This is a genomic window from Mesorhizobium sp. P3_B5 (assembly GCF_056402815.1).
The window spans coordinates 57,672-112,830 of sequence record NZ_JBFUGR010000010.1 but is presented as its reverse complement, the minus strand read 5'-3'; the positions used below and the strand labels follow the sequence as shown (position 1 = coordinate 112,830).

Genomic DNA, 55,159 nt, shown 5'->3' with positions numbered 1-55,159 from the left:
CCGCCAACCTTCGGAGCGATGATCTCGAAACTGGCGCCGGCCTTGGCAAATGCCGAGGTCAGGGCCTTGAGCAGCGCCGCGTCGGTGCCGTCGGTGACGAGGATTCCGAGCTTGCGGCCCTTGAACTGCTGAGGACCATTTTCCAGGATGCTGAGTGATGGCGCGGCGCCAAGATCCTGGGTGGCAACAGCCGCATCGGCCGGTTTCGGCATCGCCTTCAATCCGAGATCGGCAGCAACCTTCCTGGCGAGCCCATCGTCTATGTTGAGAAGGTGCGACACCATCCGTTCGCGAATGACCGGCGTCTTCACCTTGCTCAGTTCGAATGTCAAAGCAGCCGCGATGTGTCCTTGCTCTGTCGGTGTCTGGCTGATGTAGAACTGCCGGGCCTGGCTGTAGTGGTCGGCAAAGCTCTCGGCGCGAATGCGCTGCTTGGGACCTTCTTCCGCCTCGGCAAAGGAACGGAATCCACGCTGGGGCGACTCCCGCGGCCCTTCGCCGAAGGAATTCGGTTGATAGTTCACCCGGCCGACCGGATTGCGCATGGCCATGTGGCCATCCTGCTGGAAATGATGGAACGGGCACTTTGGCGCGTTGATTGGAATATGCGTGAAATTGGGTCCGCCGAGCCGTTTTATCTGCGTATCGAGGTAGGAAAAATTCCGTCCTTGCAGCAAAGGGTCGTTGGAGAAATCGATGCCAGGCGGAACATTCTGCGTCATGAACGCGACCTGTTCGGTCTCGGCGAAGAAATTGTCGGGCATGCGGTCGAGCACGAGGCGACCGACCGGGACAGGCGCCAGGATTTCCTCGGGGATCAGCTTGGTGGCATCCAGCACATCGAAGTCGAAGCTGTCGGCAAACGCCTGGTCGAACAGTTGCAGCTGCAACTCCCACTCCGGAAAATTGCCGGCCTGGATCGACTCCCACAGGTCGCGGCGATGAAAGTCAGGATCGGCGCCATTGATCTTCACCGCCTCGTTCCAAGCCACCGATTGCATGCCGAGCTTGGGCTTCCAGTGGAATTTGACGAAGGTGGATTCGTCCTTGGCATTGACCATCCTGAAAGTGTGAACGCCGAAGCCTTCCATGAAGCGCAAGGAGCGTGGGATGGCCCGGTCCGACATCACCCACATGATCATGTGCATGCTTTCCGGTGTCAGCGAGATGAAATCCCAGAAATTATCATGCGCCGACTGCGCCTGCGGGAAGCCGCGATCAGGCTCTTCCTTGACCGAATGGACGAGATCGGGAAACTTGATGGCGTCCTGAATGAAGAACACCGGGATGTTGTTGCCGACAATGTCCCAATTGCCTTCCTGGGTGTAGAGCTTGACGGCGAACCCGCGCACGTCGCGCGCCAGATCGGCCGATCCCTTGCTGCCGGCGACAGTGGAGAAGCGCACGAAWGCCGGCGTCTTCTCACCGGCGCGCTGGAAGATGTCGGCGCGGGTGTATTTGGCCAGCGATTCATAGGTTTCAAAATAGCCGTGGGCACCGTAGCCGCGCGCATGGACGACGCGCTCCGGGATGCGCTCGTGGTCGAAATGGAAGATCTTCTCGCGGAAATGGAAGTCTTCGAGGACCGTGGGGCCGCGCGCGCCGATCTTCAGCGAATTCTGGTCATCCGACACTGGGCCACCTTGTGCCGTGGTCAGCATCGGCACATCGCCTTCGGCCGTCTGGTGAAGTTCGCCGCCTTCGCCGCGCATCAGCTTTTGATCGTGAATGGCAGCCAGCGTGCCGTTCGGGTTGCGCGACGACTTGGCCATGGCATCTTCCTTCTGAGTGGTGCGGGGTTGCACGTCTTCACAATGCTGCGTCTGGCAAGCGGTTCCGCCCATTTGGCGATTAACTGCGCCGATACTGGTGATCTCTTCAGGTCATCTGCGGAAGTCGCTTCACCTGATCCATGCGCAGTAGAAAGCAGAGGCGGAAGCCGGCTGACACTCTACCAATCGGCTGTCACCTGGTCACCGGCAACGTCAAATCATCCAGCATGCCAAGCGCCGAGCTGGGTTTGGTCGGCTGCAGAAGTCCCTGCTTGGAAGCCGCGTTCTTGAAAGCGTCGAAGGCCACCGCCGGCTTGCAAATTCCGTCTTTCGCAGCTGCCAGCAGACGAGAGGCTTCGTGATATGTTGCGGCCTCCTTGTTCCGCCATTGGCACGCCAGCGCTTTCTGGGCATCAGCGATGGATGAAACCACCATCGTGGTTCCGTCTACAAATCGGATATTGAGAGGAAGAAATCTACTCATGTGACCTGGTTCCCTGGATGCCTCGGGGCGTGGTTTTCATTAGAACGGGCGTTAACGCCGAAGGCCCAAGCTGGTTGCATCGTCGAAACGAAAGCCGAGTGGGAAGCGAGTCGCGCTAGTCTGCCAGCAATCGAAGCGACCACAGTCATGAAGCCGGCTAATCCGCCCAGGTCGGAGGCGCGTGATCGGTTCAATCCCGCCGTGGAGGAACCTCCTCCTTGCCGCAACGTTCTGAATGAGTTGATTAACCCCTCTAGGAGCGCACATCGTCATGGGAAGCACAAGCGACAAAGCCGCCGGCCTTGCAAATCAGGCAGCCGGCAACGTGAAGCAGGGCGTCGGCAAGGCCGTTGGCAATGACAGGCTGAGGGCGGAAGGCGCAGCCCAGGAAGCGAAGGGCAAAGTCCAGAAGGCTGTTGGCGATGTGAAGTCCGCAGTCAAGGACGCGACAAACAAGACGGCGGCAGCGATCAATAAGAAGCTGTGAGCTTCGAGAAGGGTCAGCGAATCTACGCAGGCCCTTTTCCGACCAATCCAATTCAAGGCTCCAACTCAGCTGCAACCCGCTCGAGCACGCTTCGCGGTTGGTCGACGATCACATCACCGTGGCTAACGATGACGCGTACGAGGCCTGGTTCGTTCGCCCATTTGCGAAAACCTCCCGCGAGCGCTTTTCGATCCTTCACAAACATCCATTTACCAATTCGCGGGATCCTCGGACGATTGACACCGAAGCTCAGCACGCGTGCCATAATGTGAGCGCCAATCCCGTGCGGATGACGCACATGGGCAAGTATGTCGTTGATCACGAGGGTCGTGCGTATTGTCCCGCCGCGCTTGAACCATACCAAACTAAGCGCGGATTCCTTGAAGCGATGAACGACCCTACTACGCCAACTGCCTACGCTCACCGCCAAACAATAGGCGTCCTATTTGGGCCGTAAGCAGATTGGCAGCTTCACGGTGCGGACCGTCAAAACCGATGATTCAGGTGGGCGTGGGCATCGTCGTAATCTGACCCCGATGAGGACCCAATTTGCATATAAACCGGAAGGCCAACCTTGCTGAGGCCCTCGGATAGGTGGTCAACGTCGGCCTGATCGCGGAAGGGGAGCCGTCTAACATGCTCGGTAAAGGAGTATTTCGGATTGATCTCCATCAGTTCGCGCCAGATCCGGCCGGCTTCCTCGGCCTCGTCCAAATGGCCGAGCGCGACAGCAAGAAAGGCGCGAGAGAGGTCGGTCTTCGGGGCGAGCTGTATACGCTCCCTGAATAGCGCCGAGGCAGCTTCCAATTTGCCGGCGACAAGATAGGCAGAGCCGAGAAAGTGGATGTATAGCTGCTTCAACGCGGGATCGAGCCGGATGGCTTGTTCGATATGAGGAATAGCCGCGAGGGGCTGGCCGCCATAGATGTTGACGATGCCGCGCGAGTTGTGCGCCTGAGCGTAGTTCGGATTGAGATTCAGCGCCGCGTCCGCTTCAGCCGCGGATCGGTCGAGATCCTTTTTCCACAAGTAGAAGACCGAGGCGACGTAGTGCACGAAGGCAACCTGCGGACTTTTCTGCAAGGCCAAGTCGACATGGCGCTCGGCCTTTTCAAGCGACTCGCTCCAGCCATCCGTCCAATGGAACTGCCAGTTTCAGCGTCACGAGCGTGATCGCAGGCCTTGCCGTTTTCGCGCTTGGCGCGCTGGCTGTGGCTGGCGATTATCGAGCCGCTTCCGCCGGAGGGGCGGCACTGGCGGCTGTTCTTGCCAGCCGCGAGATCCCGCACGGCCTCCTGAAGCGACTGACCTGGATTGAACTTCGTTCGGCGTTGATCCTGGCGGTGATGACCGCGATCATCTTGCCCTTGTTGCCAAACCGGACGATTGACCCATGAGGCGGTTTCAATCCGTGGGAGGTCTGGTTCCTGACGGTGCTGATGGCATCGATTTCGTTCGCCGGCTATGTGGCTGTCCGAAGCTAATGTGTGCAGCATTATCCACTGGAGCCGGTCGCTGGGTACTGCGCTCAGAACAAAAAAGCCCGCCGGCCGAAGCCAGCGGGCGAGTTTCTACGGGGTGGAGGAGCGATGGGAGTCGATCCGGCACATTAAAGCGCGAGAAGGTAATACGTTCCGCATGGCGCCTGCAGCTACACGCCAGCGCGCGTTTCCGCCGGCCGCTCCCCCTTTCGGATTAATTGCGCTTACCCTTAGCTTGAGCGCATGTTTGGTTAGCTAGCCCCTCGAAGCCAGCTGGTCAGCCCCAGCGGCTTCCAGCTGCCAGTCCCCCTCGCAACCAAGCCGCTGGGTCGCCCCGCAAAAAATCCGCTCCCGTCAGCGCGTCACCTTTCGGCGTGATCTCCTCGATCTGTGCCTTGTCGCCGATCTCCTCGGGCTTCCGCGATCACACCATAGGCTAACGCGATCCCGCAGTTCACAATACAACTACAAGCGGTTGATTCCTTTGGGATGTAGCCGCTCCCATCAGAGGTCCGTCGCGTGGGGGCACGCGGCGGGCTGCTGGTGGCCGGCGGAGCCGGGGTGAGGTTGCGCAAGAATCGGGTTTTGACGGCGTGTCATCCACCGTATTGAACGCGCCGCTCGACCCGCGCCTGGTCGCCGATTTCCTTTGCCTTGGCCAGAGCTTGGTTTATGTCTGTCGTGGTCAAGACAGTCCGCCAGTGCGGCGCCTCAAAAACGCTCACGATGTAGGTTGTCACCGGCATCCCGGTCATGCGATCGCTCCCCTACCGCCACGCCCGCGTCATGGTTCCGCGAGTGCTCATGGGGCCATTAAAGCGGAACCAGGCGTTAGGTTCCGTGATCCCGGTCACGGACCGTCTTTAGCCTTGGCATAGGCGCTCGGCCGCGGATCACCCCGACTTTCTTGCCGCCGCACTTGGCGCATTCCAGCTTTGGAATGAGGTCATCGGCCCTTGCCAGCGCATTGGGTCGGAACCGATCTCGAAGCTTCAGGTTTCATCTATATTAGCTTCCGTTTGACGAAGCCGGCGACCGCGCCAGATTCCCTAAATGGGCACAGAGGATGGAAATTCCCATGGCTTCGACCGCAGCGTTGATCTGGTATCTGGTAATCGCCGGTCCGCAGGGGGGAATAGTCATTTTGCCCAGCTCTTTCGACACACGGGAACAATGCGCTGCCGCCATCACCGAATATCAGAAGCAGCCAGCGTCGGCCGGTTGGTCGCTGCAGTGCGTGCCGAGCGCGTCACCTTTTGTCAACAACGGGTCGGCGGAGTAAGTGAGATGCCTTGGACGCGATGAAGGACCAACGAGGATCGCAGCGGTGGCCTACACGGTGATTTGGTACGGGAAACAGGGCATCGTTGAAAAGGTGCCCTTCGACGCCGAGAAAGCCGCGCGGGATCACGCCCTCGCGACTTTTCCCGCTCGCAAGGAGATTGACGGTATCGTGGCGGTGGAAGTTTGCAAGGACGACGGCGCGGTTATGTTCAGCCTGGCAGGTGGAAACTAGGGCTTTTTCTTACCTTGTTGGATTTCCCTTGCTTCCCCTCAAGATTGACGCGAAATCAAAGCCTACCATCGAGACGAGTTCGCGAATCTGATCCTCGGTGACGCCTGACGCCAAAGCCAAAGCTCGAACACTTTCCGCATTCAGTTCCGGCCGTCGAGTTTCATCGGCCATGATCTTTTCCTTTGCCCTTTTTGGGTAGAAGCTCCAGGCGGCTGATTGGTTCCTGCTCCATCGCCTGGTTCGATCACCGTGCGCCACTGCGGCTTCTCGAAAACGCTCACGATGTAGGTCGTGGCAGGCTTGTGCTCCACCTTTTGCTGCTTCCATCTATCAACCAGCCGGACGCGCGCCCGTCCTCAAGGCCGCTGCCGGTCAGGCCCAGCGGCCTTCCGCTGCCAGTCCCCCTAGCAACCATGCCGCTGGGCCGTCTGGCGCTGAATCAGCGCCGCTGCCCTGCTGTCTTCCGATGGTTGCGCTGCTGACCGCCGCCTGTATCATTTTAATACAATCCCCAATTGGTAGACTCGCGCGGTGCACCGGCAGTTAGTGCCTCCGCCGGGCTAAAAGCCCGCGCGGATCGGGAGGAAATGATGCCTGGGCAAAAGGAAGACTTTCGAACGAACAGAGCCGACTACGCGATTGCAGCGAATGGCCAAGCGACCACGGATGACGACGATCGAGCAGAGCTAGTGGCAATAAAAAAGAAGTCCCTTTGGCTGAAAGATCGGCGATCCGCCAGATTGTCCGCAAACCCGGCGGAAAGCTCACCAGGACCGAAAGGCAGACCGCGACGCTAGGTTGCTCGAAGGAGGRCCGCTTGCTGAGGTGAGAGAAGCGACGTAGCCTATACTCTCTAGCGCAGATGGGGGTGGCAGATGACAGCGTCACGTCGAGTAATCCGGCTGACCGATGATGCATCTGGTGAAAGCCACTTCGATGACAGCGATGTACCGCTGGAACTCAAGATTTTTGCACCGCCAGCCCCGGCCGTGCTGGTTTCTTCCACTACTGACGCGTCAGGTTATGTCGTAATGCGTTTGCCCACCGGATGGACTGGCGAACGACATCCTTCTCCCCGTCGCCAGATATTCTTTTGCCTGTCGGGTATGCTCAAGGTGACAGCCAGCGACGGTACAAGCTGGATGATTGAACCTGGGACGGCGTGGTTCATGTCAGATACGCGGGGAAAGGGCCATACAACCGACGTGGTTTCCACCGGGCCGGTCGACGGGGTAATCATTTTTCTCAATGACGGCCTCGTAGGCACTACCCAGCCGTAGGAGGCCGCACCGGCCCTGTCCCGTTCCATCGAATGAACGGCGCATCTTTGCCGGTGATCTCCTTCACCGTCTTTAACAGCGCCTCATGGGCCGGCTGAAGCGCTCGGAAGTGATCGCAGCTATAGGCGATAGCAGCGGCTGGACAACGCTCCTGTGCAGCGCTTCGGCTGCCACCAGAAAGCGCTCGATTTCAGTCTCAGATAGCTGCTTGGAAGTTTGGTCCTGGCCATGGGTAGCGAACTCCGTTTGAAGGGGTCGCCGCAACGAAAGGATTATATTCCTGATCTCAATGACGTTGGCAAGGGGGACTTGGGTCGGTTGGCCAATGGCTTAATGGATAGTTGTTTTATAGCTTAGCCCCGGAAACGAAGCGTCGGGCATCAGCGCTGGTTTGCCGGCGGGGTGGCCCTTGAGGATGTCGAGAAAGAACGCGGTGGTCAGCGCGTTCGCCTGCTTGGAGTTCATGAACATCATGTGCCCCCCACGATCGAACGCAGCCAAAGCCTTGTCTTGACTGCTGATTCGATCATACGCCCACAGGGCGTTGTGTTCAGGCATTACATCGGTGTCGTCGGAAGCAAACATTATGAGTGTCGGCACCTTGACCTCCGCAATGCCCGTATCGCCAAAGGCATGCAACTCGCCGCCCGGAGCTCCGGCGACGAGAGCGGCCACGCGTTTATCCCAGAGGGGCGGCATTGGCGCCGCAAACGGATCAGCGACCCCATAGTGCGTCGCGACCGCCTGCTCGTGGCCGACGAAATTGCAAGTATCATTGGCGGATGGCTCGTTTTTGTTTACAGCGCACCAGGCGTCGAGTTCACTGAAGTTGACTCGGGCTCCTCCCGCTTGGAACACGGTGGTTCCGCCGCTCGAATGTCCCCAAACACCGATGTGGGATGTGTCGATTATTCCGGCCAGCTTGGCGCCTGGAGCTGTCAATGAATCAGCATATCCGATCACCCGGACCACGTTGGCAGGGTGATCGTAAAGCAGCCAGGTCGTCCACTGATCTTCCCGGCTAACTCCTTGATCCAGCGGTCCGCGGAGTCCAGTGTCATAGTCTGCGGCGGCGACGACGAAACCATACGATGCGAGTTGCCTACCCAACGTGCCGTATAGACCGCCGGTACCGTCGAGCCCATGGATCAAGATCACCAGGGGATAGGGACCGGTTGTTGCCGCAGGCGCATCCATCGACACCATCAAGATGGCGGCGTTGGGATCTGGTGCGGGGCCGACGGCGGGATACCAGACGATGGTCGCCATGGGGTGCTTGCCAGAAGTGTCAGGGATGGTGAACTTCTGGAGACCAATTGCGAACGGCCCTGGTTTCGTGAAGTCTGCGGCGAACACCGGTGAAAGAACGCACACTAGCCACAGGACAAGCCCGGCGAACGGAAGGCTCAAACGACCCATGATATCACCTCTAATCCGGCTGAGTATCGACGGCCTTCGGATGAGAAATTGTGGCGCAAATTGATGTTATTGACAATGCAGGTCGTTTCCTAAGTGACCTACCCCTCTTCCCGGAAATCCTGCAGCGAGGCATGCCGTAGGTCTTCCTTGCCGCGTAGGTGCTTCACACGACCGATCAGCCCCGGCTTGAGCCATTGCGTTGCCGGGCGGTTCATGCCCTTTGGCCCCGTCCCTGCGTGCTGCTGGACACGCTCCCAGAGACCGCGTACCCCGTGGCAGTGCCCCTTCTGTGGAAGGGTGTTGCTGGAATACTAGTCGGCCTTTCGTGGTGTAAGCGCCGGATGGTGGGAACAAAGTCCGCTGCTGGGAGGTTTAGTATTAGCGGAGGCTAATATGCACGGGCTTGTGCCCGCAGTCTTGGCTGCTAGGTCTAAGGACGCACAGATCCTTGGGGTAGTGGACCTTGCGAATATGACCGACGCCAAAATCGAGACAATTCGCTTGGGTGAGGCTATCCAGTTTGTCGCCAATGCCACAGTGCTTGGATATGATGTTCGTGCGGCGATGGTGTTTTTTGGAGAGCTAGGAACGCCAAGCCTTAGGGCTAAAGACTGCGAGGATCTGTGGGCAAAGTACGGCGCCGCGCTACTGGAGCCCTAAAGCAAGGCGTTCCTGCGATGCCAATCGGATATGGGGCGTTCATCAACAAAGCGGCGAGGACCATGACGAAGCCTCCAGATATATCGGGCCGTCAATGTAGGGAAGCGTCGCTATAGCGCGATATTGCCGACGAGCGGAGGCATCTCTACAGCTGCCCTACCCGCAATTCACCCTCCAGAACGGCGATGTCGAGTGGGCAGAGGGCGTGATAACACGATGTCTTCCTGCTCCTGGAGCAGGCTCCCCTTTTCGGCTAGTCGCTTGCGCCTCTGTTCGCGGAAGGCTGTCATGCCGTAGCGAGTGATGCCATAGAACAACAGGCCAAAAATCAGCCCGAGTGGCACCGCACCGCACAGCATGGGCTTTAAGACCGGTGCCCACAATTGCGAAATTGAAAGGGTCTGCAACATCTCACTCAGATGGGCTGGCCGTTCGTGACTTTGCATGTGGCCGTGCAACATGATCTTGCCGGTCTCCCAAGACGCTCCCACAACAAACGGGAGGGTCAGTGGATTGCCAAAGACAAATGTTCCTAACCCTGCCGCCACCATGTTTCCTGAAATCAGCCAGCACACGATGGCGGCAATGGCGAAATGGGACCCTAATGGAAAGAAAGACGCGAAAACCCCAGCCGCCACCCCGGCCGCGACGGCGTTTGGAGTGGCGTTCAGACGGAGAATACGCTTTGACACGTACTGAAACGATCGCGAGAAGGAGCGGCGCGGCCACATATAAATGCGCAATCGCTCGAAGAGACCATCAGGATTTCGGCGTCTAAAGAGCACTCTCTTGCCCACTTCAAACGCGGTCGTTTGAACTGATGGACCTCGTCTCTGAAAAAACGCAGCCTGTGCTGCTTTGTTCCGAATTTGCTGATCAACCGGGTGTCCGAAAGCGCATGTGCGGATAGTCGGGCAACAGTCGGAAAAAACCCAGGCTGAGAACGCGGCATAGTTTTGTACCGAGTTGAATGGGTAAAGCGTCTGGTTATCGGCATTCCGCCAACCCGCCCCTACGTCGGGCGCCCCGTTTTTCGGCTCCCTGCGCGATGCGCCACGGGCCGACGGGCTGCAGCCGATCCCAGTGACAACATCCAAAGCATCATACAACGTTCCGGATCCGCAATGTTCCCTTTCGTCCTTTCGAGTGCTGCCGGCGCCGAGGACTTCTGAAGTGGCAGCACTTTTCACCTCAACAACAGCGCCCAGGACCAATACGCACCAATCACCATTTGCACGGCGAACGCAGTGAACCTGAGACTGACTGCGACCTGGGTCGTGGAGACGAGGTGAATTATCGACTGAACTATTCGCGCGCCTAACAGTGTAGAGGCCAGCGGATCCGTGACATCTGTCTTTGAAATAATGATCGCGACTCCGAGCAGACCTCCGAAGATTGGAAGCCCTTCTATGCAGTTGGCGTGGGCGCGGGCTAACCTCTGCATAAAGGGGGAAAGAGCCGCGTTATCTGGCGTAAAGCCGTTTGCTGCGACCTTTCCAGAAATAACCAGATACGTACGGATCACTTCCATCACGATCAGCAGCCCCAGTGCCCACGAGATGAATCCAGTCAATGCAAACGCAGTCGCCGACATATGCCGTCCCCGTTGCTAGCAGTCTCGGTCGTCGCAACCAATCAACTAGTCTACCTAGTCTACCGCTATGCGTTGGTGGAGGCCAATGGCACACCAGTGGCGCATTGCTGACCGGCAGATTTGGGGGCCGAAAGGAGAAAGGCAGCTTCAGGCTACGGTTCCCTCAACGGCGGACATCAGGTGGTGCGGGCATCGTCGTGAGATGACCGATGGCGGAAGCGAGGTCCGCTAGTGAAGCTGGCTGATAAGGTGGAAGAGCACTGCCCGCCGACTTGGGCGAAGAGCTCATCGAGCACGACGAAGTCGAGCCGGCCCAGCTTGCTATGCGCGAGGTTGCTCAGCTTCTGTTGAGAGGTCTAGGCCCCCGTCAACGCGCCATGGACGAGTGCGCGCAGCTCTTTGCGCACCGGAATGGCGCTCGAAGGCAGCAGTTGCGTGAAGAGAATGACGACCAGGTCGTCGACCGGGCTCACCCAGAAGAAGGTGCCCGCCGCCCCGCCCCAGCCATAGTCACCCACTTGCGCCGAAATTTGTGCCTTAGCCGGATCGAGGATGACCGAGCCCAACAGACCGAACCCGACACCGTCAAACTGGGTTTCGGCCCAAACTTCGGTTGCCATCGAGGCAAGATCTCCCGGTAGGTGATTGCACGCCGCCAGTCTCAAAGTGCGGGGACTGAGGATGCGTTCGCCGTTGAGTTCCCCCCCAGCCCGCAGCATTTCGGCGAACCGCCAATAGTCCTCGATGGTTCCGACGAGCCCGCCTCCGCCGCAGAACGTATCAACCTTTCCTTGCCGCCACTCCGAAACTCCCGGGGCTTCGTGCAATGCCATGCCGCCAGCCGTAGCCTCATAGAGCGGGGGAAAACGGCTGATCTCAGACTCCGGCACAGAGAAGCCCGTGTCGGTCATGCCGAGGGGCTCGAAGATGCGAGTCGCGAAGTACTTGTCGAGCGTCATCCCGGAAACGACTTCCACGATACGGCCTATGACATCAGACCCGGTGCTGTATTGCCATTTCCTGCCCGGTTCCCATTCCAATGGCAGATCGGCGATCCTGCGCACCATCTTGTCGAGCCCACCGTAAGCAAGGGCGAGGCCGAGTTTTTCCTTGGCGTAAGCTTCACCGAGCAGCCGGGGGTTCGTAAAAAGGCTTAGGCCAGATGTGTGGGTCAGCAGATGGTGAATCGTCATCTTCGTTTTGACGGGCACCGTTTGATCGAGTGACGTTGCGCCCGGTATCAGAAGTTGCGCGTTTTTGAATTCCGGCAGGTAAGCTTCGACCGGATCGTCGAGATGCACGCGCGCCTCCTCGTACAGCATCATCAGCGCGACGGCGGTGACAGGCTTGGTCATCGAGTAGATGCGGGCGATAAGGTCGCGCTGCCAGGGCCGCTTGGCTTCGACATCGGCGTAACCGGCACAGTCGAAAAAGGCGAGTTCTCCATGGCGCGCGACGAGCACCGCACCACCCGGCCAGCGCCCGGTGTCGACATAGCGCTGCATCCACTGCTTCAGTCGTACCAGCCGCCCCTTGTCGAAGCCGAGGTGCGCAGGATCACGAACTGGTTCGCTACCAAATTGCCTCATCGCGCAAATGTCCTTCGCAAACAAAGGCCCTTTGGACAATCCTGCGCTCTCCCCGCATTATTGCCAATAGTTGCCTGCTTGTAGCTGCAGACGGCGTCTGCTTTCAGGAAACCCAAAAGCGGTCCCCCACGGCAGACTTGAGGCGCAAAGCGGCCGTCAGCGGCTGAGCCATTCGATGGCTTTATCGGGTCAGAAGCGGACGGTCGCTGACAACCGGCTCTAACCCAACTCCGACAGGCTTGGATTTTCCGAAAAGGGAACAGAGGCGCAACCGGCCTTGCTCGCGTCTACCCGCACCAATCAGCCCTGTACCATGGAGTGCAAGATGGCCTGCATCTGCTCCTCCAGGTCGAGTTCGCCCCTTGCTTCAACAGTCAACAGGTATTCGGCCTTGATGCGGCGGTCGACTCGGCTGGTCGCGGGATAGGAACAGATGGCCAGTAGTGCTTGTTCTTCAACTCGGTCTGCCATCTTGCGGTCGTTCGAGCTGCTACCCACTCGATGAACAACTGTATGTAGCGCAGCATAGGCGGTCTCATGGGTTGCGATCAGCGCCTGCAATTGGCGTGAGGTATCTTCACCTTCAGCAAACGCCGGTTCAACGACAGACGCAACGGCGGTGAACGCTAAAAGTGTACGGCGGGTGACTCCTGGCATGCCTCATATCCTTGCCGGCTGACGACTGCCGGCACACCATAACACCGGCGCAGTGGTTCGTAGAGGTGCTCTGCGACACGATCACATTGTCAGCTGACAAACGTGCGCTGCTCCTCCGGTTGAGCCGCGGCCCCACAAGCCACGGCCAGAAGCGGACACTGAGCCTGCCCTGGCAACTACGATCACACCGCTAGCCACTCGATTCTCGGGGGCGCGCACACTCCGCCCCGAGTTCAGGAAGCAGCGGCGGCTCCTCTAGGTTCTTCAAGGTCAACGTCAAAAATGCATACCAGCCCGCTCGGGTCGAACGTGATGGTGACGTTCCCTGCAGACTCTGGCCCAAGAAGCCTTTCAAGCATTCGTGTGCCGAACCCCTGCCGCTCAATAGCTGCAACCGGCGGACCGTCCTGCTCACGCCATTCTATTCGAACACGCTTTCGCCTGGCTTGCCCGCTTACGGTCCAGCAGATTGAGACGGTTCCGTCTTTGCACGAAAGAGCCCCGTATTTGATTGCATTGGTAATCAGCTCATGGAAACCCAATGACAGCGACAGCGCCAGCGTGGGGGAAAGCCACACCGAGTCTCCTGAGAGTTGGAACCGGTCTGCATCTGCATGCGGTGAAAGCGCCGCATTGACGACATCCCTAAGGTCGGCGCCGCTCCAGTTCTCCTGCGTCAGGATATCGTGCGCCTTCGCTAGCGACACGAGCCTGCTTGCGAGCGCCTGTCCCGCCTCAGGCAAGCTCGTCGCATTGCGAAGGGTTTGGCTCGCGATCGACTGGACAACTGCCAAGGTGTTTTTGACTCTATGGTTGAGCTCGTTGACGAGAAGCTTGCGCTGCTCTTCACCGCGCTTGCGCTCACTGATGTCGAGGCTGACCTGCACCGCACCGATAACCTTGCCAGACGTGCCTCGGATTGGACGCGCACTCGACAGAAGCGTGCGCTGAACGCCATTCGGAAGGATGTAAGCGAATTCCTGGTTGTCGGTCTGCTCGCCGCGCATCGCTCTGCTGAGTGGTCGATCTTCGCGGCTTACGGTGTGCCCATCTTGCAAAGCGATCGTGTCGATGACCAGGTCGGTAGTGCCGAAGGATTTGCGTGTGTCGGTAGGCAATCCCATGAGCTCGGCCGCAAAGCGGTTGCGTATGACCTGGCGCGCTTGTGGATCATATGTGAACCAGACTGCCGCAGGGGCTGTCTCCAGAACGGCTTCCAGTTCGAACTCGCGTTCGGCAAGCGCCCGTTCGGCGGCAAGAAGAGCGTCAGCGATCACTGCAAACTCAGAGATTGCGGTCGACATGGCTTTGACCGGTCGGCCTTGTCCCAAAGCATCAGCGCGGTTCGCCAGATCGCGGGCAGCCTTGGCGAACCCCTTGCCGACGACGTAGGCGAGCGCGGAAGAGATCAACATCGCGACAAGGGCGAGGGCGGCGATGGCTGCCAGAGACCGCCAGAACGGTGCCTGGACGACCGAGAGCGGCACGTTTGCAGTGTAGAACCAGTTGGAGGCGCCGGATCGGTAGTAGCCGGCGAGCAGCGTCACGCCCTGAAAGTTGCGCGAGGTGAACGTGCCAGAGCGGCCTGCAACCTTCTCCAGATATTCTGGCAAACCCGGCTTGCCAGTCATTTCCTCGTGCAGCGAGGATCGTGCCACATAGGCGCCTTCGCGGTCGCCGACGCCAATCGTCCAACCTTCAGGCACAGCCGGCATCATGACGTCGCGAATGTCGGCCGTCGGGACCGATATGGCGAGAAGCCAGTCTTCGCCATTCGGGCCGCGTAGGGGAATTGCAACGGCGATCCGATATTCGCCCGAGTCCGCGTAGACGCCGCTGACGATCGGCAGATTGGATTTGAGCTTGGCTAGATCCGGCGTCGACAGTGGAGAGACGAGCGGTAGCTCCGTTCCATAGGGTATCCGCGTGTTGACCAGTTGCTGCCGGCCCAGATCGCGCAGAAAGATGATGCGATGTGTGCCCTGTACCAAGCGAGCTGCTTCGGCATGCAAAGCCATGAGGTCGCCGCCAGCCATAGAGGAGGATTTGGATAGGCCTTGAACTACTGTAGCGAGGTTGGTGATTTCGCCTTCGACCACCAACGACATTTGGCGAGCTACCTGCAGAGCCTCGCTCTCGAACCGTGCCCGTTCGTTGAAAGCATATTGGGCAAGGAGATAGGCAGCAAACAGCCAGACTGGAACGACAACGGCGGTAATCAAGCCCAGCAGATACAATCGAGCTGACAGACGAGGCAACTTCCCCCAGACTGTTTTGGGCGTTCTATTCGCAGGCAAGGACATAATTGATTGCTTCCGCAAGCTGCTGCGACTCGAATGGCTTTTGAAGCGTCACGACTTGCTTGTAACGCTCATCCAGCCCTCGCAGACCATAGCCAGTGGCGAAAAGGAATGGGATGCCTCGGTCCTGGAGCACTTTTGCCACAGGAAATGATTTTTCATTTGCCAAATTTACGTCCAGAACGGCGAGATCGAAACTCTCGTCTGTTGCCATTTTTAGCGCGCTCTCAAGGCGCATCGCCGGGCCGAGAACCTCAAATCCCAACTCCATCAACATGTCTTCGATGAGCATTGCGACGAGCGCTTCGTCCTCGACAACAAGCACTCTAAGGGGCCTTTCATCTGCCAATTGCGATCGCCCTCAATCCAGTGGTGATCCTAGCGAGCGAAAAGCATGATGAGAATGATGATTGAAATTGGAGTTCCAAGAAGCCAAGCAAGATCCCACGGCCCATTGGGGCCTCCCTGAAGTTGGTCAGCACACGCCAACAATTCGCAGAAGGATTATTCGTTCCCCTGACGGCGGCTGGCTTCGATGCGATTTGCGCAGGGAAGAGCCTGTTTGCTCAATATCTTAGGGTGCAAATGCCCCGCCGCCTTAAGACAGCGGGGCATATGTATCAAAGCCGGCTGGCGGCTCGCGCACGCTCGGTGTCGACCTCGTCTTGGGTGTATTTGCCCGCGACTGCGTCGAACCCGGTCCATCCTTCAGCCTCGTAGTCCCGGCGGCGGTCGGCCACGTCCACCGAAGTGGATTGTCCAAGAATTCGTTCGGCGTCCCGTACAAGTTCTTCATCGACTCTTGCGGTGACAAGAGTTCCACCGCGACGTACGCCTTCGGCATAGACATGAGCATCCGTTTCAGGAACGCCCGAATCCGTTAGTGCACCGACAATCCCGCCGGCGGCACCACCAACGGCGGCACCAGCCACCGCGCCAGCGGCAGTTGCCGCCAGCCAACCAGCAGCCACGACCGGCCCGACGCCCGGGATGGCCATAATGCCCAACCCAGTGAGCAACCCCCCGGCACCGCCAACCAGCGCGCCGAGCCCCGCCCCACCAGCGGCGTCCTCAGCAGCCTTGGAAGTGTCACTGTCGTACCAGTCCTTCGAATTGTTGGCGACAATGCTGATGTCGGAATGGGGGATGCCTGTCGCCTCCAGTTCGCTCACCGCATCCTTGGCATCGTCATAGTTGTCGAACAGCCCTGTTAACGTTTTCATATTTGTTATCCTTCTTGTTTCAGTTTGTGCCGGCAACGACGTTGCCCTGGTAATCGAGGGCAACTGCTGCGCTCTTGCCATCCTTGCTGGCCTTGCCGCGCCAGATGCCCTGGTCGTCCTTGGTCAGCGCCGATACGTCGGAATAGCCGGCGTCCAGGATGCGGCTTTTCGCCTGTTCTTCGGTGAAGCTGTTGGCACCGGGGATGGGAGCTGACGGATTGGTTGTCTCGCTGGTCGTGACGGCGGGTGTTGCCGAAGTGGTGTCCGTCGACTTCGTCGTGCCCGTCGAGGTCGCGATCTTCTCGATCATGTCCTTGTGCATCTTGAGGGTCGGCAACGTCTCCTGTGCGAAAGACTTGAGCGTGGCGTTGTCGCCGTCCTTGGCATACGCCTCGAACAAGCTGACCGCGTCAGTATGGGCATTGCGCTGCGCCTCGACATAAGGCTGATCGAGCGGTGCCTCGGCTTGCTGAAGCTTGTCCAATTCGGCCTTGTGCTGAGGATCGAGCTCGCTGGGGACCTTCAGCTTCTGTTCACCGGCAATCGACTCCAGCTTGGCGTTGGCCGCGCCATGATCAACGATCATCTTTTGCGCGAAGTCCTTGACGCTCTGGTCAGAGATTTTGTCTTGAGCGATTTTGCTCGATTCCACCTCGAACATTCCGCCGGCTGCGGCCTTGTTGACGAAGTCCTGCGCATTTTCAGCGGTGAAGGCCGGCGTGGAAAAAGCCAAAGCGGTAACAGCGGCCAAGCAGGCCATTAAATGACGTGTTTTCATGAGTTTGCCCTCGTTGTTGCACGACTGTGCGATGAACGAGTAACCACGGTGCGCAGGCTTTGTTCCGGCGGAAAAGCGATATAGCGGTTTGGCAATGCGGCTGCCTGAGTCGCCAAAGACGACGACGGTTTTTCGCTGGAGGCGCCTGGCGCGGATCGTAAGAATGCCCAGCGACCTACCTCCGCGGGCGTCGCCACCAACTGCGCCAAATAGGGTGTTCTGTCCGGCAATGCGGGCAAGATCACGGTACAGGGGCAACGCTTCGCCAAACTCACCTGGAGCGAACCAGCCAGCCCCAACATTCAATCCCCAAAGGGACCGTGGTGTTGAAACGCTCCACTCCACAGGCTTTGAGTGGAACAGGCGATGTCAAATACAGCGACCACGGTGTCGTTTGTGGCGCCGCTGAACGTTGTAGACGCAAGTTTGGACGAGCCCGTGTGTGACCGCCATGGCGGCCAAATCGCTCACTTCTTCTTCGCTGCAGCCGCTGGATTATTTCCCGTGGGGGAGGTCGATTTGGCATCCTTTGAGTGTGCGGCTATGGCAGGTCCAGCTCCTGTCGCCTTCCTCATGTCGCCGGTTTTGCTGTCGGCCGCTTTTTTGCCCGCCGACCCTGAAAACAACTTTCCGAAAAAACCCATTTGAATCTCCCGACAACGGCTATCGACCAGTTGTGACGCCCCATCCTAAATTGCGGGTCAGGGATTTTGTTCCTCAAGCAACCGAATTGTCTCTTGCACATTTTGTTCTCGGGAACCGAAGGGACGTCAGCATCGACCGTTGATTTTTCGGCAGGATTTTCTCTAGGCCGCCTAGTTTTGCGGCGAAGGTTAAATACAGCCAAGCGTGTCGCTGCTTCGCAGCCCGATTCACCTGCGGCATGCGATAGATCAGTTCGGCGACAATCACGGGCAGCGTCACCCCAAGGCACTGCTCCAGATGGTCGCAAGTAATCGCGGAATTCGGGAACTTGATGGGCGCCGAAGACTTTTGTCTGTAATGGGAGTGCAGTCCTGATGGCCGAAGAGACGAAGCCGCCCGAAATGATGACCGAGGGCGTTAGGGCGCTGGCGCGGGAGTCAGGGCTACTAAGGAACAGATTCGCGAGATTGTATCTTTGATCGGGCTCGATCGCGCGTCGATCTTGCGCGAAGCGCGACAGTTGCTGCGCAAACGCTAGGCCAACGTTGGTGAAAGACCCAGCTGAGATCGCCAGAGCCTCATCTCGAGATGGCCTCAGAGGCGATTGAAAACGATCGACTGAACCATTTCCACGATGTCGAGTGCATTGGCAGGTTTGTAGATCACATGTCGCGGCTGCAGGGCTGCGTGATCGCCTTCCAGTGTGTCGCCCGTATAAAGAGCGAAGGGTATGCCGCTTGCGGTCAAAGTCTCCGCAATGCCAACACAGTCCCCGTCCCTCAGTTGCACATCCAGAATAGCAGCTTCCGGGCGATGAGCTGACAACCACGCCGCCGCGTCCGTGCATGAATGCACAAGCGTGACGTCAAAACCTCCCTCTGCCAACGCTGCTTCGAGTTCAATGCCTATGAACACCTCGTCCTCGAGCACAAGGACGACGGGCATTGTCTTCTCGAGCTCTTCCGGCTGCTCGACAAAAATGTCGTGCTGCTTTTGGTGCTTGTTCATTTCATCTCGCCTTTTTGGCGCGTCGCAATGGCGATCAGGAATGCTTTTGCCGCCGCATCGCAGGCGATACGCGAGGGGCCGTTGGCACTAAGAATGACGCGGGCTGCCTGCAGGGTTAAGCCATGTTTATGGGCGAATAATTCGGCATCGTATCCAGGGTCCTCGGCAAGGGGGACTTTGCCGCGGCGCGATTTCATAGCTCGTCCTCCGAGTTTTCGTCGAAATCGCCTTCCACTATCTCAATAAGCAGACCCCCGGCGTAAATGGTTTTATCGGATGGCGTTCGGTCGAATTCAATGGCTGCGGAATGGAGTTCAGCCAAACCAAGCACCAGTCGCTCGGCGTCGTGTGGGCTTAATTTTTCACATTGGTGTCGTCCCAGAATTTCGGCCGCGGTTACCGAAATGTTGACAATCCCGGTCTTGGATATCGATCGGAGGACAGATCTGTTGGCGTCTTCGCAAAAGCTGCTGGAATAACTCACGGTCCACTCCTGTCCTGGGACGGGCTTTCCCCCTCGGCGCAATGTATGCGCTTGAAGATCGGCAAAAGCAAATCGAATTCACGAATTATGTAATTTTTTCAATTAGTTAGCAGAAGGGCTAATATGATCATCTGACTGTGGTTGACCCAATTGAGTTGATGCAGCGCGCCAAGCTATTGCAGTCGAAGACGGAAATAGCTACTTGTTAGCGACTTGCACCACTTACTCATTTTGCTCAGGGCAAAAAGCAGGGGTTGAAAATGGCGGACGTGGAGAGAGAAGAGCGTCTTCAAGTGATGCTGACCGCTGAAGAGTTGGCGGCGTTGGACACTTGGCGGTTCGAAAAGCGAATGCCAAGCCGCGCTGCAGCTGTGAGGGAACTGCTCCGCAGGGGCCTGGCCGCCGACGGCTTTGTGACTGCGGAGCAGGGGAGTCATTCCGCTGAATTTGGAGTGGTTCGAAAGTGACTCTGCATGCGATCATGCGGCCTGCCGGCGCTCGTTGGCCAACACCAATATTGAAGCAGCGCTCCTGACGTCAGCAGCAAGGGACCGGATTATGGTGCGCCGCCGGCTGTGAAAAACGCAGGCGGCTCGAAAACGAAAGACAATATGATCGCGCCGGGAGGGAAGCAATCGTTCCTCGCCCACTAGGTGCGCAAGCTTTCGCCTCTACAGCGCGCGCTTGAACTTCATGGAAGGCGGGCGCTGCCTACATTTCGCTATTTTCGATTATGCCGGCTTCGCCCTGGTCTAGATGCACAGCAGGGGTATAACGCTGCAGCCGCACGCCTGGCCCTCCTTCGGTCGTTTCGCCATCTGCCATGAATACGACTCCCGCCGACTCAAGTGCTGCGCGAAGGGCTTCAAGCTTGGCTAGCGGAGGTGTCCGTCGTCCTTTTTCGAAATCACGGATGGTACCTTCGCTCAGATTCGCTTTGGCACCGAGCCTCGCCGGCGGCCAGTCCAGCAATCCCCTTGCTGCACGAGATTGTTCTGGGGTCAGTCTGGCCAATATCCTCTCCGCGGAGTTAGCATTGCAAGGTAGAAACGACTATCGGCGCCGACCGTTCCTTCAAAGCCGGAATGCGGATTGGTTGAGGGGAATTTTCGAGGAAGTTGGCAGAGTGTTCGAGGCCATTTTCGACGCTATGCAGATCCGCGAATCCATTTGCGGTCTCATAGCGGACGCGGAACGGCTGCACAGAAGCGTAGAGGATAGGGCCGGTGCAGCCCACTCGGCCGGGTAACACCGACGGCCGCACGAAAAGCAGGAGACGATGGCCGGCGCCGCAAGGGCGGGGTGTGCCTAGTGGAAGGCGCCGGCCAAGCGGATCATCGGGTCCGCCGCGCACCAGCAGCCTTAGCTGACTCTTTACGTTACGTCAGCCGAACATTCTTGAGTGACACAACGCTGCCTCTGCGGTGATGCAAAGTGGGCACACCTCAAATCATCTAGCCACCCTGTGGCTAGATGCCGAGGCCCGAGTGTCCCTGTCGCTGTGTGGGAACTCGATACAAGGCGACTGCGCTCAGCGCCGCGTAGTCGAGGCCGCGAACGACGTCATTGTCACCGATTTCGCGATGCAGTGGATGTCCTCCGCTTTGCGCGCTGCACGCGATCGCCGATCGACCGGCCAATGTCCCGTTGCTGGACAAGCACTGGCGATTTGGCGCCCGGCCCCGACGGCCGGCCGAACATTGCCGTCCAGGACGTGGCTGACGCCCACTGGAAGCTTTACAACGAGAAGCCGCCATCGAGGCGATATTTGGCCCCATCGAGCGTATCGATATTTGGCCCATCGAGCGTATCAAAGCGATCTCGGGGGTCGATTGACCCCCGGCCTATGCAATCGCTGGCTTGCCCAAGCAGGCGCCGTTAGATCAGCGGCGCCCCTCTCTGATGTGGTCACTGCCTGAAGAGAAGGACGGCAAGGAATCGAACACCATCTCTGATCTCGTGGACTGCGGAACCATACGAAGCGATACGGGAAGATTTCTGATTTTGGCCCAATAAAACCAACGTCTTTGATATGTCCTCCGGGCCCGCCACTCGGCGCGGCGGAAAGAAGCAGGATCGCGCGCAGAGTCGACATTGCATGAGGATGTCACTATATAGCGGCGGCTTCGACCGCGTACCTCTGGTTGCGCCCACGAAGCAGCAGTAAATGTGCTACGTATTGTGATACCTATTGTGATACAAATCGGTCCTCGTAACCGGAAAAAAGCAAATAGAAACAGTAGCATAGGGTCGCGAGCGATCCCAGCCAACGGTACCAGTCTCCTCAAGAATCAGAACGTGTTGCTTGAACCTTCCATTTCCTTCGGCTCAGTGGACCTTGGACAAGATCGGCTTGCCGGGCGAAGCCGACTCGGCTCGAATGGGCACATGCATCCTTTCCGGGATGGCGACGTTTATGATTACCAACCGGCATAGCCGCCAGGGAACAGCAGCATGAGTGAACACGCGATCGAGTTCTTGCGCGGGTGGATTGGTGAAAAGGTCCAGTGCCAGCCTTCGCCGGCCAAGATCGAAAAGCAGGCCGAGACCCTCGCCAGGGAGTGTGCGGCCAAGGCGGCTGAAGTCGGTATACCCCTGGAAGACATCCAGGAAGAAGTCGGTGACATTCAGGAGCTGATTGCGTCGCGGCTCGAAGAGGCGGCCGAGGCCGACCAGAGCCAAACGAATTCGGGCAAGTCTGCCGGGTGACGGGTCTATCCCGGCGAAAGCACCGGGCACCGCGGCGGTTGCCGAAACCTGCGTTGCGCCGTTCTATTTTGGGCCAACCTCGCCAAATCTCTCCTTGAGCCATGCTTTCGGAAGCGCCGGCACGAAATTGCCGTCGCGTCCGGTCATATCTTCATTGGCGACCAGAGCGTTGAGGATCGCTTCCTCCACGCTCCGGATCACAGCATCGAAAAACGGATCGATGTCGGTGTCGGGAACAAAATCGGCGCTGGCGATCCGGCCGGATTGCGCCAGTGCCGCGCTCGCATTGGCAGTCGAGAAGGCTATAAAAATATCGCCTGAGCTATGATAGCCGAAGCCTCCGGTCATGGCGACGCCAAGCGGCACCCGGCGGGCCAGCCGCTTCATCTGATGTGGCAGAAACGGCGCGTCGGTGGCGATGACGGCGATAATCGAACCTTTTTCCGCATGCAGCGCGGCGTCGCGGATCGCCGGCTCGGCAAGTTCAGGCGCGGCGCGCAGGCCGCGAACCGTAAAATTGCGCAGCTTGCCGAAATTCGACTGCACGAAGGCGCCGACCGTGTAGCTGCAACTTTGCCATTCGACGATGCGCGATGCCGTGCCGGAGCCGGCCTTGAAGCCGAAGGTGACCATGCCGGTGCCGCCGCCAACGCTGCCTTCCTCGATCGGTCCGCCGCCGGCACCGTCAAGTGCCTGGGCAACATGCTCTGATGTCAAATGGTGGCCGTTGATGTCGTTGAGGAAGCCGTCATAGGTCTCCGCCGCCACCGGCAGGCCCCAGCCGCTGTCGAGTGCGGCCGGCAATACGTGCTGCATCCAGCGCAGCGTGCCATCGCGTGAGACACCGCAGGAATGCGTGTTGGTGATGGTGATCGGGAAATTGAAGGCGCCGGTCTCCTCGACGATGTGCGAGCCGGTCAGTTCGCCATTGCCGTTCTGGCTAAAGATGCCGGCAAAGACCGGCGTGGCAAGGTCGGCGCGCGGCCTGGGCAGGATCGTCGTCACGCCGGTGCGCACTGGACCCTTGCCGACGATCAGCGGCCCGTCGCCGGAGATCAGCGTCGTATAGCCGACGGCCACGCCTGATACATCGGTGATGGCATTGAAGGCGCCCGGCGTGCCATCGAACGGGATCGCGAAAGCACGGGCGCGCGGCTTGCCCGATGGCGTCTGCAGATGCGGGTCGTATCCGGTCATGCCGTCTCTATCTCTTTGTTTTGACGCAATTCCCTAGGGAAAGTGCTACGCGCTTTTCCCGGGAAAACCGCTTCACACTTTTTCTGGAATTGCTCTAGAAAAGCGATCCCTGACCGCCTGCTGCCTTGGCTTTAGTTGCTGGTTTGGCAGTGGGCTTCGGCCGTTCCGTGCCGCTCGTCGCGACCGCATCCGCGATGCCGTCGGCGAACTCCAGCAAGAGTGCTGATCCCGACACCACGTCCTCGGCCCGCTTGATCACCGCGCCGTCGGCGTCCTTGACCAGCGCAAAGCCACGCGCCAGCACCGCCTTGTGCGATAGTGTCGCCAACAGGCGGTCGGCCTGGGTCAGGCTTCCGCGCAAGCGGTCCAGCCGCCTCGATATCGCCTGGTCCTGCCGCCACGACAGGCCCGCCACGGCGTCTGCCTGCAATTTCTGCCGCCTCGCGATCGGCGCCGGCGACAGGCGTGCCGCAGTGCGTGAAAATCGCGCCCGCCGTTCGCGTACGATGCCGAAGAAGGCTGCTTGCGCCCGGGCGAGGTCGCGGCCGGTCAACGTGCGGGCCTCGTTGATGCGCCGCGACAGTGTGGCCGGTGTCAGCCGCTGCCCGGCAAGCCTGGCCCGCTTGCGATCGATGCTGACGCTCAACGCCCGGCCCAACCGGCTCGTCGCTTCATCCAGGCGCCGACGCGGCAGCGCCAGCAACTGGTCGGGCGAGGGCAGCGCACGGGCGGCCGCGCGCACCGCCTGCCGCTTGCGTTCGAAACCGCGCGAAACGGCGGCCTTCAGCCTTGCGGCGAGACTGGCAAGCGTCGCTTCGAGGTCCGCTTTCACCGGCACGGCAATTTCGGCGGCACCGGTCGGCGTCGGCGCCCTGACATCCGCCACCAGGTCGATCAGCGTCCAGTCGGTCTCATGGCCGACGGCAGAAATCACCGGAATGCGCGAGGCGGCGACGGCCCGCGCCAGCGCCTCGTCGTTGAAGCCCCAGAGGTCCTCGAGGCTGCCGCCGCCGCGCGCCACGATCAACAAATCGGGGTGCGGGATGGCGCCGTCCCAGGCGAGCGCATTGAAGCCGTTGACGGCGGCAGTGACCTCGGCGCCGGCCGTTTCGCCTTGCACCCGCACCGGCCAGACCAGCACGTGCAGCGGAAAGCGGTCCTTGATGCGGTGGATGATGTCGCGAATGACCGACCCTGTCGGCGAGGTGACGACGCCGATGACGCGCGGCATGTAGGGCAACAGCCGCTTGCGGCCGGCATCGAACAGGCCTTCGGCCTGCAGTCGCCGCTTGCGTTCTTCCAAAAGCGCCATCAGCGCTCCGGCGCCGGCGGGCTCGAGGTTGTCGATGACGATCTGGTAGTTGGATTTTCCGGGGTAGGTGGTGAGCTTGCCGGTGGCAATCACCTCCATTCCCTCTTCGGGGCGGAATTTCAGCCGGCTCATCGTGCCCTTCCAGACCACGGCATCGAGCCGCGCCCGGTCGTCCTTCAGCGCGAAATAGGCATGACCGGAGGAATGCGGCCCGCGATAGCCTGAAATCTCGCCGCGCACCCGCACATTGCCGAAGACATCCTCGACGGTGCGCTTCAGCGCGCCGGAAATCTCGCTCACCGTGTATTCGGCGGCATTGGTGCGTGATTCGGATGCTGCATCGCTCATGGGCCGATTGGGGGACTGTTGTCCGCCCGCGTCAAGACGGCCGCGCTTTTCGGTTCGGTTTCATAACGTGATCTTAAGCCCGATTTGATTGACTCTACGGCAAGGGAGCTAGCCCAAGACGCATGAGTGAACGCACGCACCGCAGTCCGTTGACGTCCCAGGTCACCCTGACGGTGCTGGCGCTTGCCGTTTTTGCGCTGGCCATGGTCTTCGGCTTTGGCTTGTACGCCACCATCCAGGCTGACCACGTCTCCCTCGAACGGCAGAAGGTCTTTTTCGCCAATGGCCTTAACGATCAGATCGCGGCCGTGGAGCGCGAGCAGGAAAGTATCGCCGTCTGGGACGATGCCGTCATCAACGCCAAGGCCGGCAACCAGCAGTGGATGGTCGAGAACATCAGCGTCTGGATGTATTCCTACTATGGCCACAACCGGGTCTATGTGCTGGATGCCGCCAACCGCCCGATCCATGCGATGCATGAAGGACAGGTGGTGGCGCTGAGCGCCTATGGCGAGGACGAACCCGCTCTGCTGCCCAGCGTCGAAAGGCTGCGCCGGCTGATCAGCCAGGCGTCGAACGAAAATGAGGGCGGCGATCCGGTCAAACTGGTTGCCGAAGATCTGGTGTCGCTTGGCGGCAAGCCCGCCATCCTTAGCATCATGCCGCTAGTGCCGAGTTCGGACCGCGTCACGCAAGCGCCGGGCACGGAGTATCTCCATGTCTCGGTGCAGTTCATCAACGACGCGGTGATCGGCAAGATCGCCGAAAAGTACCTGCTGGCCGGCGCGCACCTGCTGCCTTTGTCGCAGCCGACCGGCTCGGCCGCTATTCCGCTGGTCGATTCGCGCGGCATTATCCTGGGCTATATCGGCTGGGATCAGGAGCGTCCCGGGCTGACCCTGGTGCGCAAGGCCGGCCCGGCCCTGATCGGCGGTCTGTTGCTTGCCGCCAGCGTCCTGGCATTCCTGTTGCGGCGCCTGCGCCGGGCTTCGTCGGCGCTGCAGACCAGCCAGGACCAGGCGCAGTATCTCGCTTTCCACGACACGCTGACGGGTCTTCCCAACCGGGCCCTGTTCGAGGACCGGCTGCGGCGCGCCTTGCTCACCGCCAGCCATGACACGGCCAGGGTGGCGCTGCTTTACCTCGACATCGATCGCTTCAAGCACGTCAACGATACGCTCGGTCATCCGGCCGGCGACGAACTTGTGCGCCAGACCGCGACCCGGCTGCAGCAGACGATACGCGAAGTCGATACGGTGGCGCGGCTCGGCGGTGATGAATTCGCGCTGATCTTGATCGATATCCGCGATATCAGAGCCACGGAAGATATTGCTGACAGGATCCTGCAAATATTGCAGGAGCCCTTCAAGCTGATCGACGATCAGGTCTTTGTCAGCGCCAGCATCGGCATTGCCTTGTCGGCGGGTCCCGATGCCAGCGCCGACGATCTGCTGCGCAAGGCCGATATCGCGCTCTACGAAGCCAAGAAAACCGGCCGCGGCCGCTATCAGGTCTTCGCCGGCGATATGGATGACCTCCTGCTGCGCAAGCGCAAGGTCGAGAGCGAGCTTCGCAAGGCCCTGAATGGCGGAACCGGCATCAAGCTGGCCTATCAGCCGATCTTCGCGGCGGACGGCAAGACGATGCTCGGCGCGGAAGCACTGATCCGCTGGGCGCACGAGGTCCACGGGGCATTGCCGGCGGCACAATTCATCGCCATCGCCGAAGAACGTGGCATGATCGGCCAACTTGGCGAGTGGGTGCTGCTTGACGCTTGTCGCTTTGCCATAGGCACGGAATTGCCTTGGGTGGCCGTCAATGTATCGCCGCTGCAATTGCGCGACGCCGGTTTCGCCGACCTGGTTGCGTCGATCCTTGCCGAGACCGGGCTGGCGCCGGGCCGACTGCAGCTCGAGATTACCGAAAACGTGCTCTTGGAAAACAACGATACGACCAGAATGACTCTGGCTGCCTTGCGGCAGTCGGGCGTCGGCATCGTGCTTGATGACTTCGGCACCGGCTATTCGTCGCTGAGCTATCTGCGCCGCTACGCCATCGACAAGCTCAAGATCGATCGCTCTTTCGTCCGCCTTCTCGACGGTGACGGCAATTCGGCGGCGATCGTCAAGGCGCTGATCGATCTCGCCAGCGCCCTCGATGTCGCCGTCACCGCCGAAGGTGTCGAGACCGAGGGGCAGATGGCGCTGCTCGTCGGCATGGGCTGTCAGCAGCTGCAGGGTTATCTTCTGTCGCCACCGCTGGAGCCGGCCCAATTGCTGAGCCTTCCGGGCCTGTCGCCCGGCGCCGACGCCAGCGAGCAGGCAGCCGCTCGCGCCTAGAGCACGATCCCGAAAAGTGGAATCCGGTTTCGGAACGAAGATACGAACTGTTCTACCAGCCCGGCAGAATCTGGTTGGGCTTGGTCCGTTTCACCTTCGTGAAGGCGAGCGCGGAAAAGTCGAATGTTCCGGTCTCTTCGCCCAGCGGCACGGAAATGTTGTCGAGGCTTTCCGAAATGTGGCGGGCAAGCGCGTCGACGATCTCCGGCCTTGAGGTCTGGCCGCGCATGATGCCGATGCGGCAATCGGGCAGGGTGCCGAAGCCGTCGGCTTCGCCCAGCACCCGCATACCGGGCCTGAGCGCACATTCCGGCAGCACCGAAATCGCCAGGCCGGACAACACGGCGGCGGTGATGACGGTTGCCGAGAAGCTGGTGAACAGGATGCGGTAGTCGCGGTTCTGCCGGTCGAGGACATCGACGGCGGCACGCCGCCAAATGCAGTTCGGCCGCCCAAAGGCCATTGGCAGGGTTTCCTGCTCATGCGTCGCGTGGTTGGCCGAGGTCACCCACAGCAGCGGCTCGCGCCGCACCACTTCCGACTGGCCGCGCGCATCATTGTGCGTCACCAGCGCCAGATCGAGATTGCCGCGCTTGATGTGCTCGACCAGCCCTGGCGTCGGCTCGCAGATGACGGTCAGTTCGACACGCGGATTGGAGCGTGCGAAGCGTGCCATGATCTCGGGCAGGAAGCGATCGGCATAGTCGTCGGGCGTGCCGATGCGGATCGTGCCTTCGAGCCGCCGGTCGTCGAAGGCGGCCAGCGTCTCCCGGTTGAGGTAGAGCAACCGCCTTGCATAGGAAAGCAGCTTGTCGCCTTCCTCGGTCAGCCTGTTGGTGCGCCCGTCCTTCTCGAACAGCGGCTTGCCGATCCGCTCCTCCAGCCGGCGCATCTGCATGGACACCGCCGACTGGGTCCGGTGCACCTCTTCGGCGGCGCGGGTGAAGCTGCCGGTGTCGGCAATCGAGATGAAGGTCTGCAACTGATCGAGATCGAGCGGTGCTTTCATCGACATGATCCATCACTAGCGTTGATGCTAAAGATTAGAAACATTCGTTGGATTAATCAATCGGGTGATGGCAAATAGGCATTGTCCACATGAAGCCAATGCATGTCGCCCAAAAGTGGACACCGGTTTTGGGAAAACGACATGCATCTTTGAAAGTGAATCGAAGCCGGAACGGCCGCTGTCGCCAGCGCCGATCGTCGGGTTTTGTCCGTTCGAGTCTGAAGGAGACCGACATGACCACGTTTGATTTCGCCACCGAGACCTCGCGCATCACCTCGCGTCCGGCCGTTGCGACGCGCGTGGCCAATACGATCGCCAACGTCTATCGCGCCTGGAAAAATCGCCGCGCCTTCTATCGCCTTGGCGAGATGTCGGACGCCGAACTCGCCGATATCGGCCTGACGCGTGCCGACCTGCACGTCGCCATCGCCGTGCCGTTCGGCCGCGATCCGACGGCGAAGTTGCGCTCGATCGCCAGCGATCGCGCCGAGACGATCGAAGACTTTGCCCGCAAGGTTGCCTGATCGCGTTGGTTGCGTGCTGTTTCGGTTTGCGTTGAACCTTTTTGAGACGTGACGCGACCAACTGATATCGCAGGCTCCCCACTCCCTGCCGGTTCMCCGCCGGCCCGCCTGCACACTGCCCGGTCCTCCCAGACCGGGCTTTTCTTTTTGGGGCACCAGCCGCTACCGCCGGTCCATGCCCTTCCTGAACTGATCGAAGATCGTTTCCATGCCCTTCTGGTACTCGTCGCGCTGCTGGGCGCCGGTCTCGAACATCTTGCCGAACAGATCGTCGAACGGGTTCTTTGGCCTGCCGCTCGGATTGGTTTGTGGCTGCGGCGCCTGATTTTGCTGGCGCGCCTGAGGTTGCTGCGCTGGTTGTCCGCCGGGCAGGGCGCCGCCGAACATGTCCTGCAGCACTTTGCCGAGCGGATTGTCGCCATAGGGATTGGGTGCCGGCTGCGGCTGGCTTTGCGGCTGCTGCGTGCCGCCGCCGAACATATCCTGCAGCACTTTGCCGAGCGGATTGTCCATCGGGCTCTGGGGCTGCTGCGGTGCCGGCGCGCCACCGCCCGCCTGCCGCATCATCTGCTCGATGATCTCGCCGAGCGGGTTGCCACCGCCGCCGAAGCCGCCTGCCGCCTGCATCTGGTTGGTGGTCTGCTTGAACAGTCCACCCATCATCATCGAGGCCATGGCCGGCAGCATCTGCTGCAGGATCTGCTGGCTGACGCCGCTCGCTTGCGCAGCCTGGCTGGCAACGGCACGCGACAGATCCTTCGAACCGAACAAATGCCCCAGAATGCCGTTGCCTTCGTCGACGCCTTGCGGCGAGAAGGCTCGGGTTGCATCCTCGAAATATTTGGCGTGCTGGCCGCTCGCCATGGCCGTCATGAAGGCGCCGAGCCCGTAAGGGTCGGCAGTGTTGCGCTGCAGCCCTTGCGAAAAGGCCGGCAGCAGCGCGGCGACCGCAGCTTGCGTCTGCTGCATCGAAAGCCCGAACTGCTGGGCAAGCGCCTGCATGCCATTGCCGTTCTGGGCCTGCGCCAGCATGTCGAACAAGGAAGGCATTGGTCTCTCCTCCGGAAAATCCTCTTGGGAGAAACCTAGTTTGTTTCCATCACCGATTGAAGCGACTTTTGCCAAACTGCCGATCTGACGATCGCGACCGGTTAGTAGGCATACTCCATGAACACCGGCTCGATCGAGCCGCCCCAGCGCGTATGGTAGGCCGAGAGCATCTCTTCGGCGCTGGTCGTGCCGCGGGCGATGACCTCGTCCAGCGTGTTGAGGAACGAGGTCTCGTCGTAGCCGTCGCGGTTCTTGCGGCCGCGGTTCTTCAGCCCCATGCGCGAGATTGTGAGCACGTCGCGGGCGATATCGCGCAGCGTCGTGTTGCGGAACGGCGCCGAAATGCCCTGTTCCGGAACAGTGTTGCGCATCGCCAGAACTTCCTTGTAGGTCCAGCTCGCGGTCAATGCCTCGGCGGCGTCGAGCGCGGCCTCGTCATAGAGCAGCCCGACCCAGAAAGCCGGCAGCGCGCAGATGCGCCGCCACGGCCCGCCATCGGCGCCGCGCATTTCGAGGAAGCGCTTCAGCCGCACGTCGGGGAACAATGTCGACAGATGGTTCGCCCAGTCGCCCATCGTCGGCAATCCGTCCGGCACGTCATTGCGGGCGGCACCCGCCATGAACTGGCGGAAGGTGACATGCGTCATGTCGTGATAGCGGCCGTCGCGAATGACGAAATACATCGGCACGTCGAGCGCCCATTCGACATAGTCGGCGAAACCGAACTCGGGCGAGAAGCAGAATTCGAGCAGGCCCGAGCGCTGGTTGTCGGTGTCGCGCCAGATGTCGCCGCGCCAGCTCTGCAAGCCGTTCGGCAGGCCCTCGGTGAACGGCGAATTGGCAAACAGCGCCGTAGACAGCGGCTGCAGCTTCAGCGACACCTGCATCTTGCGGCGCATGTCGGCTTCGCTTTCAAAATCGAGATTCACCTGGATGGTGCAGGTGCGATACATCATGTCGAGGCCCTTGCTGCCGACCTTGGGCATGTAGCGCGTCATGATCTCGTAGCGCGACTTCGGCATTTTGGGTGTCTCGGCCAGCGACCATTTCGGGCTGCCGCCAAGGCCGAGGAAACGGATGCCCATCGGTTCGGCGATTTCGCGCACCTGCGAAAGATGCGCATTGCCCTCGCGGCAGGTCTGATGGATCGTTTCCAGTGGCGCGCCGGAGAGTTCGAACTGGCCGCCCGGCTCAAGCGAGATCGCACCCTGGCCGGTCGGCTCGACCAGGCCGATGATGCGGCCGTCATCGATGATCGGATCCCAGCCGAGCTTTTGCTGCATGCCTTCGAGAATGGCGCGGATGCCGCGCTCGCCGCCATAGGGCACCGGCGCGTTGCCGTCGACATAGAACGGGAATTTCTCGTGCTCGGTGCCGATACGCCATTTGTCGCGCGACTTGTTGCCTTCGGCCAGATGCTCGACGAGCTCGTCGATGCCTTCGATGGGCCGGAAATCGGTTGTATCGCGCGCCATGAAAGGCCCCTCCGGAAGCGGCGGAACAACCGCCGGCGCTAAATGGACGAAATGCCGGCAGCCGATCAAGCGAAAAATCCTGAGCCAGAGCTCAAGTGGAATTGATCACCAATCTCCAACCGTCGCCTGCATCACCGCAAGTGCCGCCACCGCGGCCGTGTCGGCGCGCAGGATGCGCGGCCCGAGCGGAATGGCGGTGACGAAGGGCAGCGCCCGCAGGGTCTTGCGCTCGTCGTCGGAAAAGCCACCCTCCGGCCCGACCAGCAGTCCGAACTTCCGTTCCCTTAACCCTTGCAGAATGGGCAGGGGATTGTTGGTCGAGGCGTCCTCGTCGCAGAAGATCAGCCGCCGCTCTTTGTCCCAGTTGCTGAGCAGGCGTTCGAATTTCTCCGCTTCGCGAACCTCTGGCACCGCCAGTATGCCGCATTGTTCGGCCGCCTCGACGACATTGGCGCGCAGGCGATCGATGCCGGGTTTTGCCACTTGCGTGTGCTGGGTGATGACCGGCTGCAGGATGCCGGCGCCCATTTCGACCGCCTTCTGCATGAGATAATCGAGCCGCCCCTGCTTCAGCGGCGCAAAGCAATAGACGAGATCCGGCAGCGGCGGCTGCGGCCGTTGCATCGTCAGCAGCTTCAGCCGCACCGCCTTCTTGGTCTTCGCGGCGATGACCGCCGACCACTCGCCGTCGCGGCCGTTGAACACCAGGATTTCGGCACCTTCGCCGAGCCGCAGCACATGCATAAGATAGTGGCTCTGCTGCTGGCCCGCATCGAACTCGATGTCTGGCCCGAGAGCGTTCGGCACGAACAGTCGCTGCATCTTGTAATTGGCGCGCATCGCCGACGAATGGGCGAGCCGGGCTCTGGCGTCAAGCCTTGGCTGTCGGGGACCATACGGGTTGGTAGCCTTGGCCGAGCACGGACAAGGTGGTCGCTGGCGTGAGCAGGCGGAGCGGACGGCCGGCAAGGCCATCGAACCCTGTCGGATCGCCATAGCCCGCAAATGACCAGCGCAGCGTTTTGCCGTCGCGCAAGGCATAGGCGTTGCTTCCATCCGCTACCACGGCGCCATCCGGCAGTCCGGCGAGCTCCTTCGCGGCCACGATCGGCGGTTGCCCGCCCGATGCCAGCCGCTCCTTGTGCAGCCGCTTGTCGACCTGCGGCGCGCGCGGCTCGGCGATGCCGAATGCCTCGCCGAAGCGGCCGACGAAATCCTTGGCCCGCTCGCGCTGGCAGAAGAAGCAGGGTCGATGCCCGGCGGCGAGCGCCGTCACCTCGTCGAGAAAAAACAGCTCGGTCCAGCCGGCTTTGCCGCCCGGCCGGTTGCGGCCCATCGGCTCGCGCCGCACATTGCGGAATTCGCAGACGCAGATGATCCAGGCCGGCAAGACCCAGCGCTTCTTCAACAGCGTCTTGGTTTCAGGATCATGGATGATGCCGCGATTGCCTGTGAACAGGCCACGTTCGGGTACAGCGTGGATGGCGCCGAACGGATCGACCCGGTTCTGCAGTGGCATAGCTTTCTCCTGGAATGCGCATCTTGGCTGCAAGGCTGGCGTCATGATATCGCTCGCTGCATTATTTTCATGTCAGCAGGTTTTCGATGCGGGTCTTGGTCGTCCAGAACTTCGACAATGAGGGCCTTGGCCAGATTGGTGCGGCACTGGTCGAGGCGGGCGCCGACATCGACCTGCGCCGTCCCTATAAGGGCGACACACTACCGCAGGACAGCGACGCGCATGACGCCATGGTGGTGCTCGGCGGCGCCCAGAACGCGCTGGACGATGAGTTGTGTCCGTATTTTCCCGATCTGCTCGACCTGACGCGCGATTTCGCCGGCAAGGATCGCTCGGTGCTCGGCATCTGCCTCGGCAGCCAGCTGGTGGCCCGCGCCTTTGGCGGCGAGAACCAGATCGGCGGCGCCACCGAATTCGGCTGGCACCAGGTTTCGCTGACGCCGGCGGCAAAGACCGATCCGGTGCTTTCTGCGCTCCCTGAAAACTTCCCCATTTTCGAATGGCACGACGACACTTTTGTGCTGCCTGAAAATGCGGTGCGGCTGGCCGGCAGTGCCATCGCCGAGAACCAGGCGTTCCGCATCGGCCGCGCCATCTACGGCTTCCAGTTTCATTTCGAGGCAGACAGCCCGATGGTGCAGGACTGGAGCACGTCCTTTGCACCGCTCATTGCCGAGCGCCATCCCGACTGGAACGACCGGCTCGATGGCGAAATCGCCCGCAATGGACCGGATGCCGATGCCGCCGGCCTCGCCATCGCTCGCGCCTGGGTAGCAACGATCTGACGGCTCACAGCCCGGACAAATCCCGACTTTCGGGGTTGCGTGGCATTTTTGGCACGCGGCGGTAAATCCGCCGGGGAAAACGCATTTCATCCTTGGATTGTGCTCGCCCGCTGCCCTAGAAGGCACGCGCTCTGAATCGGCAGTGCAACCGCGATGAACCTTTTATGTGACCCGCGCGACACACCGCCGATACAGAATCTGCCTACAAGCCTGAAATCTTCGAAACTTTGAGACGAATTCTCCGTTTCAACCCATTGGTAACCGCCTCGTGCACAGATGCAGAAAGCTCAACAAGAGATGACCTCCGTGAAAGCAGCGCTTCTGTCCTTTGTCATGCTGTCTGCCATCGTGCTGTGCGGCCTCGGCATCTATACCGCCGACGCAGCCAACAACCATCAGGCGGTCGACGGCTACGGCGTCACCGCCTCTCTCCGCTAGACCCTTCGCCCGTCACCGTCAGGATACGTTTCTCCGCGCCGTCAACGACGAGCGCGGTGAGGTTCCCCGACTGCCAGGCGAGCGTGTCGACATTGACGCGGTTGGCCATCACTTCGGCCTCCGGCACTGGCGTATGACCATGCACCACGATCTTCGGATAGAGGTCGGCATGGTTGTGGAAGACATCACGGATCCAGATCAGGTCCTGCGGGTTCTGCTGATCCAACGGGATGCCCGGCCTGATGCCGGCATGGCAGAAGAAGAAATCTGCGAAAACCAGGGAAAATGGCAGCGAGCGCAGGAAGTCGACATGGCTCTGCGGCACCGCCTCGACCAGCGCGGCATGCCCTTGTCGCAGCGCCGCCTCGGCCTTGCCAAACCAGGCGCTGCCGCCGCCGATCGTCACCCCATAGGATTGCGCCGTCTGGAGGCCGCCATAGCGTATGAAAAGTCCATCCGTATCGGGCGCTTTGAGGAAGTCGAGAAAACCGAGGTCGTGGTTGCCGGCCAGCATCAGATGGCGCGGGTCGCGCTTTTGCGCTTCGATCAGGAAGTCGAGAACGCCCTTGGAATCAGGCCCGCGGTCGCCATAATCGCCGAGATGGATAACGCGCCAGTCCGCCGGCTGATCCCGTTCGATCTCCGCCTCGATCCTGCGGTGCATGGCGGCCAGCAGGTCGAGCCGGCCGTGCACATCGCCGATTGCGTAAAGCCGCACGCCTTCCGGTCCGCGCGCGTCGAGAAAATGGATGCCGGGCTCCGTCAAGGCCTGCGTCTTCTCCGTGGCCGGACCGCAACCGGGCCTAGCGGCGAAGCTGATCCTTGCCCATGTCGGTCACCAGACGTTTTCCGCATAGTGCCAGCGTGATGTCCATCTCCTTGCGGATGATTTCCAGCGCTTTGGTAACTCCTTCCTTGCCGAGCGCGCCAAGGCCGTAGAGGAAAGGCCGGCCGATATAGGTGCCCTTGGCGCCGAGGCACAGCGCCTTCAGCACATCCTGGCCCGAGCGGATGCCGCCATCCATATGCACTTCGATTGTGTCGCCCACCGCATCGGCGATCTCCTCCAGCGCCATGATCGAAGATGATGCGCCGTCGAGCTGGCGCCCGCCATGGTTGGAAACGATGATTGCGTCGGCGCCGGTCTTGGCCGCCATCAGCGCGTCTTCCTTGTCGAGAATGCCCTTCAGGATCAGCTTGCCGCCCCAGCGTTCCTTGATCCAGGCAACGTCTTTCCACGACAGTTGCGGATCGAACTGCTCCGTCGTCCAGGACGCCAGCGAAGAGACATCGCCGACACCCTTGGCGTGGCCGACGATGTTGCGGAAGGTGCGGCGCTTGGTGCCGGCTAGACCCAGGCACCAGCGCGGCTTGCTGGCCAGGTCGATGATGTTGGCCAGCGTCATCTTGGGGGGCGCCGAAAGCCCGTTGCGGACATCCTTATGCCGTTGGCCGAGGATCTGCAGGTCGAGCGTCAGCACCAGCGCCGAGCACTTTGCTGCCTTCGCCCTGTCGATCAAATTGAGCACGAAATCCTTGTCGCGCAGTACATAGAGCTGGAACCAGAATGGCTTCTTCGTCACCGAGGCGACATCCTCGATCGAACAGATGCTCATCGTCGACAGGGTGAACGGCACGCCGAATTCCTCGGCCGCCTGCGCCGCCAGCATCTCGCCGTCGGCATGCTGCATTCCGGTCAGGCCCGTCGGCGCCAGCGCCACCGGCATCGACACCTTTTGGCCGATCATGGTCGATTCCAGCGAGCGGTTGCTCATATCGACCAGCACGCGCTGGCGGAACTTGATCTTCTGGAAGTCTTCCTCGTTGGCCCGGTAGGTGCTCTCGGTCCAAGCGCCGGAATCGGCATAGTCGAAGAACATCTTCGGCACCCGGCGGCGCGCCAGATCCTTGAGGTCGGCAATGGTGAGGATGTCGCTCATGGTCTTTCTCGCTGGTTCTTCGCTAATAGGTCGTTGTTGACTGTTGTGTCCGATACTCACGAGCGTTTCCTCGCCGGTTCGCTGTCGCCGGCATCCGAGCGCTGCCTGAGCCGCAGCCGCGACACGCGCTGCCAGTCACCACTGCGCTCGGCCTCGGCCATTGACCGTTCGACATAAGAGATGTGGTCCATTGCGGCTTGCCGTGCGGCAGCGGGATCGCCGGCCTTCACCGCAGAATAGATCGCCCGGTGCTGTGCCAGCAGCGCCTCGCGCGCGCCGGGCACGGTGAACGCCAGCAGCCGGTTCCGGAACACGCCCTCCGACAACAGCCGGTAGCAGGAGCGCAGCGTGTGCAGGAGAATGATGTTGTGCGCGCATTCGCAGACGGCGTGATGGAACTCGACGTCGATCTCTGCCTCGTCGTCGAAGTCGCCGGTGCGGTGCGCCTCGTCCATGCGCGCCATGATGCGGTCGAGCAGCGCCAGATCGTCCGGTGTGGCGCGCCGCGCCGCATATTCGGACGCTATCGCCTCGATCTCGCGGCGGTATTCCAGATAGTCGGTTACCGCCTTGCTGTGCATCGAGATCAGGTCCGTCACCGGCTTGGTGAACAACTGGCCGATGACGTCGGCGACATGGGTGCCGCCGCCGGGCCGCGTCGTCAAAAGGCCGCGCCCTTCCAGCGCCTTCAGCGCGTCGCGCAGGATCGGCCGCGACACCTCGAACTGGCGCGCCAGCTCGCGCTCGCCGGGCAACCGGTCGCCGGTGCGCAAGACACCTTCGAGGATCAGGCTCTCGATCTGCTGCACCACCTCGTCGGCGGTGCGGGAATGCTCGATCCTGGAGAAAATGTCGCTCAAAGGGGGCGCCTGGGATTTGAACCGGTGTCGCGCAGGATAAAGCCAGTGTCGCCAACTGGTCAAATTATTTATCCAATTCATCCGATGTGGTCGGCTTCGCCGCCGCCGCCCTATATCGTGTTCGGCTAAACTTGCAGTTTGCGTCCTCCGGCGATTGCCTCTAGAGGGACGCCATTGCACGAAGGGTTCAAAGAGCCCAGGGGACCAGCCGTGTCAGACGACCCGTCCAATCTCGAATTCCAGCCGCGCACCAAGGGCAGCGTGATGGGTTTTCCGGCGCATGAGGGGCGACCCGGTGCGCTTGGCGAAGTCCACGCCCGGCCCCACCCGCTGATTGAGAAGCCGCGCGTTCTGGTGCAACTCGCCTTCATGACCGAAGGCGGCTCCGGCGTCGACCAGGCCGTGCTTTCCGAACTGTCGCGGCGTCTCGGCATTGCCGCGCCCGACCGTCAGGCTCGCCACCACGCCATGAAATGGGGCAAGGGCTCGCTGCGCTGGGAGCGGCACACCGAATTCTCGACCTATCTGTGGGAAGGCCCGCTGTCGGAAAGCGGCAGGGCGCAGGAGGACTCACCCTTCGGCAACGGGTTTTCGCCGCCGGGAACGGTGATCTCGGGCATCCGGCTCGAGATCCGCCGGTGGACGCAGGCGAGCGAAAAGCTGATTGCCGGCTTCGACCCGACCAGCCTGTGTTATTCGCTGGTCGAGCGCGGCAACGCCGCCATCGTCACCGATTTCCGCCAGGACGGCGACGGCCTGACCCGCATGCTGGTGCTCGATCGTGGCCTGACACCGGCACGCACCGGCGCGCTGTCGCAGCGGCTGATCGACATCGAAACCTACCGCACGCTGGCTATGCTTGGCCTGCCGCTGGCGCTGACCCTATCCGGCCGTGCCCGCCGCATCGAGGACAGGCTGGCCCAGACCACGATGGAAATGAAGGTCGCGGAGACCCGCGACAGTCAGACATTGCTGGCCGACCTGACCGAGTTGGCCGCGGAACTGGAGGCCGACGCCGCCTCCAGCCTCTACCGCTTCGGCGCCAGCCGCGCCTATGATGGCATCGTCGTTGAACGGCTGGAAGCGCTCGAGGAGGAGGCGGTGCCCGGCTACGACACCTGGGAAGGCTTCCTGCAGCGGCGTGTCGCGCCGGCTATGCGCACCTGCCGGTCAGTGGAAGAGCGGCAGGCCAACTTGTCGCGCAAGCTCACCCGCGCCACCACGCTGCTGCGCACCTGGGTCGATGTCGAGGTCGAGAAGCAGAACCGCGACCTGCTGGCGTCGATGAACAACCGCGCCCGCCTGCAGTTGCGCCTGCAGCAGACCGTCGAAGGCCTTTCGGTGGCTGCCGTCTCCTACTATGTCGTCGGCCTGATCAGCTATGTCGCCAAGGGCGCCTCGATCTTCGGCCACACCTTTGCGCCGGAAGTCGTCACCGCCGCCTCGGTGCCGCTCGCCCTGCTGCTCGTCTGGTGGGCTGTGCGCCGTGTCCGCCGTATGCATTCCGAGCCCGGCAAGCCTGCCGGCGAGTAGCGCCAATCTCCCCCCTCGAGGGGGAGATGTCGCCGAAGGCGACAGAGGGGGTCGTCTCGCGTGAAGTCCTAGCCTCGTTTCGCGACGGAGACGACGTCGGCGATTTACGCGCAAGGACCCCCCTCTGACCGCTTCGCGGCCATTTCCCCCTCAAGGGGGGAGAACGCCAGCGGCAGATTGCCGCTGCGGAAGGGCGCCAGGGCGTCGGATCGCGATTTTCGCCCAAAGCAGGGTTTGCAACAGACGTCTCTCGCTGGTAAAAGATTTTTACCAGTCGAGCGAAGGAGGCTGTTGATGTCGGGCCTTGCCATGCCGAAGCCAGACGACGCCACGATGCGGCGGCGCGACGAGATCGCCGCCGATATGCGCATCATCGTGCCGGGCGAAGGCGTCGTCGACGCGACCAATGAAATGCGCGCCTTCGAGAGCGATGGCCTCACCGCCTACCGGCAATTGCCGCTGGTGGTGGTGCTGCCGCAAACCGTGGCGCAGGTCTCACGCATGCTGAAATACTGCAACGACCGCAACATCCGTGTCGTGCCGCGCGGCTCCGGTACCTCGCTCTCCGGCGGTGCACTGCCGCTCGAAGATGCGGTGCTGCTGGTCATGAGCCGCTTTAACCGCATCCTCGAAATAGACTTCCCTAACCGCATCGTTGTTGCCCAGCCGGGCGTCACCAATCTCGGCATCACCACCGCCGTCGAACAGGAGGGCTTCTACTACGCCCCCGATCCATCCTCCCAGATCGCCTGCTCGATCGGCGGCAACGTCGCGGAAAATTCCGGCGGCGTGCACTGCCTGAAATACGGCCTGACCGCCAACAATGTGCTCGGCATCGAAATGGTGCTGATGAATGGCGAGGTGATCCGCCTCGGCGGCAGTCATCTTGATACGGAAGGCTACGACCTGCTCGGCGTCATGACCGGCTCCGAAGGCCTGCTCGGCGTCGTCACCGAGGTCACCGTGCGCATTTTGAAGAAGCCGGAGACGGCCCGCGCACTGCTGATCGGCTTTCCGACCAGTGAGCAGGGCGGCCAATGCGTCGCCGACATCATCGGCGCCGGCATCATTCCCGGTGGCATGGAGATGATGGACCGGCCGGCGATCCACGCCGCCGAGGACTTTGTCCATGCCGGCTATCCCCTCGATGTCGAGGCGCTGCTGATCGTCGAGCTCGACGGGCCGGGCGTCGAGGTCGATCATTTGATCGGCCTTGTCGAGACCATCGCCTACAGGAACGGCTCGACCACTTGCCGCATTTCGCAATCGGAGCAGGAGCGGCTGAGTTTTTGGGCCGGCCGCAAGGCGGCCTTCCCGGCGGTCGGCCGCATCTCGCCCGACTACTACTGCATGGACGGCACCATCCCGCGCAAGGAATTGCCGCGCGTGCTCGCCGGCATGCGCGAACTCTCGGAAAAATACGGGCTCGGCGTTGCCAATGTTTTCCACGCCGGCGACGGCAATCTGCACCCGCTGATCCTCTACGATGCCAATGTGCCCGGCGAACTCGACAAGGCCGAGAGTTTCGGCGCCGACATTTTGCGGCTCTGCGTCAAGGTCGGCGGCGTGCTGACCGGCGAGCACGGGGTGGGCGTCGAGAAGCGCGACCTGATGCCGGAGATGTTCAACCAGATCGACCTCGACCAGCAGATGCGCGTCAAATGCGCTTTCGATCCCAACCATCTGCTCAACCCGGGCAAGGTCTTCCCACAGCTGCGCCGCTGCGCCGAGCTGGGGCGCATGCATGTGCACCAGGGGCAGGTGGCGTTTCCGGACATTCCGAGGTTTTGATGGGGTTTGAATTTCGGACGTCGGTGATCCTTCGCGCCCCCCTCTGTCCTGCCGGACATCTCCCCCACGAGGGGGGAGATCGGCTGTCATCGCGGCCTTCGCCAATTTCCGGCGTTGCAAGAGTGGGGCGGTTGCAGAAGCTGCCGATCTCCCCCCAAGTGGGGGAGATGTCCGGCAGGACAGAGGGGGGCACGAAGGATCACGACGTCTCCATGCTCGCACACGGCACACCCGCCCCATGACCACCTTCACCCCATCCACATCTGCCGAAACCCTCTCCACCGTCGGCTGGGCGGCGGCGGAGGAATCGCCGCTCGAAATCGTCGGCCACGGCTCCAAGCGCGGCATCGGCCGGCCGCAGCAGAGCGAACACACGCTCGACCTGTCGAAGCTGTCCGGCGTCACGCTCTATGAGCCGGCGGAACTGGTGCTGTCGGCCAAGGCCGGCACGCCGCTGGCCGAGATTGGAAGCCTGCTAGCCGAAAACGGCCAACAGCTCGCCTTCGAACCGATGGATTACGGTCCGCTGCTCGGCGGCGCGCCCGGTAAGGGCACGATCGGCGGGGTGCTGGCCACCAACCTGTCCGGTCCGCGCCGGCTGAAGGCGGGCGCGGCGCGTGACCATATCCTTGGCATCAATGCCGTCTCCGGTCGCGGCGAGGCCTTCAAGTCCGGCGGCCGCGTGGTCAAGAACGTCACCGGCTACGATTTGTCGAAGCTGATGGCCAACAGTTGGGGCACGCTGGCTGTGTTCACCGACGTCACCTTCAAGGTGCTGCCGGCGGCGGAAACCGAAATCACGCTGGCCATCCGTGGCCTGCTCGACGATGCTGCTGCCGCGGCCATGGCCTTGGCGCTCGGCTCCAGCGCCGAAGTGTCGAGCGCTGCCCATTTGCCCGAACGGGTCGCCGCGCGGGTCGCTGGCGGCAGCCTCGGCAGCGATGCCGCGACGTTGCTGCGCGTCGAGGGGTTTGGTCCGTCGGTCGCTTACCGTATCGCCGCGCTGAAAACCCTGCTGAAAAACGCCGGCCCGCTGCAAGAGATTTCGGGCGACGCTTCGCAGGCCGCCTGGCGCGACATACGCGATTGCGTGCCGTTCGCCGACGGCAGCGAAAAGCCGGTCTGGCGCGTCTCCATGGCGCCGTCCCAAGCTCATCAGATGGTGCTGACGCTGCGCATGCAGATTGGCGTCAGCGCCTTCTACGACTGGCAGGGTGGGCTGGTCTGGCTGCGCATGGAGGAAGGCGATCCCGAGGCGAGCTTGCTGCGCGGGCTGATCAGAAAGCATGGCGGCGGCCACGCAACGCTGGTGCGCGCCGCCCCTGCGCATCGCGCCGCCGTGCCGGTGTTCGAGCCGCAGGCGCCGCACCTTGCCGCATTGTCGGCGCGGCTCAAGGCCGAATTCGATCCCAAACACATCCTCAACCCCGGCCGCATGGCGTCGGGCTCAGGCTCTGCTACTCTCAGTCCATCAACGGAGGGAGCAGCATCGTGAGCGACATCAATCCAGGTCCGGACGCACCGCGCCAGACCGACCGCTGGCTGGAGCCCGGCTCGAACAACGCGCTGGTCATCTACATTCTCTACCTTGCCGGCCTCGTCATCGGCGTCACCGGCATCGTCGGTATCGTGCTGGCCTACATCAACCGTGGCAAGGCCGGTGGCTTCGTCGAGAGCCACTACACCTTCCTGATCCGCACCTTCTGGATCGGTCTGCTCTATGCGCTGATCTCGGTGGTGCTGATGTTCGTGATCATCGGCTTCCTGCTGATGTTCGCCGTCGCCGTCTGGTTCATCGCCCGCTGCATTCTCGGCCTGCAGGCACTGCAGCGCGGCGAGGCGGTCAAAAACCCCGAAAGCTGGTTCCTCGGATTGTAGCTAGCAGGCAGCAAGGAAGCTTTACGTGCAGACCAATTTCTCCCTTGCCCAGCTTGCCGATCCGCATGTCGCGGAATCGGAAAAGATCCTGCGCAAATGCGTGCATTGCGGTTTCTGCACCGCCACTTGCCCGACCTATGTGACGCTCGGCAATGAGCTGGATTCGCCACGCGGGCGCATCTATCTGATCAAGGACATGCTGGAGAACGGTCGCCCGGCCGACAAGGAGATCGTCACCCATATCGATCGCTGCCTGTCGTGCCTCGCCTGCATGACCACTTGCCCGTCGGGCGTCAACTACATGCATCTGGTCGACCACGCCCGCGCCCATATCGAGGAAACCTACAAGCGTCCGCTACTCGACCGGCTGACGCGGGCGATGCTGGCCCTCGTGCTGCCTCACCCCTCGCGCTTTCGCGCCGCGCTCAGGCTGGCGAAGCTGGGCAAGCCATTCGCCGGCCTGTTCGAAAAGCTGCCGGCACTGAAGCCGCTGGGCGCAATGCTCAAGCTCGCCCCGGCATCGATACCGGCGGCTTCGCCGATGGCATCTCCCGGCGTGCATGCCGGGCAGGGCACGAAAAACGGCCGCGTCGCCATCCTCACCGGCTGCGCGCAATCCGTGCTCGATCCCGCCATCAACGAGACGACAATTGCATTGCTGACCCGGCTTGGCGTCGAGGTCGTGGTGCCCCAGGGCGAAGGCTGCTGCGGCGCGCTGGTGCATCACATGGGGCGCGAGGAGGCAGCGCTTGCTTCGGCCAGACAGAATGTCGACGCCTGGACGCGCGCCATCGACCAGGGCGGGCTGGATGCAATCGTCATTACTGCGTCTGGCTGTGGCACCACCATCAAGGACTATGGCTTCATGCTGCGCCTCGATCCGGCCTATGCCGACAAGGCCGCGCGCGTCTCGGCGCTGGCCAAGGATATCACCGAATATCTGGCAACCCTCGACTTGCCGGAACCGGTGCGCAAGCCCGGCACCATCGTCGCCTATCACTCGGCCTGTTCGATGCAGCACGGCCAGAAAATCACCCGCCAGCCAAAGGAGCTTTTGCAGAAAGCCGGCTTCGTCGTGTGCGAGCCGCGCGAAGGGCATCTGTGCTGCGGCTCGGCCGGCACCTACAACATCCTGCAGTCCGAGATTTCGGCAAAACTGCGCGATCGCAAGGTGAAAAACATCGAGGCGACCGGCGCTGAGATCGTCGCCACCGGCAACATCGGCTGCATCACCCAGATAGCCTCGGCGGCGAAGCTGCCGGTGGTGCATACGGTCAAGCTGTTGGACTGGGCCTATGGCGGACCGAAGCCGGAAGGCGTTTCGGAAAAAGAGCTCGTCGCGGCGGAGTGATGCTTCGACGTTGCGGGGAACCTTCACCCGGAAACAGAAAGGGCAGCGCGGTTTCCCGTGCTGCCCTTTCGTGACTGGCCGCATCCCCACACGGCCCGTCCCCCGTAAACCCGTAGCCAGTTCTAAGCACGTCTCCCAAAAGCGCGCTATGACTTGAGTGCAACAGCACGCGCTAAAAACTACCCAGCGTTACCTAACCGGCTGATTCGCAGTAATTATATCACCACCACGGTGGTTCCGACATTGACTCTTTCGTAAAGGTCAACCACGTCCTCGTTGCGCATGCGGATGCAGCCTGAAGACACCGCGCCGCCGATCGTCCAGGGCTGGTTGGTACCATGGATGCGATACTCCGTCGTGCCGAGATAGAGCGCGCGCGCGCCGAGCGGGTTTTCTTCGCCGCCGGCGAGATAGGTCGGCAGATAGCGGCCCTTGGCCGCCTCGCGCTTGATCATCACTGCCGGCGGACGCCAGTCCGGCCAGACGCGCTTGTTGGTGATCTTGTGCGTGCCCGACCACTCGAAGCCCGGCTTGCCAGTGCCGACGCCATAGCGCCGTGCCTTGCCGTTCTTCTCGACCAGGTAGAGGAAATTCTGCGTCGTATCGATGACGATCGTGCCCGGCTTCTGCGTGCCGTCATAGGCGACTTCCTGCGGCAGGTAGATCGGGTTGATCTGCGGGCGCATGACCATGCGCTTGGCCGGCGCCTGAACGGCGGCCGTGCGCACCTGGTCGGTTCGCGCTGGTTGCGCATACCGCAGGCGCGGCTGCTGCTGCACCACTTGCCGGTTCTGCCGCACGATGCCCGGCGCGCGGCCGAGCTGCAGCACCCACGGCGCCGAAAGATCCGGGCTCACCATCACTGGCGGCCTCTCGGCATAGCGGTCGCCGGCACTGGAGGACGTGACGCCAGCGGTAAGCATGGCCGCGGCACCGAGCAGGGAAATCAGCACTGTCTTCATCGGAACGCACCTTGATCGTCGAACATTTCGGGGCGCAAAGCCTTCCCCGGTTCGCCGAACATTGGCGGCAAGCAGCAACCGAAACATGAATCGGAATGCGTAAAATGCCGTTCTGTCAGTAAACCTTTTGGTGTGGTTACCGGCGGGTTCAGGAATCTGGTAAAGCCGGAGTAAACCTATGCAAAAAGCCAATTAACGAATGGAATTCCTGGCGATGGAAAATGAAAAACCCGGCCTGATCGTTGGCGCCGATGGTGTCGCGCGCTGCTTCTGGCACGGCAATCTGCCGGACTATCTGCACTACCACGATCATGAATGGGGCCGGCCGGTCGCCGATGATCGCCGGCTGTTCGAAAAGATCTGCCTCGAGGGCTTTCAGTCCGGCCTGTCGTGGCTCACCATCTTGCGCAAGCGCGAGAACTTTCGCGAGGCCTTCGCGAATTTCGAGTTCGACAAGGTTGCCGCCTTCACCGACGAGGATGTCGAGCGCCTGCTTGGCAATGCCGGCATCATCCGTCACCGCGGCAAGATCGTCTCGACCATCAACAACGCCAGACGTGCGCGCGAAATGGTCGATGAGTTCGGCTCGCTGGCCGCCTGGTTCTGGAAGTTCGAACCCGGCCCAGGCGAACGGCCGGAGATCGTCGATCTCGCCCATCTGCGCGCCAACCCGACGACGGCGGTCTCGGTCAGGATTTCGAAGGAGTTGAAAAAGCGCGGCTGGAGCTTTGTCGGCCCAACCACCGTCTACGCCTTCATGCAGGCCATGGGGCTGGTCAACGACCATCTCGAAGGCTGCGTCTGTCGCGACAGGGTGGAGAAGGAACGCAAGGCGTTCAAGCGGCCGAAGTAGCTAGGTGCCGCTGGCGCCGGTGAGGAAAAGCCCGGCGACGATGGCCGCCAGTGCGGCGAAGGCTGGATAGATCACCAGCAGGCCGGTCATCAGCGCATCGCGCATCGTCGAGCTTGCGCGCTCCTCCGCGGCAATCTCGAACGGACCCGCAATCTGGCTTGCGGTCCTTGGTGCATGGTTATCGGCCGGCCGCAGCCGAACGGACAGCTCGCGGGCGCCGCTGTCGATGCTCTCTGTATATCTCGCCGTGGCCATGGCCCCGAACCCCTTGTTTGCGCGCGCTTTATCGGCTCCGATTGTGTCGGCACAATGCCGCGCCGATGGCGGAATTGTTTCCTTTTCGGCATGGTTTGTTTCATGGGAGGCGCTAACCCTTGCCGCTCTCGGCTGCATCGGTTAGGACACGCGCGCCGCGGAAATCGGTAATTTTGCCGATCCAAGACGCCACGAAACACCGAGTACCCATCCCATGGCCGACAAATCGGAAAAGACGAAAGCGCGGCTGCCGCGCGGGTTTGCCGACCGCAGCGCCGAAGACATCCGCGCTGTCGAGAAGATGATGGCGACGATCCGCTCGGTCTATGAGCTCTATGGTTTCGAACCGGCCGACCAGCCGCTGATCGAATACACCGACGCGCTGGGCAAGTTCCTGCCTGACCAGGACCGGCCGAACGAAGGCGTGTTCTCCTTCCAGGACGATGACGAGCAGTGGCTGTCGCTGCGCTATGATCTGACCGCGCCGACGGCGCGTTTCGTCGCCGAGAACTATGAGCGGCTGCCAAAGCCCTATCGCAGCTACCGCTCCGGCTGGGTGTTCCGCAACGAAAAGCCCGGCCCCGGCCGCTTCCGCCAGTTCATGCAGTTCGACGCCGACACGATCGGCACGCCGGGCGTCGCGGCCGACGCCGAAATGGCGATGATGATGGCCGACGTGATGGAAGCGCTCGGCATCAAGCGCGGCGACTACGTCATCCGCGTCAACAACCGCAAGGTGCTCGACGGCGTGCTGGAAGCAATCGGCCTGGGCGGTGATGATAATGGAGGGCGCCGGCTGACCGTGCTGCGCGCCATCGACAAGCTGGACAAGCTGGGGCCGGAAGGCGTGCGGCTTCTGCTTGGACCGGGGCGCTGGGATGGCGGCAAGGAAGGCGAAGGCGACTTCGCCAAGGGCGCCGGGCTGAATGATGGCCAAGCCGAGGCAGTCCTTCTCGCGACCGCGAAGAATGCACAAGCTAGCCAGGATTCCGGCGTCAGCGCGAACGCAACCTACCAGGAAGGCGTCAGCGAGCTCTCGACGATCGAAGCCTTGGTCAGGGCAGCGGGATACGCCGAAGACCGTATTGCAATGGACCGCTCCGTCGTCCGCGGCCTCGAATACTATACCGGCCCCGTCTTCGAGGCCGAGCTGCTGGCCGAAATCCCCAATGACGACGGCCAGATCGTGCGCTTCGGCTCGGTCGGTGGCGGCGGGCGCTACGATGGTCTCGTCTCGCGCTTCCGCGGCGAGCCGGTGCCGGCGACCGGCTTTTCCATCGGCGTCTCCAGGCTGATGACGGCGCTGAAGAACCTCGGGAAGCTCGATACGTCCGATGTGATCGCGCCGGTCGTCGTGCTGGTGATGGACAAGGACACCGAAAGCCTCGGCCGTTATCAAAAGATGGTCTCCGAGCTGCGCGCCGCCGGCATCCGCTCCGAAATGTATCTCGGCGGCGCCGGCATGAAGGCGCAGCTGAAATATGCCGACCGTCGCGGCAGCCCGGTTGCCATCATCCAGGGCGGCGACGAGCGCGCCAAGGGCGAACTGCAGATCAAGGATTTGATCGAAGGCGCCCGCATGTCGGCCGAGATTGTGGACAACGCCGAATGGCGCGCGGCGCGGCCGGCACAGGTCACGGTGGCGGAGAGTGAGGTGGTCGCCGAGGTGAAGAAGATACTCGCGGCGCAGGCTGAGGAACGGGCACGTGGCAAGTAGAGGTCGCGTTCCTTCGCGCCCCCCTCTGTCCTGCCGGACATCTCCCCCACGAGGGGGGAGATCGGCCGTCATCCTTGCTTTCGCCAATCGCCAGACTTTGAGAAGAAGCGCCGTCGGCGCAACTGCCAATCTCCCCCCTCGTGGGGGAGATGTCCGGCAGGACAGAGGGGGGCGCCGTAGAACGCCATCCTTCGGTCGACCCCCTGATCCCAAATCAGCGGGTCATGCGATGGAGTGGGCAAATTGACCTCCCGCTACCCCGCAATATCAACCGAAATCACCACCCTCTTCGCCACCCGCAACACCCATGCGGTCGAGGTCGCCGTGCTGCAGCCGGCCGATCCGTTCCTCGACATGGCGGGCGAGGATCTGCGCCGCCGTATCTTTCTCACCGAAAGCGAGACCGGGCAAACGCTGTGCCTGCGGCCGGAATTCACCATTCCCGTATGCCTCGATCACATCAGCTCGCAGGCCGGGACGCCACGCCGCTATTCCTATCTCGGCGAGGTGTTTCGCCAGCGTCGCGAGGGCGGCAATGAGTTCTTCCAGGCCGGCATCGAGGATCTCGGCGACCGCGACACCGCGCAGGCCGACGCCCGTTCGCTGGCCGACGCGCATGCGCTGCTGTCGCTGGTGCTGCCGGATCAGCCGCTGAAAATCACACTCGGCGACCAGACCATTTTCGAGGCGGTGCTGGCAGCCCTGGGCCTGCCGCGCGGGTGGCGCATGCGACTTGCGCGTGCCTTCGGCTCGGCGCCGATGCTGGAGGCAGCGCTTGCCGATCTCGCCAACCCGCCGCGCAACGGCCAGCTCTCCGGCCCTATCGCAGCCCTTGTGCTCGATGGCGATCTGGATGGCCTTTCGACACACATCGCCGGCGGCATGGAAGAGGCGGGGCTGTCGGCCTCAGCAGGGCGCTCGCCATCCGACATTGCGCGGCGGCTGATCGAAAAGGCCGAACTGCGCAGCGTACGGCTGTCGAACGAGGCGTTTTCGGCGCTGAAGAATTTTCTCGCAATCGACGTTCCGCTCGATAGCGCGGCACAGGCGCTTGAAAGGTTCGCGGCTGGTGCCGGTCTTTCGCTGGGTGTTGCGCTCGAGAATTTCGCCGCCCGCGCCAAAGCCATCGAAGCTCTGGGCCTGCCGATCAAGACAATCCGCTATGACGCCGCCTTCGGCCGTCCGCTCGATTACTACACCGGCATCGTCTTCGAGATCGCGGCAGAGAACGGCGAGCGGCCGCTGGCCGGCGGTGGCCGCTATGACCGGCTGCTGACACTGCTCGGCGCCAAAACTCCGATCCCCGGCGTCGGCTTTTCCGTCTGGCTCGACCGCATCGAAGCGCTGCGGGAGAAGACGGCATGATCACGCTGGCGATCCCATCGAAAGGCCGGCTGAAGGAGCAGGCGCTCGAGGTGCTGGCCAGGGCCGGACTGGCCGTCAGCCTGCCCGGCGACGAGCGCAAATATCGCGCCCGCATCGAAGGCGCTGAAAGCATCGAGGTGGCGTTCCTGTCGGCGTCCGAAATCGCCGGTGAGATCGGCCAGGGGACGGTCGATCTCGGCATCACCGGTGAAGACCTGCTGCGCGAAAACCTCGCCGACTGGGAGACGCGCGCCGAAATCGTCGCGCGCCTCGGTTTCGGCCATGCCGACGTCGTGGTCGCGGTGCCCGACATCTGGCTCGATGTCGACACGATGGCCGATCTCGACGATGTCGCCGCCGATTTCCGCCAGCGCCACGGCAGGCGGCTGCGCATCGCCACCAAATACTGGCGGCTGACCCAGCAATTCTTTTCGCTGAAGCACGGCATCCAGGTCTATCGCATCGTCGAAAGCCTGGGCGCCACCGAAGGCGCGCCGGCGGCAGGCCTCGCCGATGTCATCGTCGACATCACCACGTCAGGCTCGACGCTGCGCGCCAATCATCTGAAGGTGCTGGCCGACGGCGTTGTCTTGCGGTCGCAGGCTTGCCTCGTGGCGTCGAGGAAGCCGCGTGCAGCCACAGATGAGGCGCTGTTACGTGACATCGCCGCCAAGATGAGCGCCCTCCCTCCCCCTTGAGGGGAGGGTGGACAGCCGCCGTAGGCGGATGGACGGGTGGGGTCCGCGGTGACGCGCTCCATCTTTTCAGTCAGAGCCAGAGGTCGCGGCGGTTGAGACGATCCCACCCGCCTCGCTTCGCGAGGCACCCTCCCCTCAAGGGGGAGGGGAGCCACTCTACTTTCCACCGCCCCGGCAGGCTGATAGGCTCGGCTCGTCTGCGGAGGAGACGGCGATGGCGATTCATCTCGACGAGTTGAAAAATGCCACCAATCTGCGCGGTCGCGGCCTGCGCAACGGCAGCACCTTCGTCGCACCGCTCGACGGCAGGGCGCATGTCTCGGGTGAGCGCACTGTGCCGTTGCTGCACCAGACCATCCCTGCACTGTTTTCCGACACCGTCAGCAAATACGCCACGCAAGATGCGGCCGTCTTCGTCGATCAGGACAAGCGCTTCACCTGGAGCGAACTGTCGGACACGGTCGACACGCTGGCCGCCGGCTTCCTGGCGCTCGGCCTCGAAAAGGGCGAGCGCGTCGGCATCTGGTCGCCCAACCGCTGGGAATGGCTGGTGACGCAGTTCGCCACCGCCCGCATCGGCCTGATCCTGGTCAACATCAACCCGGCCTACCGGCTGACCGAGCTGGAATATGCGCTGAACAAGGTCGGCTGCAAGGCGCTGGTCACCGCCGCCAAATTCAAGACCTCCGACTATCTCGGCATGATCGAAACGCTGGCGCCGGAGATCGCCAAGGCCGCCCCCGGCAAGCTCAAGGCGCAGAAACTACCGGCACTCAAGATCGTCATCCGCATGGGCGACGAGAACTCGCCCGGTATGTTCAATTTCGCCGATGTGCTGTCGATGGCCGGGCGCGACGAGCATGACAGCCTCGATCGCATCTCCGAGGGATTGAAACCCGGCGACGCCATCAACATCCAGTTCACGTCAGGCACCACCGGCGCGCCCAAGGGCGCGACGCTGACCCACAACAACATCGTCAACAACGGCAATTTCGTCACCTCGGCAATCAAGCTCACCGTCGACGACCGGCTGTGCATCCCGGTGCCGCTCTATCACTGCTTCGGCATGTCGATGGGCACGATGGGCTGCGTCACCAAGGGCGCGACCATGGTTTTCCCGGGCGAGGGCTTCGACGCCGGCGCCACGCTGAAGGCGGTGGCGCAGGAACGCTGCACCGCTCTCTACGGCGTGCCGACCATGTTCGTCGCCTTGCTCGATCATGCGGATTTCCAATCCTTCGATCTCTCCAGCCTGCGCACCGGCATCATGGCGGGATCGCCATGCCCGATCGAGGTGATGAAGAAGGTGGTGTCGCTGATGCACATGGCCGAGGTGACCATTGCCTACGGCATGACCGAGACCAGCCCGGTGTCGTTCCAGAGCAGCGTCGACGACCCGCTCGAAAAGCGCGTCTCGACTGTCGGGCGCATCCACCCTTACGTCGAGGTCAAAGCCATCGATGCCGATGGCGCCACCGTCGCGGTTGGTGCGCCGGGCGAGCTCTGCACGCGCGGCTATTCGGTGATGAAGGGCTATTGGGACGACGAGGAAAAGACTCGCGAGGCCATCGACTCGGACGGCTGGATGCACACTGGCGACCTCGCCACCATCGACGCAGAGGGCTATTGCAACATCGTCGGCCGGGTCAAGGACATGGTCATCCGCGGCGGCGAGAACGTCTATCCAAGAGAGGTCGAGGAGTTCCTCTATCGCCACCCGAAGATCAAGGAAGTGCAGGTGTTCGGCATTCCCGACGCCAAATATGGCGAGGAGCTTTGCGCCTGGATCGTGCTGAGGCCCGGCCAGATCGCCACCGAGCAGGAGATCAAGAACTTCTGCGCCGGCCAGATCGCCCACTACAAAATCCCGCGCTACATCCGCTTCCGCACGGAATTGCCGATGACGGTGACCGGCAAGCCGCAGAAGTTCCTGATGCGCGAGGCGATGGTCGAGGAGCTTGGGTTGGTGACGCAGAAGACGGCGTGAGCATAGCCTTTCCCTAGGGCTCGCTGCAACGCACAGGGCTTGAATGAGCGGTTTCGCACGATCGGCGACGTCTTATGCGATGCCCCTGGCCGCGCTGGCGATGGCCGTTGCGGTCAGAGCCAGCGGGCTGTCGGTAGACGTAGGTTCGCCGAGCGTCAGGATCCTTGTCGGAGCGCTTTCGAGCGCGATCATGTTCATCACCATTTTCGTCGTGCTCGACCACGCCGAAGCGGTGGCCCACCGTGTCGGGGAGCCCTACGGCACGTTGGTGCTGACTTTTGCCGTGACGGCAATCGAAGTGTCGATCATCGTTTCCATGATGCTGCATGGAGAAAACAATCCGACCCTTGCGCGTGAGTCTGTCTTCTCGACGGTGATGATTACGTCCACCGGCGTTGTCGGCCTGTGTCTCACGCTTGGCGGTTGGCGTCATCGCAAGCAGGTGATTGTCCGGCAAGGGACCAGCGCCTATCTGGCGGTCCTGGTCGCGCTGACCGTGATGACGCTCATCCTGCCGACCTACACGCGAACGACGGATCCCGGCACCTTTTCGGCGGCTCAACTCGGATTTGTGAGCGTGCTCTCCGTGCTACTTTATGCAGCTTTTGTGTTCGCGCAGACTGTCCGGCACCGGGACGACTTCGTTGAAGGACAGGCACGTGACGTCTCGATCCGAACCGCCCCCCACGAAAGCATTGCTGCCAGCGTTCTGCTTCTGTTGATCGGGCTGATCGGAATTGTCATGCTCGCCGAGCAGGTAGCAGCAAGTGTCGAAGATACGCTCGTTACGTATCAGGTGACCCAGGCTGACGCTATTGTGGGGGCAATGATCGCGGGGTTGGTGTTGATGCCGGAGGCCATTTCGGCGGTGCGTGCTTCTCTCAACAATGAGCTGCAGCGTGGCTTGAACGTTGCGATGGGTTCGGCTTGCGCCACCATTGGTTTGACAATACCGGCAGTCGCAGCCGCCAGCCTGCTGACGGGAAGAGGGCTGACCCTGGGGCTCCCAGAAACTGACACAGTGCTTTTGATCTTGGCGCTGTTCATATGCAACGTAAGCTTCAGCACGGAACGAACGACATTCCTGACCGGCATGGTCCATCTTGTCGTGTTTTTTACTTATGTGTTTCTGATATTTGTGCCGTGAAGGTTGCGGAAGCGGCGCCGCAGCGAGACTGGCGCCGACGCAGTGGGGCCTCTCAGGATCGGCGGCACCCATAGAATTTTTTGGCACCCATGTCACACTGGCAGCTCCTGGCTCGTCATGGTCTCGCAACCATCAGAAGGAAGCCAATCATGACTGTCAGACTTGAACCCTTTGCCGCCGCCCCCTCGCTGATGAAGGAGTGGCAGCGCACATCAATCGCCATCGCCGCCACCCTCGACCCGGGCCTTGCGGAGCTGGTGGAGATCCGTGCCTCCCAGATCAATGGCTGCGCCAACTGCATCAACATGCACTCGACCTATGCCCGCGAGAGGGGAGAAACCGAGCAGCGCATCTATTTGCTGCCGGCCTGGCGCGAAGCGCCTTGCTACACCGATCGCGAACGGGCAGCCTTGGGCTGGACCGAAGCGCTGACGCGGATCTGCGAAGGCCACACCCATGTCGCCGCCTACGAGGCGCTGAAAGCCCAGTTCACGGGGGAAGAGCAGGTGCAACTCACCTTGATGATCAACATCATCAATGGCTGGAACCGCATTGCGATCGGCTTCGGCGGCTTCGCCGATCCGGCAGCGGTGAAGGCCGCTTCCAGGGCGCTCACCGCCCACGCTGGCAAGGCGGTCGCCGCTTGACGGCGAAGCCAATACCCGGGGATGCAGCGGCGGAATTCGATCCGCTGCGTCCAAAACTCATGCGCGTTGCCTACCGCATGCTCGGCTCCGTCGCCGACGCCGAGGATATGGTGCAGGAGGCCTTCATCCGCTGGATGAGGGCCGACCGCGCGGCGGTGCGCGAGCCCGAGGCGTTCCTGCGCCGCACGTTGACCCGCCTCTGTCTCGACCAGCTCAAATCTGCGCGTCGACAGCGCGAGACCTATATCGGCCCTTGGCTTCCCGATCCTGTCGTCGAAGAAGACGAGGTGGAAGACGTCACCTTGCCGCTGATGCTGGTGCTGGAGCGCCTGTCTCCGCTCGAGCGCGCGGCCTTCCTGCTGCACGATGTGTTCGGCCTGGGCTTCGAGGAGGTCGCCGAAACCATCCAGCGCGACCCCGCCGCCTGTCGCCAGCTCGCCGCCCGCGCGCGCAGCCACGTGCGGGACGCCCGGCCGCGTTTCCAGATGGAACGGCAACGCAGCCTGGCGCTTGCCGAGGCCTTTTTCGCGGCATCGCGCAGCGGCGACATGCAGGCGCTTGGCAGCATGCTGGCGGCCGATGTCAGCGCCCATGCCGATGGCGGCGGCAAGCGCCCGGCGGCGATCGAGGCGATCCTCGGCTTCGATGCCGTCCTCAAGCAATACGCCTATATAGCCACCCTGATTCCGAAGAATGGCTCAACACTCGTTCGCGTCGGTTTTGTCAACGGACTGCCGGGTTTCGTCACGCGGGAAGCCGATGGTGAGCTGCAGACCACCGCGCTCGAAATCGAGGACGGAAAGGTCGCGGCGATCTATGTGGTGCGCAACCCGGATAAGCTCAGGCATCTGCATTAGTCTGGATTGCAGGCGATCCGTTTTTCGAGGCCTCACATTGCCAAACGCGGCCCCGCCCTAAGCCCCCAGCTCCGTATTCACGCCCAGCGCCTCTTCCGCCTCATCGTCATCCGGAAGGATCTCGCCGTTCACTAGCGCTTAAGATGCGACGATCCCTGTTAACCATCGATTAACTATGCGGTCGCCTTTATCTCGATGTTGGAGCATACTGATTTTGGTAGCGAACGAGAGAGCGATTGTCTGACACGAGCGCCTGTCACTTCGACCGTGCGCGACAGCCGAAATCAGAAAAAGAAGCGACGGAATACCGTTGTCTCCCAGGGAGGCGCCATCATCAGGTTTGATGAGGAGCGCCAAATGCAGATCGAAGAAGCAGTCACCGCAGCGACGGCAGAAGCCAGCCCGCTTCTGTCTTGCCTCGGCCAACCCGTCGTCGCCTACCATGTCGCGGCAATCATGAGAGAGACGGACGCCGAACACGCCCGGGCGATGCAGCTCGCATTGATGCGGCGAAGCATCGAGGCTCTCGTCGATGATGGTTTGGAAAGCGTCGAAGCCGAACTCTTTGCATCACAGTTCCAAGGTCGCGTTGGCTTGACCTGGGAACTCCTGCATTTGTCCGACAGCACACCGCACTGACCTCTGCCAAACCGGCCTCGATGACCGCGGGTCAGCAGCAGGCTTACGCCAGCCTCACGCCGCCAGCACCGCAGCGTCCAGCCCTCGAATAATCTTCGCCAGCTCAACACACTCGTCGTGCCGCACCTTGTTGCGCCGCCATGCCAGGCAGATCGTGCGTTGCGGCATCGGCTCCTGGAACGGCACGATCTTCAGGTCGCGCATACTGCTCGCCGGCCCTGCCGCCATTTCCGGGATGAGCGTGACGCCGAGCCCGTGCGCCACCATCTGCAAGAGCGTCGTCAGGCTGGTGGCACCGTAGCTTGCCATCGCCACCGGGCGCACGCTGCCGCAGACGGCGAGCGCCTGTTCGCGCAGGCAATGGCCTTCCTCCAGCAGCATCAGCCTTTCCAGCGCCGGGCTTTCCGGCGGCACCGGCGGCGAGGCGAAAGCGGGATCGCCTGATGGCACGGCGAGAAAGAAGCGGTCGGCGAACAGCGCCTCGGTGATCAGGCCGGGATGGTCGAGGGGCAGGGCGGCGATGAAGGCATCCAGCTTACCCGAATTGGTGTCGTCGAGCAGTGCTGCGGTCACCGCTTCGCGCAGTTCGAGCTGCAG

Annotated in this window: 57 protein-coding genes and 1 pseudogene (2 of these 58 only partly in view); 27 read left to right on the top strand and 31 right to left on the bottom strand. The window is 61.6% G+C overall.

The window, feature by feature from the left end:
• Both katE and AC1DVW_RS22980 read right to left on the bottom strand, forming a co-directional pair.
• Nucleotides 1–1,772 carry the 5' portion of a catalase gene (katE, locus tag AC1DVW_RS22985; RefSeq protein WP_477326124.1) on the bottom strand. 340 nt of this gene lie to the left of the window's left edge, so only the first 1,772 of its 2,112 coding nucleotides appear in the window; the start codon lies at nt 1,770–1,772; the stop codon falls past the left edge of the window.
• 193 nt (nt 1,773–1,965) lie between these two features.
• Nucleotides 1,966–2,256: a DUF982 domain-containing protein gene (locus tag AC1DVW_RS22980; RefSeq protein ID WP_477326122.1), complete on the bottom strand. Its 291-nt coding sequence runs from the start codon at nt 2,254–2,256 to the stop codon at nt 1,966–1,968.
• 271 nt (nt 2,257–2,527) lie between these two features.
• Between AC1DVW_RS22980 and AC1DVW_RS22975 the strand changes: the two genes are divergently transcribed.
• Entirely contained in the window at nt 2,528–2,743 is a 216-nt protein-coding gene (locus AC1DVW_RS22975; RefSeq protein ID WP_183445348.1) for a CsbD family protein, read from the top strand.
• A 486-nt stretch (nt 2,744–3,229) separates the two neighbouring features.
• Here the strand turns inward: AC1DVW_RS22975 and AC1DVW_RS22970 are convergent, their stop codons facing one another.
• Entirely contained in the window at nt 3,230–3,799 is a 570-nt protein-coding gene (locus AC1DVW_RS22970) for a tetratricopeptide repeat protein (RefSeq protein ID WP_477326120.1), read from the bottom strand.
• A 98-nt stretch (nt 3,800–3,897) separates the two neighbouring features.
• Here AC1DVW_RS22970 and AC1DVW_RS22965 point away from each other — a divergent pair.
• A pseudogene (locus tag AC1DVW_RS22965) lies at nt 3,898–4,221 on the top strand (hypothetical protein); the annotation flags it as partial.
• Nucleotides 4,222–4,820: 599 nt separating this feature from the next.
• Here the strand turns inward: AC1DVW_RS22965 and AC1DVW_RS22960 are convergent.
• A complete protein-coding gene (locus AC1DVW_RS22960) occupies nt 4,821–4,979 on the bottom strand; it encodes a hypothetical protein (RefSeq protein ID WP_477247943.1) in 159 nt (52 codons plus the stop codon).
• A gap of 323 nt (nt 4,980–5,302) precedes the next feature.
• Between AC1DVW_RS22960 and AC1DVW_RS22955 the strand changes: the two genes are divergently transcribed.
• Both AC1DVW_RS22955 and AC1DVW_RS22950 read left to right on the top strand, forming a co-directional pair.
• Complete coding sequence (locus AC1DVW_RS22955) at nt 5,303–5,506, top strand: hypothetical protein (protein ID WP_477326118.1); 204 nt, start codon at nt 5,303–5,305, stop codon at nt 5,504–5,506.
• 45 nt (nt 5,507–5,551) lie between these two features.
• Nucleotides 5,552–5,740 carry a hypothetical protein gene (locus AC1DVW_RS22950; RefSeq protein ID WP_477326116.1) on the top strand — a complete coding sequence of 63 codons (189 nt, stop codon included), beginning with the start codon at nt 5,552–5,554 and terminating at the stop codon, nt 5,738–5,740.
• Nucleotides 5,741–5,749: 9 nt separating this feature from the next.
• Here the strand turns inward: AC1DVW_RS22950 and AC1DVW_RS22945 are convergent, their stop codons facing one another.
• Complete coding sequence (locus tag AC1DVW_RS22945) at nt 5,750–5,911, bottom strand: hypothetical protein (RefSeq protein WP_477326114.1); 162 nt, start codon at nt 5,909–5,911, stop codon at nt 5,750–5,752.
• A 704-nt stretch (nt 5,912–6,615) separates the two neighbouring features.
• Here AC1DVW_RS22945 and AC1DVW_RS22940 point away from each other — a divergent pair.
• Nucleotides 6,616–7,020 (top strand): cupin domain-containing protein, encoded by a 405-nt coding sequence (locus AC1DVW_RS22940; protein WP_477326112.1) that lies wholly within the window; start codon nt 6,616–6,618, stop codon nt 7,018–7,020.
• Nucleotides 7,021–7,350: 330 nt separating this feature from the next.
• Here AC1DVW_RS22940 and AC1DVW_RS22935 read toward each other — a convergent pair whose 3' ends face one another.
• Nucleotides 7,351–8,439, bottom strand: a complete 1,089-nt coding sequence (locus AC1DVW_RS22935) for an alpha/beta hydrolase family protein (protein WP_477326110.1) — start codon at nt 8,437–8,439, stop codon at nt 7,351–7,353.
• Between the two features lie 471 nt (nt 8,440–8,910).
• Between AC1DVW_RS22935 and AC1DVW_RS22930 the strand changes: the two genes are divergently transcribed.
• Nucleotides 8,911–9,099 carry a hypothetical protein gene (locus tag AC1DVW_RS22930; RefSeq protein ID WP_477326108.1) on the top strand — a complete coding sequence of 63 codons (189 nt, stop codon included), beginning with the start codon at nt 8,911–8,913 and terminating at the stop codon, nt 9,097–9,099.
• Nucleotides 9,100–9,266: 167 nt separating this feature from the next.
• On the opposite strand, the gene AC1DVW_RS22925 is transcribed toward AC1DVW_RS22930, so the two are convergent.
• The 8 genes from AC1DVW_RS22925 to AC1DVW_RS22890 form a co-directional block, all read right to left on the bottom strand.
• Complete coding sequence (locus AC1DVW_RS22925) at nt 9,267–9,884, bottom strand: DUF2062 domain-containing protein (RefSeq protein WP_477326272.1); 618 nt, start codon at nt 9,882–9,884, stop codon at nt 9,267–9,269.
• Nucleotides 9,885–10,285: 401 nt separating this feature from the next.
• Complete coding sequence (locus AC1DVW_RS22920) at nt 10,286–10,693, bottom strand: MAPEG family protein (protein ID WP_477248926.1); 408 nt, start codon at nt 10,691–10,693, stop codon at nt 10,286–10,288.
• 356 nt (nt 10,694–11,049) lie between these two features.
• Complete coding sequence (locus tag AC1DVW_RS22915) at nt 11,050–12,282, bottom strand: serine hydrolase domain-containing protein (protein ID WP_477326106.1); 1,233 nt, start codon at nt 12,280–12,282, stop codon at nt 11,050–11,052.
• A gap of 300 nt (nt 12,283–12,582) precedes the next feature.
• On the bottom strand, nt 12,583–12,939 hold the full coding sequence (locus AC1DVW_RS22910; protein ID WP_477326104.1) for a hypothetical protein: 357 nt from the start codon (nt 12,937–12,939) through the stop codon (nt 12,583–12,585).
• A gap of 233 nt (nt 12,940–13,172) precedes the next feature.
• Complete coding sequence (locus AC1DVW_RS22905; protein WP_477326102.1) at nt 13,173–15,176, bottom strand: sensor histidine kinase; 2,004 nt, start codon at nt 15,174–15,176, stop codon at nt 13,173–13,175.
• 46 nt (nt 15,177–15,222) lie between these two features.
• Nucleotides 15,223–15,564, bottom strand: a complete 342-nt coding sequence (locus AC1DVW_RS22900; RefSeq protein WP_477326100.1) for a response regulator — start codon at nt 15,562–15,564, stop codon at nt 15,223–15,225.
• A gap of 295 nt (nt 15,565–15,859) precedes the next feature.
• On the bottom strand, nt 15,860–16,462 hold the full coding sequence (locus tag AC1DVW_RS22895; protein ID WP_477326098.1) for a general stress protein: 603 nt from the start codon (nt 16,460–16,462) through the stop codon (nt 15,860–15,862).
• A gap of 19 nt (nt 16,463–16,481) precedes the next feature.
• Nucleotides 16,482–17,240, bottom strand: a complete 759-nt coding sequence (locus tag AC1DVW_RS22890; protein WP_477326270.1) for a DUF4142 domain-containing protein — start codon at nt 17,238–17,240, stop codon at nt 16,482–16,484.
• Nucleotides 17,241–17,606: 366 nt separating this feature from the next.
• Between AC1DVW_RS22890 and AC1DVW_RS22885 the strand changes: the two genes are divergently transcribed.
• The gene (locus AC1DVW_RS22885) at nt 17,607–17,888 is read left to right on the top strand and encodes a hypothetical protein (RefSeq protein WP_477326096.1); all 282 of its coding nucleotides are present in this window, start codon (nt 17,607–17,609) and stop codon (nt 17,886–17,888) included.
• Between the two features lie 591 nt (nt 17,889–18,479).
• On the opposite strand, the gene AC1DVW_RS22880 is transcribed toward AC1DVW_RS22885, so the two are convergent.
• From AC1DVW_RS22880 to AC1DVW_RS22870, 3 genes are read right to left on the bottom strand one after another with little or no spacing between them, the layout of a single operon-like run.
• The gene (locus tag AC1DVW_RS22880) at nt 18,480–18,893 is read right to left on the bottom strand and encodes a response regulator (RefSeq protein WP_477326094.1); all 414 of its coding nucleotides are present in this window, start codon (nt 18,891–18,893) and stop codon (nt 18,480–18,482) included.
• Nucleotides 18,890–19,090 carry a hypothetical protein gene (locus tag AC1DVW_RS22875; protein ID WP_477326092.1) on the bottom strand — a complete coding sequence of 67 codons (201 nt, stop codon included), beginning with the start codon at nt 19,088–19,090 and terminating at the stop codon, nt 18,890–18,892. The genes AC1DVW_RS22880 and AC1DVW_RS22875 overlap by 4 nt, the downstream gene beginning before the upstream one ends.
• Nucleotides 19,087–19,377: a hypothetical protein gene (locus AC1DVW_RS22870; protein WP_477326090.1), complete on the bottom strand. Its 291-nt coding sequence runs from the start codon at nt 19,375–19,377 to the stop codon at nt 19,087–19,089. The genes AC1DVW_RS22875 and AC1DVW_RS22870 overlap by 4 nt, the downstream gene beginning before the upstream one ends.
• A 260-nt stretch (nt 19,378–19,637) precedes the next feature.
• Here AC1DVW_RS22870 and AC1DVW_RS22865 point away from each other — a divergent pair, with 260 nt between their 5' ends.
• A complete protein-coding gene (locus AC1DVW_RS22865) occupies nt 19,638–19,844 on the top strand; it encodes a hypothetical protein (RefSeq protein WP_477326088.1) in 207 nt (68 codons plus the stop codon).
• Between the two features lie 244 nt (nt 19,845–20,088).
• On the opposite strand, the gene AC1DVW_RS22860 is transcribed toward AC1DVW_RS22865, so the two are convergent.
• Nucleotides 20,089–20,391 (bottom strand): helix-turn-helix domain-containing protein, encoded by a 303-nt coding sequence (locus tag AC1DVW_RS22860; RefSeq protein ID WP_477326086.1) that lies wholly within the window; start codon nt 20,389–20,391, stop codon nt 20,089–20,091.
• Nucleotides 20,392–21,831: 1,440 nt separating this feature from the next.
• Here AC1DVW_RS22860 and AC1DVW_RS22855 point away from each other — a divergent pair.
• A complete protein-coding gene (locus AC1DVW_RS22855) occupies nt 21,832–22,086 on the top strand; it encodes a hypothetical protein (RefSeq protein WP_477326084.1) in 255 nt (84 codons plus the stop codon).
• A 63-nt stretch (nt 22,087–22,149) separates the two neighbouring features.
• Here the strand turns inward: AC1DVW_RS22855 and AC1DVW_RS22850 are convergent, their stop codons facing one another.
• On the bottom strand, nt 22,150–23,283 hold the full coding sequence (locus tag AC1DVW_RS22850; RefSeq protein WP_477326082.1) for a DmpA family aminopeptidase: 1,134 nt from the start codon (nt 23,281–23,283) through the stop codon (nt 22,150–22,152).
• 94 nt (nt 23,284–23,377) lie between these two features.
• Entirely contained in the window at nt 23,378–24,943 is a 1,566-nt protein-coding gene (gene xseA / locus AC1DVW_RS22845; RefSeq protein WP_477326080.1) for an exodeoxyribonuclease VII large subunit, read from the bottom strand.
• A 122-nt stretch (nt 24,944–25,065) separates the two neighbouring features.
• On the opposite strand from xseA, the gene AC1DVW_RS22840 reads away from it, so the two are divergent.
• The gene (locus tag AC1DVW_RS22840) at nt 25,066–27,282 is read left to right on the top strand and encodes a bifunctional diguanylate cyclase/phosphodiesterase (protein ID WP_477326078.1); all 2,217 of its coding nucleotides are present in this window, start codon (nt 25,066–25,068) and stop codon (nt 27,280–27,282) included.
• A gap of 52 nt (nt 27,283–27,334) precedes the next feature.
• Here AC1DVW_RS22840 and AC1DVW_RS22835 read toward each other — a convergent pair whose 3' ends face one another.
• Nucleotides 27,335–28,291, bottom strand: coding sequence for a LysR substrate-binding domain-containing protein (locus AC1DVW_RS22835; protein WP_477326076.1), 957 nt, complete (start codon nt 28,289–28,291; stop codon nt 27,335–27,337).
• A 233-nt stretch (nt 28,292–28,524) separates the two neighbouring features.
• Between AC1DVW_RS22835 and AC1DVW_RS22830 the strand changes: the two genes are divergently transcribed.
• Complete coding sequence (locus AC1DVW_RS22830; protein ID WP_477248856.1) at nt 28,525–28,815, top strand: DUF1127 domain-containing protein; 291 nt, start codon at nt 28,525–28,527, stop codon at nt 28,813–28,815.
• 162 nt (nt 28,816–28,977) lie between these two features.
• Here AC1DVW_RS22830 and AC1DVW_RS22825 read toward each other — a convergent pair whose 3' ends face one another.
• The 4 genes from AC1DVW_RS22825 to AC1DVW_RS22810 form a co-directional block, all read right to left on the bottom strand.
• Nucleotides 28,978–29,865, bottom strand: a complete 888-nt coding sequence (locus AC1DVW_RS22825) for a DUF937 domain-containing protein (RefSeq protein ID WP_477326074.1) — start codon at nt 29,863–29,865, stop codon at nt 28,978–28,980.
• Nucleotides 29,866–29,966: 101 nt separating this feature from the next.
• Nucleotides 29,967–31,340, bottom strand: coding sequence for a glutamate--cysteine ligase (locus AC1DVW_RS22820; RefSeq protein WP_477326072.1), 1,374 nt, complete (start codon nt 31,338–31,340; stop codon nt 29,967–29,969).
• A 105-nt stretch (nt 31,341–31,445) separates the two neighbouring features.
• Complete coding sequence (locus tag AC1DVW_RS22815) at nt 31,446–32,180, bottom strand: 16S rRNA (uracil(1498)-N(3))-methyltransferase (RefSeq protein ID WP_477326070.1); 735 nt, start codon at nt 32,178–32,180, stop codon at nt 31,446–31,448.
• Between the two features lie 31 nt (nt 32,181–32,211).
• Nucleotides 32,212–32,859 (bottom strand): hypothetical protein, encoded by a 648-nt coding sequence (locus tag AC1DVW_RS22810; protein WP_477326068.1) that lies wholly within the window; start codon nt 32,857–32,859, stop codon nt 32,212–32,214.
• An 86-nt stretch (nt 32,860–32,945) separates the two neighbouring features.
• Here AC1DVW_RS22810 and AC1DVW_RS22805 point away from each other — a divergent pair, with 86 nt between their 5' ends.
• Nucleotides 32,946–33,644, top strand: coding sequence for a type 1 glutamine amidotransferase (locus tag AC1DVW_RS22805; RefSeq protein ID WP_477326066.1), 699 nt, complete (start codon nt 32,946–32,948; stop codon nt 33,642–33,644).
• A 306-nt stretch (nt 33,645–33,950) separates the two neighbouring features.
• Nucleotides 33,951–34,082, top strand: a complete 132-nt coding sequence (locus tag AC1DVW_RS22800; RefSeq protein ID WP_477248934.1) for a hypothetical protein — start codon at nt 33,951–33,953, stop codon at nt 34,080–34,082.
• On the opposite strand, the gene AC1DVW_RS22795 is transcribed toward AC1DVW_RS22800, so the two are convergent.
• From AC1DVW_RS22795 to AC1DVW_RS22785, 3 genes are read right to left on the bottom strand one after another with little or no spacing between them, the layout of a single operon-like run.
• On the bottom strand, nt 34,063–34,848 hold the full coding sequence (locus AC1DVW_RS22795) for a metallophosphoesterase (RefSeq protein ID WP_477326064.1): 786 nt from the start codon (nt 34,846–34,848) through the stop codon (nt 34,063–34,065). The genes AC1DVW_RS22800 and AC1DVW_RS22795 overlap by 20 nt on opposite strands.
• A 37-nt stretch (nt 34,849–34,885) precedes the next feature.
• Nucleotides 34,886–36,022 (bottom strand): alpha-hydroxy acid oxidase, encoded by a 1,137-nt coding sequence (locus AC1DVW_RS22790; protein ID WP_477248849.1) that lies wholly within the window; start codon nt 36,020–36,022, stop codon nt 34,886–34,888.
• Nucleotides 36,023–36,078: 56 nt separating this feature from the next.
• Entirely contained in the window at nt 36,079–36,882 is an 804-nt protein-coding gene (locus tag AC1DVW_RS22785) for an FCD domain-containing protein (protein WP_477326062.1), read from the bottom strand.
• A 210-nt stretch (nt 36,883–37,092) separates the two neighbouring features.
• On the opposite strand from AC1DVW_RS22785, the gene AC1DVW_RS22780 reads away from it, so the two are divergent.
• From AC1DVW_RS22780 to glcF, 5 genes are all read left to right on the top strand, one after another.
• Nucleotides 37,093–38,415 carry a DUF3422 family protein gene (locus tag AC1DVW_RS22780; RefSeq protein WP_477248847.1) on the top strand — a complete coding sequence of 441 codons (1,323 nt, stop codon included), beginning with the start codon at nt 37,093–37,095 and terminating at the stop codon, nt 38,413–38,415.
• A gap of 294 nt (nt 38,416–38,709) precedes the next feature.
• A complete protein-coding gene (locus AC1DVW_RS22775) occupies nt 38,710–40,206 on the top strand; it encodes an FAD-linked oxidase C-terminal domain-containing protein (protein ID WP_477326060.1) in 1,497 nt (498 codons plus the stop codon).
• A gap of 238 nt (nt 40,207–40,444) precedes the next feature.
• Nucleotides 40,445–41,701, top strand: a complete 1,257-nt coding sequence (locus AC1DVW_RS22770) for an FAD-binding protein (protein WP_477326058.1) — start codon at nt 40,445–40,447, stop codon at nt 41,699–41,701.
• Nucleotides 41,698–42,084, top strand: coding sequence for a DUF4870 family protein (locus AC1DVW_RS22765; protein ID WP_477326056.1), 387 nt, complete (start codon nt 41,698–41,700; stop codon nt 42,082–42,084). Before AC1DVW_RS22770 ends, AC1DVW_RS22765 begins: the two co-directional genes overlap by 4 nt.
• A gap of 25 nt (nt 42,085–42,109) precedes the next feature.
• A complete protein-coding gene (gene glcF / locus AC1DVW_RS22760; RefSeq protein WP_477326054.1) occupies nt 42,110–43,435 on the top strand; it encodes a glycolate oxidase subunit GlcF in 1,326 nt (441 codons plus the stop codon).
• A gap of 215 nt (nt 43,436–43,650) precedes the next feature.
• Here the strand turns inward: glcF and AC1DVW_RS22755 are convergent, their stop codons facing one another.
• Entirely contained in the window at nt 43,651–44,397 is a 747-nt protein-coding gene (locus tag AC1DVW_RS22755; protein WP_477326052.1) for a L,D-transpeptidase, read from the bottom strand.
• Nucleotides 44,398–44,611: 214 nt separating this feature from the next.
• On the opposite strand from AC1DVW_RS22755, the gene AC1DVW_RS22750 reads away from it, so the two are divergent.
• Nucleotides 44,612–45,250, top strand: coding sequence for a DNA-3-methyladenine glycosylase I (locus tag AC1DVW_RS22750; RefSeq protein ID WP_477326050.1), 639 nt, complete (start codon nt 44,612–44,614; stop codon nt 45,248–45,250).
• On the opposite strand, the gene AC1DVW_RS22745 is transcribed toward AC1DVW_RS22750, so the two are convergent.
• On the bottom strand, nt 45,251–45,505 hold the full coding sequence (locus AC1DVW_RS22745) for a hypothetical protein (RefSeq protein ID WP_477326048.1): 255 nt from the start codon (nt 45,503–45,505) through the stop codon (nt 45,251–45,253).
• A gap of 214 nt (nt 45,506–45,719) precedes the next feature.
• Here AC1DVW_RS22745 and hisS point away from each other — a divergent pair, with 214 nt between their 5' ends.
• The 8 genes from hisS (at nt 45,720) to AC1DVW_RS22705 (ending at nt 54,562) form a co-directional block, all read left to right on the top strand.
• Nucleotides 45,720–47,222, top strand: a complete 1,503-nt coding sequence (gene hisS, locus AC1DVW_RS22740) for a histidine--tRNA ligase (RefSeq protein WP_477326046.1) — start codon at nt 45,720–45,722, stop codon at nt 47,220–47,222.
• A gap of 243 nt (nt 47,223–47,465) precedes the next feature.
• On the top strand, nt 47,466–48,587 hold the full coding sequence (locus tag AC1DVW_RS22735; RefSeq protein WP_477326044.1) for an ATP phosphoribosyltransferase regulatory subunit: 1,122 nt from the start codon (nt 47,466–47,468) through the stop codon (nt 48,585–48,587).
• Nucleotides 48,584–49,285 (top strand): ATP phosphoribosyltransferase, encoded by a 702-nt coding sequence (hisG, locus tag AC1DVW_RS22730; RefSeq protein ID WP_477274610.1) that lies wholly within the window; start codon nt 48,584–48,586, stop codon nt 49,283–49,285. Before AC1DVW_RS22735 ends, hisG begins: the two co-directional genes overlap by 4 nt.
• A gap of 214 nt (nt 49,286–49,499) precedes the next feature.
• Complete coding sequence (locus AC1DVW_RS22725; RefSeq protein ID WP_477326042.1) at nt 49,500–51,272, top strand: AMP-binding protein; 1,773 nt, start codon at nt 49,500–49,502, stop codon at nt 51,270–51,272.
• A 43-nt stretch (nt 51,273–51,315) separates the two neighbouring features.
• Nucleotides 51,316–52,419, top strand: coding sequence for a calcium:cation antiporter (locus AC1DVW_RS22720; RefSeq protein WP_477326040.1), 1,104 nt, complete (start codon nt 51,316–51,318; stop codon nt 52,417–52,419).
• Nucleotides 52,420–52,568: 149 nt separating this feature from the next.
• Nucleotides 52,569–53,066, top strand: a complete 498-nt coding sequence (locus AC1DVW_RS22715) for a carboxymuconolactone decarboxylase family protein (RefSeq protein ID WP_477326038.1) — start codon at nt 52,569–52,571, stop codon at nt 53,064–53,066.
• An 11-nt stretch (nt 53,067–53,077) separates the two neighbouring features.
• Nucleotides 53,078–53,923, top strand: coding sequence for a sigma-70 family RNA polymerase sigma factor (locus AC1DVW_RS22710; RefSeq protein ID WP_477326268.1), 846 nt, complete (start codon nt 53,078–53,080; stop codon nt 53,921–53,923).
• A gap of 357 nt (nt 53,924–54,280) precedes the next feature.
• On the top strand, nt 54,281–54,562 hold the full coding sequence (locus AC1DVW_RS22705; RefSeq protein ID WP_477326037.1) for a hypothetical protein: 282 nt from the start codon (nt 54,281–54,283) through the stop codon (nt 54,560–54,562).
• Nucleotides 54,563–54,616: 54 nt separating this feature from the next.
• Here AC1DVW_RS22705 and AC1DVW_RS22700 read toward each other — a convergent pair whose 3' ends face one another.
• Nucleotides 54,617–55,159 carry the 3' portion of a hydrogen peroxide-inducible genes activator gene (locus tag AC1DVW_RS22700; protein ID WP_477243135.1) on the bottom strand. It continues 366 nt past the right edge of the window, so only the last 543 of its 909 coding nucleotides appear in the window; its start codon lies beyond the right edge, outside the window; its stop codon occupies nt 54,617–54,619.

What these genes read in the sequence shown, in the direction of transcription:
- AC1DVW_RS22980 (WP_477326122.1), bottom strand. Translation starts at nt 2,256, where the DNA reads ATGAGTAGATTTCTTCCTCTCAATATCCGATTTGTAGACGGAACCACG.
- AC1DVW_RS22975 (WP_183445348.1), top strand. Translation starts at nt 2,528, where the DNA reads ATGGGAAGCACAAGCGACAAAGCCGCCGGCCTTGCAAATCAGGCAGCC.
- AC1DVW_RS22960 (WP_477247943.1), bottom strand. Translation starts at nt 4,979, where the DNA reads ATGACCGGGATGCCGGTGACAACCTACATCGTGAGCGTTTTTGAGGCG.
- AC1DVW_RS22955 (WP_477326118.1), top strand. Translation starts at nt 5,303, where the DNA reads ATGGCTTCGACCGCAGCGTTGATCTGGTATCTGGTAATCGCCGGTCCG.
- AC1DVW_RS22945 (WP_477326114.1), bottom strand. Translation starts at nt 5,911, where the DNA reads ATGGCCGATGAAACTCGACGGCCGGAACTGAATGCGGAAAGTGTTCGA.
- AC1DVW_RS22940 (WP_477326112.1), top strand. Translation starts at nt 6,616, where the DNA reads ATGACAGCGTCACGTCGAGTAATCCGGCTGACCGATGATGCATCTGGT.
- AC1DVW_RS22935 (WP_477326110.1), bottom strand. Translation starts at nt 8,439, where the DNA reads ATGGGTCGTTTGAGCCTTCCGTTCGCCGGGCTTGTCCTGTGGCTAGTG.
- AC1DVW_RS22930 (WP_477326108.1), top strand. Translation starts at nt 8,911, where the DNA reads ATGACCGACGCCAAAATCGAGACAATTCGCTTGGGTGAGGCTATCCAG.
- AC1DVW_RS22920 (WP_477248926.1), bottom strand. Translation starts at nt 10,693, where the DNA reads ATGTCGGCGACTGCGTTTGCATTGACTGGATTCATCTCGTGGGCACTG.
- AC1DVW_RS22915 (WP_477326106.1), bottom strand. Translation starts at nt 12,282, where the DNA reads ATGAGGCAATTTGGTAGCGAACCAGTTCGTGATCCTGCGCACCTCGGC.
- AC1DVW_RS22910 (WP_477326104.1), bottom strand. Translation starts at nt 12,939, where the DNA reads ATGCCAGGAGTCACCCGCCGTACACTTTTAGCGTTCACCGCCGTTGCG.
- AC1DVW_RS22895 (WP_477326098.1), bottom strand. Translation starts at nt 16,462, where the DNA reads ATGAAAACGTTAACAGGGCTGTTCGACAACTATGACGATGCCAAGGAT.
- AC1DVW_RS22890 (WP_477326270.1), bottom strand. Translation starts at nt 17,240, where the DNA reads ATGAAAACACGTCATTTAATGGCCTGCTTGGCCGCTGTTACCGCTTTG.
- AC1DVW_RS22885 (WP_477326096.1), top strand. Translation starts at nt 17,607, where the DNA reads ATGTCAAATACAGCGACCACGGTGTCGTTTGTGGCGCCGCTGAACGTT.
- AC1DVW_RS22880 (WP_477326094.1), bottom strand. Translation starts at nt 18,893, where the DNA reads ATGAACAAGCACCAAAAGCAGCACGACATTTTTGTCGAGCAGCCGGAA.
- AC1DVW_RS22875 (WP_477326092.1), bottom strand. Translation starts at nt 19,090, where the DNA reads ATGAAATCGCGCCGCGGCAAAGTCCCCCTTGCCGAGGACCCTGGATAC.
- AC1DVW_RS22865 (WP_477326088.1), top strand. Translation starts at nt 19,638, where the DNA reads ATGGCGGACGTGGAGAGAGAAGAGCGTCTTCAAGTGATGCTGACCGCT.
- AC1DVW_RS22855 (WP_477326084.1), top strand. Translation starts at nt 21,832, where the DNA reads ATGAGTGAACACGCGATCGAGTTCTTGCGCGGGTGGATTGGTGAAAAG.
- AC1DVW_RS22850 (WP_477326082.1), bottom strand. Translation starts at nt 23,283, where the DNA reads ATGACCGGATACGACCCGCATCTGCAGACGCCATCGGGCAAGCCGCGC.
- xseA (WP_477326080.1), bottom strand. Translation starts at nt 24,943, where the DNA reads ATGAGCGATGCAGCATCCGAATCACGCACCAATGCCGCCGAATACACG.
- AC1DVW_RS22840 (WP_477326078.1), top strand. Translation starts at nt 25,066, where the DNA reads ATGAGTGAACGCACGCACCGCAGTCCGTTGACGTCCCAGGTCACCCTG.
- AC1DVW_RS22835 (WP_477326076.1), bottom strand. Translation starts at nt 28,291, where the DNA reads ATGAAAGCACCGCTCGATCTCGATCAGTTGCAGACCTTCATCTCGATT.
- AC1DVW_RS22830 (WP_477248856.1), top strand. Translation starts at nt 28,525, where the DNA reads ATGACCACGTTTGATTTCGCCACCGAGACCTCGCGCATCACCTCGCGT.
- AC1DVW_RS22825 (WP_477326074.1), bottom strand. Translation starts at nt 29,865, where the DNA reads ATGCCTTCCTTGTTCGACATGCTGGCGCAGGCCCAGAACGGCAATGGC.
- AC1DVW_RS22820 (WP_477326072.1), bottom strand. Translation starts at nt 31,340, where the DNA reads ATGGCGCGCGATACAACCGATTTCCGGCCCATCGAAGGCATCGACGAG.
- AC1DVW_RS22815 (WP_477326070.1), bottom strand. Translation starts at nt 32,180, where the DNA reads ATGCGCGCCAATTACAAGATGCAGCGACTGTTCGTGCCGAACGCTCTC.
- AC1DVW_RS22810 (WP_477326068.1), bottom strand. Translation starts at nt 32,859, where the DNA reads ATGCCACTGCAGAACCGGGTCGATCCGTTCGGCGCCATCCACGCTGTA.
- AC1DVW_RS22805 (WP_477326066.1), top strand. Translation starts at nt 32,946, where the DNA reads ATGCGGGTCTTGGTCGTCCAGAACTTCGACAATGAGGGCCTTGGCCAG.
- AC1DVW_RS22790 (WP_477248849.1), bottom strand. Translation starts at nt 36,022, where the DNA reads ATGAGCGACATCCTCACCATTGCCGACCTCAAGGATCTGGCGCGCCGC.
- AC1DVW_RS22775 (WP_477326060.1), top strand. Translation starts at nt 38,710, where the DNA reads ATGTCGGGCCTTGCCATGCCGAAGCCAGACGACGCCACGATGCGGCGG.
- AC1DVW_RS22770 (WP_477326058.1), top strand. Translation starts at nt 40,445, where the DNA reads ATGACCACCTTCACCCCATCCACATCTGCCGAAACCCTCTCCACCGTC.
- AC1DVW_RS22755 (WP_477326052.1), bottom strand. Translation starts at nt 44,397, where the DNA reads ATGAAGACAGTGCTGATTTCCCTGCTCGGTGCCGCGGCCATGCTTACC.
- AC1DVW_RS22750 (WP_477326050.1), top strand. Translation starts at nt 44,612, where the DNA reads ATGGAAAATGAAAAACCCGGCCTGATCGTTGGCGCCGATGGTGTCGCG.
- AC1DVW_RS22745 (WP_477326048.1), bottom strand. Translation starts at nt 45,505, where the DNA reads ATGGCCACGGCGAGATATACAGAGAGCATCGACAGCGGCGCCCGCGAG.
- hisS (WP_477326046.1), top strand. Translation starts at nt 45,720, where the DNA reads ATGGCCGACAAATCGGAAAAGACGAAAGCGCGGCTGCCGCGCGGGTTT.
- hisG (WP_477274610.1), top strand. Translation starts at nt 48,584, where the DNA reads ATGATCACGCTGGCGATCCCATCGAAAGGCCGGCTGAAGGAGCAGGCG.
- AC1DVW_RS22725 (WP_477326042.1), top strand. Translation starts at nt 49,500, where the DNA reads ATGGCGATTCATCTCGACGAGTTGAAAAATGCCACCAATCTGCGCGGT.
- AC1DVW_RS22720 (WP_477326040.1), top strand. Translation starts at nt 51,316, where the DNA reads ATGAGCGGTTTCGCACGATCGGCGACGTCTTATGCGATGCCCCTGGCC.
- AC1DVW_RS22715 (WP_477326038.1), top strand. Translation starts at nt 52,569, where the DNA reads ATGACTGTCAGACTTGAACCCTTTGCCGCCGCCCCCTCGCTGATGAAG.
- AC1DVW_RS22705 (WP_477326037.1), top strand. Translation starts at nt 54,281, where the DNA reads ATGCAGATCGAAGAAGCAGTCACCGCAGCGACGGCAGAAGCCAGCCCG.